We start from the raw sequence: 55,276 nt of genomic DNA, 5'->3' as shown, positions 1-55,276 counted from the left end.
ACGATCACTTCCTGGCCGATCCGCGGGATCTGCATCGAACCCCAGTTCTTCCCGGCCCAGGCCTGGGACACGCGAATCCAGCAGGAGCTGTTCTCGTTCGACTGGTCGTGGCGATCCCAGTGGAAGTGCACCTTGACCCGGCCGTACTGGTCGGTCCAGATCTCCTCGCCCGTGGGCCCGACCACCACCGCGGTCTGCGGACCCCGCACCACCGGTACCGGAGTCTGTGGCAGGAGACGGAACGACTGGCTGGCGTCGATGCAGTCCAGCTCGCTCTCGAACTGCGAGCCGGCGCCGCCGCTGCCGGTTTCGTAGAGTTCCTGGACCACCCGGTATTCGGCGCCGACCACCAGGTACTCGCGGTTCTGGTCATCGCGCGGATAGCCGCTCAGGCGGAACAGGTGCCCGGCGCCGATCCCGCGCACCACGCCGCGCAGGCGCACGCGCTCGTGCTGCGCCTGGATCGCCTCGATGCGGTTGCGCGCGTACTGCTCGCCGTCCTGGCTCTGCACGTATTCGCCGGGGTAGTCGTACAGCGGGTAGTCGGCCGCCGCGTGCGAGCGGGCGATGTTCGAACGCACCTCCAGGCGCGCGCCGGGGCGCTGGAAGTCGTAGTCGTTGAGGGTCAGCGAACCGGGCTGGACCTCGCGTGCCATCTGCCAGTCGAAGAAGTGGTCGCGCTCGCGATGGCCGAGGGTCGGCGGGTAGTACGGCACACTGGCGTAGCCACCCGGGCTGCGATGCGCGCCGTAGGCGTCGGAGAGCACCAGGATGTGGCGCTTCTGCTCATGGCGGAACCAGTAGTAGATGCCTTCCTGTTCCATCAGCCGGCTGATAAAGTCGAAGCTGGTCTCGCGGTACTGCACGCAGTATTCCCACTCGCGGTAGGGGCGCGTGAGGGCATCCTCGAAATCGGAAAAGCCGAGGTTGCGGAACACCTGCTTGATGATCTCCGGCACGCTCTGGTTCTGGAAGATGCGGCAGTCCGAGGTGCGCGTCAGCAGCCACGGCCAGGGCCGCAGGGTGGCCTGGTAGCCGGCGAACTGGCCGTGCCCGGCCACCTGGCTACAGCGCGCGACGATGCCGTGAAAGAAGCGCCGGCTGCCGCCGGGCAGCTCCAGCGACAGGCTCATCGGCTTGCCGAGCAACTGCTCCAGCGGCAGGTTGGGATTTTCCGATACCAGGTGCAGCTCGTAGGCGAACAGCCGTCCCAGTTCCTCGCGTCCCTCCATGCGCTGCAACAGCAGCACGTCCGGCCCCAGCGGGCAATCCACCTGGACCAGGCGGGTCAGTTGCATCAATCCCATCGACGGTTCCTTCTACTGCTCTGCGTGTCGCCGGTTGTCACTCGGCCTCGGCGAAGTCGTAGTGGAACTGGTTGTCGCGGCTACTGATACGTACCCCGGCCAACGGCTTGCCTTCGAGCATGCGGGTGAGGAACTCGCGGCTCATGTCCGGCAACAGCGTGTTGGTGAGGATCGCGTCGATCATCCGGCCGCCGCTCTCGGTCTCGGTGCAGCGCGAGACGATCAGGTCGACGACGCCCTCGTCGAACTCGAACGGCACCTTGTGGGTCGCCTCCACGCGCTTCTTGATCCGCCCCAGTTGCAGGCGCGAAATGGCCTTGAGCATGTCGTCGCTGAGCGGGTAGTAGGGGATGGTCACCAGGCGGCCGAGCAGCGCCGGCGGGAAGATCTTCAGCAGCGGTTCGCGCAGCGACTTGGCGATGGCTTCCGGCTCGGGCATCAGTTCCGGATCGGCGCAGAGGCTGGCGATCATCTCGGTGCCGGCGTTGGTGGTGAGCAGGATCAGGGTGTTCTTGAAGTCGATCACCCGGCCTTCGCCGTCCTCCATCACGCCCTTGTCGAAGACCTGGAAGAAGATCTCGTGGACATCCGGGTGGGCCTTCTCCACTTCATCCAGCAGCACCACGCTGTAGGGCTTGCGGCGTACCGCCTCGGTCAGCACGCCACCCTCGCCGTAGCCGATGTAGCCGGGCGGGGCGCCCTTGAGGGTGGAGACGGTGTGGGCTTCCTGGAACTCGCTCATGTTGATGGTGATGACATTCTGCTCGCCGCCGTACATGGCCTCGGCCAGCGCCAGCGCGGTCTCGGTCTTGCCCACCCCGGAGGTGCCGGCGAGCATGAACACGCCGATCGGCTTGCTCGGGTTGTCGAGGCCGGCGCGGGAAGTCTGGATGCGCTTGGCGATCATCTCCAGCGCGTGGTCCTGGCCGATGATGCGCTTCTTCAGGTGCCGGTCGAGGTTGAGCACGGTGTCGATCTCGTTGCGCGCCATGCGGCCGACCGGGATGCCGGTCCAGTCGGCGACCACCGAGGCCACCGCCTGGTAGTCCACGGTCGGCAGGATCAGCGGCTCTTCGCCCTGCAACGCGCTCAGTTGCGCCTGCAGTTCCGCCAGCCGCGCATGTAGCCCCTGGCGCTGTTCCTCGTCGAGACGCGCCTCGCCTTCGCCCAGCGGCACGCCGCCGGCGTCCACCGCTTCGGCGGCGGCACGCAGACGGGCGCGGGTCTCCAGCAGTTCGTCGACCAGGCGTTTTTCCTCGGCCCAGCGCTGCTCCAGGGCGGCCAGGCGCTCGCGCTCCTCGGCCAGCAGGGTCTCGGCGTTGCGCTGGCGTTCGGCGGTGGCGACGCCGATGGCGCCCTCGCGGCGGATGATCGCCAGCTCGGTTTCCAGCGCCTCGATGCGCCGGCGGCTATCGTCGACCTCGGCCGGCACCGCGTGCAGGCTGATGGCGGTGCGCGCGCAGGCGGTATCCAGCAGGCTCACCGACTTGTCCGGCAGCTGGCGCGCCGGGATGTAGCGGTGCGACAGCCGGACCGCCGCCTCCAGCGCCTCGTCGAGGATCTGCACCTGGTGGTGCTTCTCCATGGTCGACGCGACGCCGCGCATCATCAGGATGGCCTTGTGCTCGGACGGCTCGTCCACCTGCACCACCTGGAAACGCCGGGTCAGCGCCGGGTCCTTCTCGATGTGCTTCTTGTACTCGGCCCAGGTGGTCGCCGCCACGGTGCGCAGGGTGCCGCGCGCCAGGGCCGGCTTGAGCAGGTTGGCGGCGTCGCCGGTGCCGGCCGCGCCACCGGCGCCGACCAGGGTGTGGGCTTCGTCGATGAACAGGATGATCGGCTTCTCGGAACTCTGCACGTCTTCGATCACCTGGCGCAGGCGCTGCTCGAACTCGCCCTTCATGCTCGCCCCGGCCTGCAGCAGGCCGACGTCGAGGGCGCGCAGTTCGACGTCCTTCAGCGCCGGCGGGACGTCGCCGGCGACGATGCGCAGGGCGAAGCCTTCCACCACCGCGGTCTTGCCGACGCCGGCCTCGCCGGTGAGGATCGGGTTGTTCTGCCGGCGGCGCATGAGGATGTCCACCAACTGGCGGATCTCCTCGTCACGCCCGACGATGGGGTCGAGCTTGCCGCTACGGGCCTGCTCGGTGAGGTCCACGGTAAAGCGCTTGAGCGCCTCCTGCTTGCCCATCGCGCTCGGCGCCAGGGCGCCGCTGGCCTCGCCCGGGGCGGCGCCGGCGTTGAAGCCGTCGCTGGCCGACAGGCCGTTCTCCGGCGAGGCGCCGACGTACTCGTCGAAGCGCTCGGTGAGCGCCTCGACCTTGAGCTTGGCGAATTCCGCCGACAGCCCGGTGAGGGCATGGCGCAGGCTCGGCGTCTTGAGGATGCCGATCACCAGGTAGCCGGTGCGCACCTGGCTCTCGCCGAACATCAGGCTGCCGTAGACCCAGCCGCGCTCCACCGCTTCCTCGACATGGGAGGACAGGTCGGTGATCGAGGTCGAGCCGCGCGGCAGGCGGTCAAGGGCCTCGGTCAGGTCCTTGGCCAGGCGCGCCGGGTCGATCCCGGACTGGCGGACGATCTGGTGCAGGTCCGAGTCCGGCAACTGGAGGATCTGGTGGAACCAGTGCACCAGCTCGACATAGGGATTGCCGCGCAGCTTGCAGAATACCGTGGCGGCCTCGATGGCCTTGTAGGCCAGGCTGTTCAGCTTGCCGAACAGCGCAACGCGACTGATCTCACTCATGTTCCTTCTCCTTGTGCTCGTGCGGCCGCGCAGTGGCGTACTGGCGGGCCAGCAGTAGATCCCTGGCGTCCTGGCCGGGATCGCCCAGCCAGGTGTTGAAACCGAGCCGCCCGCCGCCCTGCAGGCCGAGCGGGGGTACTTCGTGGCGTTGCAGGACCAGGTTGACGTCCCAGTCCAGCTCCTCGCCCAGGTATTCGGCGACCCAGGCGGCCAGCTCGACGAAGTGGTCGCCGTCGGGCAGGAAGCGCTGGTATTGATCGAGGTCCAGCGGCCCCAGGCGCAGGCGGAACTTGTGCTGGCGGTCCCAGACGTGGGTGCCCAGGCAGACGTCCATGCCCAGGCTCGTCGAGTCGACGCCGAGGCGGCTGCGCTCGGGCAGCTCCAGCCATTGGCCGACGTATTCCTCGACCGCCACCGGGACCTCGAAATACTCCGCGAGGATCACCCGCAGGCCGTCCGGGTAGCGGGTCTGCGCGGCGAGGTGGCCGGTGTAGTAGTAGCGTGCGGTGTCCGCCAGCGGCTCGCGCCCCCGCAGGCTCGGCATGCCGCGCCCGGAGAGCGCGGCGAGACGCGCCGACCAGTAGTCGTCGTCGATCCGGTCGTGGCTGATCTCCGGCCGCGCCTCCGCCCAGGCCCGGTAGAACAGGGTCAGCAGGCGGTGGTGGAAGACGTCCATGAAGCGCTTGAAGGTCGCGTCGTTGACGTTGCGCTGGCGTTCCCGGGCGTATTCGGTGAGGTGCAGCGGCAGCGGCCCGTTGGGGCCGGTGAGGCCGAAGAAGAACTGGTCCAGGCGCGGCACCGCAGCGGTGCCGGCCTGGCTCACCGAGGCCAGGGTCGAGGGCGCGAAGGTGCAGTCGGGCTTCTGCCCGAGACGCAGCGGGTCGTCCGCCAGCCGCACCGAATGACCGAGGCGCGGCAGTTGCGGCGACTCGCACTCGATGCGCCGCAGCGCCTGGAAGAAGTCATAGTCCCAGGGCGCCGCCGCCATCCCGGCGAGCAGGTTCAGAGGTTCGGACGGCTGCCCGGCTTCGCGTGCCATCTCATCACCTCGCCCCGTTCGCCGGTGCGCAGCACCGTCTCGGTAAAGCTGTTGATCGACACGTAGCGTGCCAGGAAGCGCTCGAACACAGCGCCGAGAAGGAACACCCCGGTGCCGCGGAACGCGTTCTCGTCGAAGTCCAGGGTGATCTCCAGGCCACGGCCGAAGACGATCGGCCCGGGCATCGGCAGGCGCCGCGTGCAAGGCTTGCTGCTGACCTCGCGCAGGCCCTCGATCTGCAGTTGCAGCGCCGGATCGCCGCTGTCGCCGTAGAGCCGCAGCAGCTCGCGCAGGGCGGCGGCGCCCTGGCCGCGCTCGGCCAGCGACAGGTAGTTCAGCGACAGCTGGCTGATCAGCCGCCAGGCGCTGGCATCGTGGGCACGGCTGGCGCGCGGCCGGCTCGGTCCGGCGAGGCAGCGCACCTGCATGACCGGGGCGCTGTCCTCCAGGGTGAAGTCGCTCTTGTGCGCGCCGATCGGCATGAACAGCGGCAGGTCGCGGTTGGTGCACAGCGCGGCGATGCCGAGCTGGCGCAGGTCGTGGCGATAGGGCGCCTGGTTGGCGTCGACCAGGGCGACGAAGGTCTCGCTGCCGACGTAGGTCGAGCGCGGGCCCTTGCGCCGCTGCTTGCTGGACAGCACGCGCGGTTCGCGGCGCACGCTGAAGTAGGCCTGCTCGCGGCCGTAGCGCGCCGGGTCGCGCACCGCGTAGAACGGTTGGAAGGGTTGCTCCGGACCGCTGCCGTGGCCGCTCACCTGTTGCAGCGAATGCACCTCGAAATCCAGCGGACGGGTGCGGTCGACGATCACGTGATGCTCGTTGACCCGGTCGGACAGGTGGATGCGGTCGCAGCGGCGCGGGAACAGGTTGATCGCCGGGGTGCAGAACGGCACCAGTTGCTCCGCGTCCACCGTGCCCTCCAGGCGCTGGTCGTGCTTGCCGAACAGCACGACCAGTTCCAGCTCCTCGCCGTGGCATCGACGCAGGGCGCGGTTCAGGCCGGAGAACTCGACGAACAGGAAGCGCGCCGGCAGGGCAAAGTATTCCTGCAGCAGGCGGTAACCCTGGAACGCCCGCGGCACCACCGGCAGCAGCGCGTCCTCGTCGTCGAAGCCACGCGCACGCAGGCTGCTCGTCGGCAGGCGTTCGACCCAGGCATTGTCCGGGGCGCGGACGAACACCGCGCAGGCGTTGCCGAGCAATTGTTCGTAGAGGCGGTAGGGTTGTTCGTCGGCGCCGTGCAGGTAGAGCGGCAGGGCGTCCAGCGACAGGCTGTCGAACGGGATACCGGCGCCGCTGCGCAGGCGGATGCGCAGGCCGGCCTTGGCCCGCGGCTCGCTGGCGGCGAGGCGGCCGAGCACCGCGGCGGGATTGCCGAAGTAGTCGGCCTGGGCCACTTCCAACGGCCACAGGGTCACCGGGTGGGCGGTGCGGTATTCGCAGGCGGTCTGGTCATCGGGGCCGAGCTGGCCGCGCAGGGAGGCCCCGCGCTCGACGCTGAAGCCGCTGCTCAGGGCGCCTTCGTTGGGGTCCGGGCGCAGCTGCACCACGGTCATCGACGGAGTCGGCGCCAGGTAGTGCGGGTAGGCGATTTCCAGCAGGTTGTGGGTGAAGGTCGGGTACTCCGCGTCGAGCTTCAGCTGGACCCGCGCGGTGAGATAGGCGAAACCTTCCAGCAGGCGCTCGACGTAGGGGTCGGCGCACTCGAAGCCGGACAGCGACAGGCGCCCGGCGATCTTCGGGAACTCCTCGGCGAACTCCGCGGCGCTTTCGCGGATGTGTTGCAATTCCTGGTTGTAGTACTCGAGCAGGCGCGGGTTCATGTACGCCTCCGCTCGCCCTGGGCGACGCGCACGTGGCCGGTCTCCAGGTCCAGGTTGGTGGTCAGCAGCAGGCGCAGCGGCGCCGGTTCGGCCCAGAGATCACCCTCGATCTCGAAGCTCAGGGCGTTGTGGTCCATCTCGCCGGGCAGCAGTTGCGCGCGCACCCGCAGCGAAGAACGGATGATGCGCGGCTCGAAGGTGGCGATGGTCTCGGTGAGCAGCGCCTCGATGGCATGCACGTCGACGCTCGACGCGGTGTGCCCGGCCAGCGCCGGCAGCCCGTAGTTGAGCACCGAGTTGCCGGCCGGCATCCGTGCGGCGGGGCCGTGGTCGAACAGCGAAGTGGTGTTGAACAGCCACGCCAGGTCGCGCAGCACCGAGGCCTTCAGCTGGCTCAGGGTCAGCACCCGGCGCTCCGCGGCTTCCTTGAGGTTGCCCGGCTCGTCGTCGGTGAGGCGGTCGAGCAGCGACGGCTGCAGGCGCTCCTGGAGGGTCAGTTCGGCCATGTCAGGCGTCCGTCGGCTCGAAGTCCAGCTCACGCAGGTCGAACAGCGCGGTCTCGCCGGCATCGGTGACGAACAGCCGCTGGCCGACCGGCAGGCCGCTATCCAGCCATTCGGTCTTGCGCCCCAGGCGCGCGGCGTCGTCGCCGTGCTCGACGGTTTCCGCGTAGCGCGCCGGCAGCAGCGCGACGGTGGCGCCACCGTTGGCCAGGGTCAGTTCGGCCGGCAGCCAGACCAGGTCGCGCAGGTCGCTCGGCGCCTCGACCTTGAGGCTGCGCAGGTTGCTCATCGGCAACCAGGCATAGCGACCGTTGACGATTACCTCGAGCACCGGGCCGAGGCGCGTGTCGGCATCCGCCAGCCAGGCGAACGGCGCCTCGCCGATCCGCCCGGGCACCGCCGGCGCGGCGTCGAAGGCCTGCTCGCGCAGGGCCTGGGCGGCCTCGCCGTGGCCTTCGGCATCCAGGCTCAGGGCCTGCAACAGCGGCGCGATCCATTCCGCCGGCTGGCCGAGGATCACCGGCGTCAGGCGCCCGGCGAACACCTCGCGGCGCAGCGCCTCGCAGTCGATGGCGGTGGAGTAGGTCTGTACCATCGGCAGCGCCGAGGCATCCAGTTCGCCGACCACCTTGAGCTGGTTCTGCGCCCGCGCCCACTGGCCCATCACGGCCAGCAGCTGGAACAGGAAGATCCGCAGGGTGGCGTTCGACGGCTGGCTGCGCACCTGTTCCTGCAAGGCTTTCAAGGCATCGTCCAGGCGCCCGGCGCGCAACAGTTCTTCGGCGATCATCGCGATACTTCCCTGTAGCCGGGAGCCCAGGCGCCCGGATGCGAATGAAGGGTCGGCCATGGCGCCCGGCGGACGCGACGGACGACCCGGTGGAATTCAGTACCTCCGGCAGGAGGTCGGGCGGACGAGGTCCGCGGCGCGCCGCGCGCGCCTTCCGCACCCGGCATGGCGGGCGCTCGCACCGGCCACGGCATGGCCTGGCCACGCCATGACCGGCAGCCGGCTCATCAGGCCTGCACGTTCTGGCGGATGTTCCAGCCGTACTTGACCGGACCGCCGTCCTTCGCGCCATCCGCCTTCTGCGGCTGGTAGTCGACCTGGACCTGGGCGAAGTTCAGGGTCACGTTCTCGGTCAGGCGATCCTCGCCACCGCTGCCGCCAGTGCTCACCGAGGACACCAGGACTTCCTTCAGGGTGATGATCAGGTACTCGACCTGGTTCTCGCCGCCGGCCTTGCGGATGGTCAGCTTCGCCTGCGGATAGTGCTTGCCGCTGGAGCAGGCCATCATCAGGTTGGGCGTGGACTTGTCGATGTACTTGGTGAACGACAGGTCCTGCACGTTGACCTTGCCGGCGCCGCCGCCACCGCCCATGTGCATCGACCCGGACTGGGACATGCCCCAGCTCCATGCCAGCACGTCGATTTCCTCGGCGTGAGTCTTGTCCTTGGACTCACCCTTGACGTCGCCGATCTTGATGAACATATCAACAGCCATCTTTCCTCCCGTGTGGCTCGCGCCACTACGCTATGCAAGCGCCCGCCACCATGGCAGGCGCTGTCGTTGAATGCCTCAGGCCTCTTTGGCCGAAGGCAGCTTGGATACCAGGCGTAGCGATACCGTCAGTCCCTCGAGCTGGTAGTGCGGGCGAAGGAAGAACTTCGAGTTGTAGTAACCCGGATTGCCTTCGACTTCCTCCACCACCACTTCGGCCGCCGCCAGCGGGTGCTGGGCCTTGGTGGTCTCGGTGGAGTGGGCCGGGTCGCCGTCGACATAGTTGAGGATCCAGTCCTGCAGCCAGCGCTGCATCTCGTCCTTCTCCTTGAAGGAACCGATCTTGTCGCGAACGATGCACTTCAGGTAATGGGCGAAGCGGCAGGTGGCGAACAGGTAGGGCAGGCGCGCCGCCAGGTTGGCGTTGGCGGTGGCGTCCGGATCGTCGTACTCGGCGGGTTTCTGCAGCGACTGCGCGCCGATGAAGGCGGCGAAGTCGGTGTTCTTCTTGTGCAGCAGCGGCATGAAGCCGTTCTTCGCCAGCTCCGCCTCGCGGCGGTCGGAAATGGCGATCTCGGTCGGGCACTTCATGTCCACGCCGCCGTCGTCGGTGGGGAAGGTGTGCGCCGGCAGGCCCTGCACCTCGCCGCCGGACTCGACGCCGCGGATCCGCGAGCACCAGCCGTAGAGCTTGAAGGAGCGGTTGATGTTGACCGCCATCGCGTAGGCCGAGTTGGCCCAGGCGTACTTGCTGCTGTCGGCGCCGTCGGTTTCTTCCTCGAAGGCGAACTCTTCCACCGGATCGGTCTTCGCCCCGTAGGGCAGGCGCGCCAGGAAGCGCGGCATGGTCAGGCCGATGTAGCGGGAGTCCTCGGACTCGCGCAGCGAACGCCAGCCGGCGTATTCCGGGGTGGTGAAGATCTTGGTCAGGTCGCGCGGGTTGGACAGTTCCTGCCAGGAACCCATGCCCATCACCGTCGGCGAGGCGGCGGAGATGAACGGCGCGTGCATGGCGGCGGAGATCTTCGCCATCTCGCCGAGCAGCTCGACGTCCGGCGGCGACTGGTCGAAGTAGTAGTCGCCGACCAGGCAGCCATAGGGCTCGCCGCCGAACTGGCCGTATTCCTCTTCGTAGAGCTTCTTGAAGATCGGACTCTGGTCCCAGGTGGTGCCCTTGAATTTCTTCAGGGTCTTGTGCAGCTCCGGCTTGGAGATGTTCAGCACGCGGATCTTCAGTTGCTCGTCGGTCTCGGTGTTGTTGACCAGGTAGTGCAGGCCGCGCCAGGCGCTTTCCAGTTGCTGGAAGTCGGCGTGGTGCATGATCAGGTTGACCTGGGCGGTGAGCTTGGCGTCGATCGCCGCGATGATCGACTCGATCGACTTGATCGCGTCGTTGGAGATCAGGCTGGTCTGCTCCAGGGCATGCTCGGCGAGGGTCCGCACAGCGGTCTCCACCGCTTCGCGGGCGCGCTCGGTCTTGGGCTTGAACTCCTGCAGCAGCAGGCTGGCGAACTCGCTGGTCTGCTCGGTGGTGGTCTGGCCCTGGGCCAGGTTCTCGGTGCTCAATTCGGCCATGCTGGAATCCTCTTACGCCTGCGGCTCGTCGTCTTTGGGCTTCGGCGCGCTGGCCAGGGCCTGAAGCAGGGCCGGGTCCTTGATCGCCTTCATGATCATTTCCTCGGCGCCGGTCTTGCCGTCCATGTAGGTCAGCAGGTTGGCCAGTTGGGTACGCGCCTCGAGCAGCTTGTTCAGCGAATCGACCTTGCGCGCCACCGCGGCGGGGCTGAAGTCGTCCATGCTCTCGAAGGTGATGTCCAGGCTCAGGTTGCCTTCGCCGGTCAGCACGTTCGGTACGTTGAAGGCCACCCGCGGCTTCATCGCCTTCAGCCGGGCATCGAAGTTGTCCACGTCGATCTCCAGGAACTTGCGGTCGGCGACCGCCGCCTGGGGTTCGGCGGGCTTGCCGGCGAGGTCGGCCATGACGCCCATGACGAAGGGCAGCTGGACCTTCTTCTCGGCACCGTACAGCTCCACGTCGTACTCGATCTGCACGCGTGGCGCCCGGTTCCTGGCGATGAACTTCTGACTGCTGGTAGTGCTTCCCATCTTGTTTCTCCCTCGCGCGACGGCGGTTGTTAGCGCCGTCGGAATCGCCCCGGCGGCTTGCAGCGTTGGCCCGGACGGCCGCTAGGCGTTACTCGCTTTCCGGGCCTCGCAGGGTTTCGAACTGGGAAATCCCATCGGGGATGAGATTCCTCACGATTTCGGCGAAGTCGGCCGTCACCAGTGTCTTGGCGCGCTTGAGCAGCACCGGCACCGGGCTCGACGGCTCGTGGCGAACGTAATACTCGAGCAGGCGATCGAGCTGGCGCAGGACGTCTTCGCGGTTGGCGATCTCGCCGCTGGCACGCGGTGCCGGCGCGGCGACGGCTGCGACAGGCGCGGCGCCCCCCTGCTCGCCGGTGGCCGCTTCGGCGCCCGGCGCCAAGGGCTCGCCGGCGCCCTGCGGGCCGTACAGGTCGAACACCTGGAGGGCCTGGCGCAGCAGTTGACGAAGGGGACCGAGGTCGAGGCCCTGGGCCGAGCCGACCCGTTCGGCGACGCCGCTCTCGATGGCCAGGGCATGTTCCTGGGCGCCATCCAGGGCGCGCCGGGTGGCGGCCAGCGCATCGGCGTCGGCATCGGCGAAGGCGCCGGCGATCTGCTCGGGACTCAGGGTCTCGCTGGCGAAGCGTTGCAGCCCGGCGGCGTTCAGCGCGGCGCGCAGGTTGACCGGGCCGAACGCCCGCGAGCGCACCAGCGGGATCGCCCAGACCAGTTGCAGCAGCGGTTCGGCGACCAGGCCGGTGAGGGCGTTGATACGGAAGGTGGGGTCGTTGTCGTCATCGGCGTCGAGCAACGGATAGACGCCGTCCCAGTACTGGCCGAGCAGCTCGCGGACCAGCAGCAGGCCTTCGGCGAGCCCGTCCAGGCCGTCGAGGGCAACGTTGCTCTGCAGCAGCAGGTTGGCTACCCGCAGGTCCTTGCTACGGCCGAACAGCTCGCTGGCCAGCGCGCGTACGCGCGGCCACTCCGGCGGTTCGGCGGGCAGCACGGCATCGCCCATCTGGCGCTCGGGTTGGCCCTGGGCGATGCGTTCGAGTTCGAGGAACGCGGCGTCGTACTCCAGATCGTCGCCACAGGGCGAGTCCGGGGATACGGCGGCCAGCAAAACGGGTACATCCAGCACGGTGACGATCTCCCTATCATCGGAGCCGCTGCGCGGCCCTCACCTTCGCTTGTAAGATCCACTCCGTCGGATCTTGTAGGAGCCATTGATGAATATCGGATGACTCGAAAGGTTGGCAAAATTCTTGTGGCATGCCGCAAGGCTTGTCAAGGAAGGCACAACGCCACTAGTTGCATGACACCGCAGATCGGACAAATCTTTAAAAGACGTAGGATTAGTCTTTTATAATCCGGTACCACCCGATGTGTCTTCCCGAGGCGACGAAACGCCGGAAAGCCGTCGGGCCAGCCTGGATGCGAACCGAAATCCCTCGGGCACGGGGGTGAGCGCCTGGAAGAGCCGGGCGCTGGCAATGCAAGGAGTAGCAATGCCGCTGCGATTGACCATCACCAGCTACCACAAGCTGACCCCCGGTCAGTGTTCGGAAAAGGTACTGGACCAGGGACAGCTGACCATCGGTCGGGGCCCGGACAACGACTGGGTCCTGCCGGACCCGGAGCGCCTGGTCTCCAGCCGCCACTGCACCATCCTCAACCGCGACGGGGTGTACTACCTCACCGACACCAGCACCAACGGCGTGCTGCTGGTCAATGCCGGGCACCGCCTGCGCCGCGGCAACAGCGAGCCGCTGCAGGACGGCGAGACCGTCCGCCTCGGCGAATACGACATCCTCGTTCAGCTCGGCCATGACATCGCCCTGCCCGGCAGCGGCAATCCGCAGACCGATCCGTTCACCAGCTTCGACGCCCTGATGAGCCGGCAGGCCGCCGGATCGGCGCCTGCCTTCGCCGAACCGGCGCCCACCCCGCACCCCGCGGTGACGGCGCATTTCCAGGGCGGCTCGCCGCTGGACACCAAGCCCGACCTGTTCGACTTCCTCACCCCGCCGCCGCCCGGCGCGGCGCCGCGTCCGGACCATGTACCGGCCGAACAGCACGACTTCCGCCCGCCGGAACCGGTGATCCCGCCGCCCCCCGCGACCACTCCGGCGCCACCGCCCGCTGGCGGCGCACCGCTGATTCCGGCCGACTGGGACCCGTTCGCCGAACTGCTCGGCAACACGCCCGCGCCAAGCGCCACGCCCGTCGCCCAGCCGCAGCCAGCGGCCGAACCGACGCCGCTGGCGATGCCCTTCGCCGACCCAGGGATCACCCAACAGCCACAGCCACAGCCACAGCCACAGCCACAGCCAGCCAGCGTGGCGGCGCCGACGCCACCGGCAAGCGCCACCGCGACGGCCGGCGGCGACCTGCTGCAGGCGTTCCTGCGCGGCGCCGGCATGACCCAGTTGAAGGTCGACCCGGCCGGCGCCGAAGCGCAGATGGAAGCCATCGGACGCAGCTATCGCGGCCTGGTGGAAGGACTGGTGGACGTGCTGCGCGCGCGGGCCAGCCTGAAGGGCGAGTTCCGCATGGCGCAGACCATGATCCAGCCGGTGCAGAACAACCCGCTGAAGTTCGCGCCGAACGTCGACGAAGCCATGCTGCTCCTGCTGCGCCGCGACAACCAGGCGTTCATGGCGCCGGATCGCGCGGTGGCCGACAGCTTCGAAGACCTCAAGGCGCACCAGCTGGCGGTGATGGCCGGCGTGCAGGCCGCCATCCGCCACCTGCTGGCGCGCTTCGAACCGGCCGCACTGGAAGCCCGCTTCGGCAAGCCGGCCGGGCTTTCCGGCCTGCTGCCGGGGGCCCGCCAGGCACAGAACTGGGACAGTTTCACCGAGCTGTACGCGAAGATCCTGCGCGAGGCGGAGGACGACTTCCAGGAGCTTTTCGGCCGCGAATTCAGCCGCGCCTATGAGGAACACAGCGCTCGACTACGGCGTTCCTGACGCCAACGAACACCAGGAGAAACAACGTCAATGAGGACGACACCATGCAGAAACTGATCATCGCGCTGTTCGGGCTGCTGCTCGCCGCCTGTTCGTCCAGCCCGCCGGAAACCCCGCCGACCCGGGTGGTGATCTGGCTCCACGCCGCACCGAACCTCAACCCGTCCGCCGCCGGCCAGGCGGCGCCGCTGCGCCTGCGGCTGTACGAGCTGAAGAAAGACACCGCGTTCGGCCGCGCCGACTACTTCGCCCTCACCGACAACGCCCAGTCGACCCTCGGCGGCGACCTGGTGGAGCAGGACGAGTTCCTCCTGCGTCCGGGCGAGGAACGGCGCATCGAACGCACGCTCGACGAGCAGACCCGCCAGCTCGGCTTCGTCGCCGCCTACCGCGACCTCGACCGCGCCACCTGGCGCCAGGTCCTCGACGTGCCGGGGCAACGCACCAGCCATCTCGACATCACGCTCGGCGCGCAGGCCATCGGCATCGTCGCGCGTCCCGCACCCTGAACCTTCGGAGTCCCTATGTCCTGGAATAACCGCGTGGTGTGGTCCGAAGGCATGTTCCTGCGGCCACAGCATTTCCAGCAGCACGACCGCTACCTGGAAACCCTGGTGGATGGCCGCTGCCGCTCGCTCCTGGCGGGCGGCTGGGGCTTTTCCGAGCTGAAGCTGGACGATGCCCTGCTGACCCAGGGCAAGCTGGCCATCGTCAGCGCCCGCGGCGTGCTGCCGGATGGTACGCCGTTCAACATCCCCGCCGACGATCCGGCGCCGGCGCCGCTGAATGTCGAGGAAAGCCTGCGCGACGGCATCGTCTACCTCGGCCTGCCGCTGAAGCGGGTCGGCACCCGCGACACGGTGGAGGAGGGCGAGGCCCTCGGCGGCGCCCGCTACGTCAGCCAGGTGCAGGAAGTGCGCGACGACAATGCCGCCTTCGAGAGCCGCGCGCCGGTGGCCCTGGGCAGCCAGGCGTTCCGCCTGCTGACCGAGCGCGACGGCCTCGGCGAATACGCCGCGGTGGGCGTCGCGCGGGTCCGCGAGAAGCGCGCGGACCAGGCCCTGAGCCTGGACGAGGACTACCTGCCGCCGGTACTCGACATTGCCGCCGCGCCGCCCCTGGCGTCCTTCGCCAAGGAGCTGCTGGGCCTGCTCCACCAGCGCGGCGAAGCCCTCGCCGGGCGGGTGGTGGCCTCCAGCGCCGGGGGCGCCTCGGAAATCGCCGACTTCCTGCTGCTGCAACTGGTCAACCGCGCCGAGGCCCTCACCGGTCACCTGTCCCGCGTGCGCCCGCTGCACCCGCAGGAGCTGTACCGCGAACTGGTGGCCCTGGCCGGCGAGTTCTGCACCTTCACCGCCAGCCAGCGGCGTCCCGAGGAGTACCCGGTGTACAACCACGACGACCTGGCCGCCAGCTTCGCCCCGGTGATGCTCGCCCTGCGCCAGGCGCTGGCGACGGTGATCGACGCCAAGGCGATCGCCATCCCGATCGTCGAGAAGGCCTACGGCGTGCACGTCGCGATGCTCAGCGACCGCAGCCTGATCGACAACGCCAGCTTCGTCCTGGTGGTGCGCGCCGACGTCCCCGGCGAGAGCCTGCGCGGGCACTTCCCGCAGCAGGCCAAGGTCGGCTCGGTGGAGCACATCCGCGACCTGGTCAACCTGCAACTGCCGGGTATCGGCCTGCTGCCGATGCCGGTGGCGCCGCGGCAGATCCCCTACCACGCCGGCTCCACCTATTTCGAACTGGACCGCGGCAGCGCGCATTGGAAGCAGCTGACGCACTCCGGCGGCTTCGCCTTCCACATCGCCGGCCAGTTCCCCGGGCTGAACCTGGCCTTCTGGGCCATTCGAGGATAAGCAACGATGCCTCCCATCGACGATCCCTTCGGCACCCCGGCCGGCGGCGGCAACGGAAGCCCGCCCGACGACCGCACCATGATCATGCCGCGTCCCGGCGGCCGCGCCCCGGAACCGGCCGGCGGCCCCCGCGGCGGCGATCCCTACACGCCGCCGCCGATGGCCAGCCTGGCGCCGCTGAGCGGCCGCGGCGACGGCCTCAACCCGCTGGAGCAGGCCGCCGGCCCACTGCTGGCGATGCTCACCCGCCTGCGCAACACCATCGCCCATCCGGCGCCGGCCAGCCTGCGCGCGCAACTGCTCGGCTACCTGCGCCAGTTCGAGGAGAAGGCACGCCAGGCCGGCGTGGCGCCGGACGAAGTGATGCTGGCGCGCTACGTGCTCTGCACCGCCCTCGACGAAGCGGTGCTCAGCACGCCGTGGGGCAGCACCAGCGACTGGGGCAAGCAGAGCCTGCTGATCACCCTGCACAACGAGGCCTGGGGCGGCGAGAAGGTCTTCCAGTTGCTCGAACACTGCCTGCAGAACCCGCACCAGCGCCTGCACCTGCTGGAGCTGCTGTACCTGTGCACCAGCCTCGGCTTCGAAGGCCGCTACCGGGTCATGCACGACGGCCGCAGCCAACTGGAGGCGCTGCGCGAGCGCACCGCGGCGGTGATCCGCAGCACCCGCGGCGAGTACGAGCACGAACTGTCGCCGCACTGGCGCGGCCTCAGCGTGATGCGCGACCGCCTTTCGCAATACCTGCCGCCGTGGGTCGGTATCGCCATCGGCCTGGCCTTGCTGCTGGCCTTGCTATTCGGCCTGCGGATGAAGCTGGCCGCCGACGCCGAGCCGGTGTTCAAGCGCATCCACGCCATCGGCGAGATCCCGGTGCAGGCCATCGACCGCCCGGCGGTGCAGCCGCGGGTGATCGAACGGCCACGCCTGGCGCGCTTCCTCGCCGACGACATCAAGGCCCAGCGAGTGGCGGTGGAGGACGCCGTCGACCGCTCGGTGGTGACCATCCGCGGCGACGAGCTGTTCGCCAGCGCCAGCGCCAGCGTGCGCGACGAGTTCCAGCCGCTGCTGCTGCGCATCGCCGACGCCCTGCGCAAGGTCAAGGGCCAGGTGCTGGTCACCGGCCATAGCGACAACCGGCCGATCGCCACGCTGCGCTACCCGTCCAACTGGAAACTGTCCCAGGCCCGCGCCCAGGAGGTCGCCGACCTGCTCGGCGCGACCACCGGCGACGCCGGCCGCTTCACCGCCGAAGGGCGCAGCGACACCGAGCCGGTGGCGACCAACGCCAGCGCCGAAGGCCGCGCACGCAACCGCCGGGTGGAAATCACCGTATTCGCGGAGGGCGCGCAATGAAAGGCTTCCTCAACTTCTTCGCGCGCTGGGTGGTGCCGGTGCTCGGCCTGCTCGCCCTGAGCCTGATCATCTGGTTCCTCGGCCCGCTGCTGCGCCTGGGCAACTACGAACCGTTGGCCTCGGCGACCAGCCGCTGGGTGCTGATCGTTCTGCTGTTCCTGGTCTGGATCGGCTTCCGCGTGCTGCGCATCGTGCAGGCCCGGCGCAACGCGGCGAAGGTCATGCAGAGTCTCGCCGAGGTCAGCGCGCCGGACGCCGCCAGCGTCGCCACCGCCGAAGAGCTGGCGACCCTCAAGCAACGCATGGACGAGGCCCTGGCCCTGCTCAAGCGGGCCAAGCTGGGCGGCAGCGAGCGGCGCAACCTGTACGAGCTGCCCTGGTACGTGATCATCGGCCCGCCCGGTTCGGGCAAGACCACCGCGCTGATGAATTCCGGCCTGGACTTCCCGCTCGCCGCACAGATGGGCGCCGGGGCGATCCGCGGGGTCGGCGGCACGCGCAACTGCGACTGGTGGTTCACCGACGAAGCGGTGCTGCTGGACACCGCCGGCCGCTATACCACCCAGGACAGCCACGCCCAGGTGGACAAGGCCGCCTGGCTGGGCTTCCTCGACCTGCTCAAGACCCAGCGCAAGCGCCGCCCCATCGATGGCGCGTTCATCGCCATCAGCCTTTCCGACCTGCTGCTGGGCAGCGACGCCGAGCGCGCCGCCCATGCCCAGGCGATCCGCGCGCGCATCCAGGAGCTGTACCAGCAGCTCGGGGTGCGCTTCCCGATCTACGTGATGCTGACCAAGTTCGACCTGGTGCCAGGCTTCATGGAGTTCTTCGACAGCCTGAACCGCGAGGAACGCGCGCAGGTCTGGGGGATGACCTTCGCCCTCGACGACGGCAAGAGCGCGGAAGGCCCGCTGGCGGTGTTCGACAGCGAATTCGCCCTGCTCGAACAGCGTCTCACCGCGCGCCTGGTGGAACGCCTGCAGCAGGAGCGCGACCCGGCGCGGCGCGATCTGGTCTACGGCTTCCCGCAGCAATTCGCCGCCCTGCGCGAATGCCTCGGCGAGTTCCTCAACGGCGTGTTCAAGCCCAACCCCTACGAGGAACGCCCGCTGTTGCGCGGCCTGTACTTCACCAGCGGAACCCAGGAAGGCAGTCCGATCGACCGCCTGATCGGCAGCATGGCGCAGTCGATGAACCTCGACCGCCAGCACCTGGCGCGGCAGACCGGAACCGGGCGCAGCTACTTCATCGAGCGGCTGTTCCGCGAAGTGGCGTTCGGCGAACGCGGCCTGGTCGGCACCAACCCGAAGGTCGAGCGCCGCCGCAAATGGCTGACCATCGGCGCGCTGAGCGCCACCGCGCTGGTGGTGCTGGCGGTGACGGCGGTATGGATCGCCAGCTACCGCGCCAACCAGAGCTACATCGCCGCGGTCGACCAGCGCGTCGACCCGCTGGCGCGCGGCATCGAGTCGCTGAGCCCGGCCCAGCGCGACGTCCTGGCCGTACTGCCACAGCTCAACGCGGTGCAGAATCTCGCCGGCGACGCGCCAAGCTGGGCCGAAGGCTACGGGCTGTACCAGGGCGACATGCTCGGCGAGGAGTCCGCCAGCGTCTACCGCAAGCTGCTGATCGCGGTGTTCGCCCCGCGCCTGGTGACCCGCATCGAGGAACAGTTGCGCTCCGGCGGCAGCAGCGATTTCCTCTACGAGGGCCTGAAGGCCTACCTGATGCTCGGCAGCCCGGACCATTACGACGCCGACTTCATCAAGGCCTGGATCAGCCTCGACTGGGAACGCAACCTGCCGCGCGACCTCTCGCCGGAACAGCGCCAGGCGCTGCACGCGCACCTCGACGCGTTGCTCGAACGACGGCCGCCGTCGGCGCGCCTGGACCAGGACCTGGTCGAGGACCTGCGCCGCCAGTTGCAGCAACTACCGGTGGCGCAGCGGGTCTACGACCGGGTCAAGCGGCAGAGGCTGCCCAAGGACGTGCCCGACTTCCGCATCAGCGACGCCGCCGGCCGCGACGCACCGCTGGTGTTCGCGCGCAAGAGCGGCAAGCCGCTCACCGACCCGCTCAGCGGCTTCTTCACCTACCGCGGCTATCGCGAGGTGTTCCTCACCGCCAGCCTCAGCCAGGCCGGCACCATCGCCGAGGAACAGTGGGTGCTCGGGCGCGACCTGAACGATGCCGGCGATGCCGCCAACCTGGCCCTCGACGTGCGTCGCCTGTACTTCCAGGACTACCTGCGGCAATGGGACGACCTGCTCGCCGACCTCACCGTGGTGCCGATCACCAACGTCACCCAGGCCGCCGACGTGCTGCGCATTCTCTCCGGGCCGACCTCGCCGTTCCGCAAGCTGCTCGAGGCGGTGGCCCGCGAGACCGACCTGCAGAAGGGCGACCGGCTGGTCGCCGCGCAAGTGAAGAAGGCCGCCGACGGCACCGTGGACAAGCTCAAGCAGCGCCTCGGCTCGCTGGTCGGCCAGGAGGAGGAGGAGGAGGAAGGCGCCCGCGAACAGCCGCAGCAGGCCGACAGCGACCCGATCAGCGCCCACTTCGCCGAACTCAACAGCCTGGTCAGCAAGGGCGAGGGCGGCAACGAGCCGGCGCCGATCGACAGCCTGCTGGAGGACATGAACGCGCTCTACGTACAGGTCAGCGCCATGGCCGGAGCCAGCGGCGACTCGCTGCTCGGCGACGCCAAGAACCAGGTGGCCGCCGCCGCCTCGCGCGTGGCCCTCAGCGCCGAGCGCCAGCCGCCGGTGGTCCAGGGACTGGTGAAGAACGTGGTCAACTCCACCACCAGCAGCATGATGGGCAGCGTGCGCAACCAGCTCAACGCGGCCTGGATCAGCGACGTGGTCAGCGTCTACCGGCAGTCCCTGGCCGGGCGCTACCCGATCGCCGCCGGCAGCTCGCGCGACGCCACCCTGGAAGACTTCGGCCACTTCTTCGGTGCCGGTGGGGTGATGGACAGCTACTTCCGCCAGTACCTGCAACCCTACGTCGACACCTCCGCCAGCACCTGGCGCTGGCAGCCCGGCGCGGCGCAGAAGCTCGGCATCAACCCCGGCGTGCTGCACACCTTCCAGCGCGCGGCGGCGATCCGCGACGCCTTCTTCCGCTCCGGCGGCATGCAGCCGGCGGTGCGCTTCGAACTCAAGCCGGTGACCATGGACGCGGCGATCAGCCAGTTCATCCTCGACCTCGACGGCCAGCAGCTGACCTACGACCACGGCCCCAGCCGCCCGGTGGCGATGCAGTGGCCGAGCGCCAACGGCCTCGGCGTGGTCCGCCTGACGGTGACGCCGCCGCCCAGCAGCGGCCGTTCCGGCCTGACCCTGGAGGGCCCCTGGGCCTGGTTCCGCCTGCTCGACCAGTCGGACCTGGAACGCGGCAACTCGCCGGACCGCTTCACCCTGCGGCTGCGCATCGACGGCTCCAGCATCGCCTGCGAGCTGCGCGCCAGCAGCGCCTTCAACCCCTTCAAGAGCCGGGTCGTGTCCGGCTTCAGCCTCCCGGAGCGCCTTTGAACAGCGTCGGTTTCTACGGCAAGCTGGCCGGCCGCGGCGATTTCGTCAGCCGCGGCCTGCCGAACACCTTCGTCGAACCCTGGGACGCCTGGCTGGCCAGCGGCATGCGCGCCAGCCAGGACGAACTCGGCGCGGCCTGGCTCGACGCCTACCTGACCAGCCCGCTGTGGCGCTTCGCCATCGCCCCCGGCCTGCTCGGCGGCGAAGCGGTGGCCGGGGTGGTGATGCCGAGCATCGACCGGGTCGGTCGCTATTTCCCGCTGACCGTCGCCTGCCTGCTGCCGGCGAACGCCGACCTCGGCGGGCTGGTCGGCGGCGACGACGGCTGGTTCGAGCAGGTCGAGAGCCTGCTGCTCTCCACCCTCGAACCGGAGGCCGAGGTCGAGGCCTTCGAGCAGGCGGTGGCGCAGCTCCCGGCCCCTCCCTGCGGGCCGCGCATCGAACAATCGCTGATCAGCGGCAACCTGCTGCGCAGCGAAGCGGTGACCCCGGCGCAGCGCCTCGCCGCGCTGGCCCAGCATGCCTGCGACGGCGCCAGCCACTGGTGGGGACGCGGCTCGGCACGGATCTCCGCCGGCCTGATGCGCTACCAGGGCCTGCCGCCGGCGCCGGCGTTCGGACGATTCCTCACCGGAGAGGGCGAGGTGATCCCGCTCTTTCCCGGCATACCCGGTTAAGGACAACTGATGGTGCCCAACTCAGTCAGCTACTACAGGTCGGCCAGCTACAGCCACGTCGGCATGGTCCGCAAGGTCAACGAAGACGCCAGTCTCGACGCCCCCGAGTCGGGACTCTGGGTGGTCGCCGACGGCATGGGCGGCCACGCCGCCGGCGACTTCGTCAGCAGCCTGATCGTCGATACCCTGCGGCGCATCCCGGCGGCCTCCTCGCTACCGGCCTACGTCGGCGCGTTGCGCACCGGCCTCGCCCAGGTCAACGAGCGGGTTCGCCAGGAGGCCGGCCTGCGTGGCGTCAGCGTGATGGGCAGCACCCTGGTACTGCTCGCCGCGCGCGGCAACCAGGCGAGCTGCCTGTGGGCCGGCGACAGCCGCCTGTACCGCCTGCGCGGCGGCGTGCTGGAAGCCATCTCGCGGGACCACAGCTACGTCCAGGAGCTGCTCGACAACGCATTGATCAGCGAGGAGGAGGCGCGCCACCATCCGCGCGCCAACGTGGTCACCCGCGCGGTCGGCGTGCACGAGCAACTGGAACTGTCGGAAGCCGCGCTGCACGTGCTGCCCGGCGACAGCTTCCTGCTCTGCAGCGACGGCCTCAACAAGACCGCCGACGACAGCGAACTGCGCGACGTGCTCAGCCACAGCGATCCCTATGCGGTGGTCCGCAGCCTGGTCCACCTGGGCCTGACCCGCGGCGCCCCGGACAACATCACGGCCCTGGTGGTCAGGGCCTTCTGAGACGGACATGGACATAGAACTTCCGGGATTCGACATCGAACGCGAGCTGGGCGAAGGCGCCATGGCCACGGTCTACCTGGCCACCCAGCGCTCGCTGCAGCGCAAGGTGGCGCTGAAGGTGATGGCCGCGGCGCTGGCCGCCGACCCGAGCTTCGCCGAACGCTTCCTGCGCGAAGGTCGGACCCTGGCGCGGCTGTCGCACCCGAACACGGTGACCATCCACGACATCGGCAACGTCGGCAGTTGCTACTACATGGCCATGGAATACCTGCCCAACGGCACGCTCAAGGAGCGCATCCAGCAGGGCCTCGATCCCGAGCAGGGCCTGGCCTACGTACGGCAGGTGGCCGCCGCGCTCGGCTACGCGCACTCCCAGGGCCTGGTGCATCGCGACGTGAAGCCGGCCAACATCCTGTTCCGCGCCGACGGCACCGCGGTGCTCTCGGACTTCGGCATCGCCAAGTCGATCGAGGACAATACCCAGTTCACCCAGGTCGGCTTCGCCGTCGGCACCCCCAGCTACATGAGCCCGGAGCAGGCCCGCGGGCAGGAGATCGACGGCCGCGCCGACCTCTACGCGCTGGGCGTGGTGCTCTACGAGATCCTCACCGGCAAGCTGCCCTACAACGGCAAGGACTCGCTCTCCACCGCCCTGGCCCACCTCACCGAGCCGCTGCCGGAACTGCCGATCGAGCAGGGCCGCTACCAGGACATCCTGCGCCAGTTGCTGGCCAAGGACCCGGCCGAGCGCTTCCCCACCGCCGGCGCGTTGATCGCCGCCCTCGACCGCCTGGCGCCGAGCGCCCTGGAAGCCACCCAGATCCGTCCGCTGGCGACGCCGCAGGGCTCGCCGCGAGCGAGCAACCCGCCGCCGGCCGAACCCGCGCCCCTGCCGCCCGCCGACCTCGGCGGCCTGCAACCGGTGTCGATCCAGTTGCCGTCGGTCACGCCCAGCGCCGGCGGCGCCACGCCGCCTCCGCCTCCGCCGTCGCAAGCGGCGAAACCGCCATCGCCCCCGCCGCCTCCGTTGCCGCCGGCGAAGCCACGTGCCGGCGGCAGCCGCACGCCGTTGATCGCCGCCGCCGCGGCCGCCGTGCTCCTGGCGATCGGCGGCGGCGCCTGGTGGCTGCTGGGCTCGGGCGACGCGCCGAGCGCTGCCGATCCAGCGCCGCTGGGACAGACGCCGGCGGACAAGCCGCAGCAGCAGACCCCGGTGGCCGATGCCGAACAGGACGGCGGCGAGCGTCCGCTGCTGATGCCAGGCAAGAAGACGCTGTTCCAGCGCGTCCTGACCAAACCCGGCGCGGCCATCTCCGCCGAGGCTGGCGGCCCGCCCCGGGCCGGCGCGGTGCCGGCCTTCTCGGTGCTCTACGTGTACGCCCGCAAGCAGGTCGGCGGCAGCCCCTGGCTGCGCGTCGGCGCCTCCAGCAACGGCGAGGGCGACGGCTGGCTGCCGGCCAGCGCGGTGAGCGACTGGAAGCAGAGCCTGGTGCTGAAGTTCACCGAACGCTCCGGCCGCGCGCCGGTGATGTTCCTCAACAGCGCCGAGCAGGTCGAGCGCCTGCTCGGCGATACCCGCGCGGCGCGCGACACCCTGACCCAGGCGGTGGACCACAAGGGCGATCCGCAGGTGGTCGCGGTCGAGCCCAACGACCGGGCGATCCCCCAGGACCAGTTCTACCTGCTGCCGATCTTCGACTCGAAGGAGAGCTTCGACGCCGACGGCCAGCCGGCGCAGTTGCTGGAGGTCGCTTCGATCGACCCCGGCGGCAGCGCCACGGCACCCCAGGCGCCGGACCAGGCCGGGCGGGGCGGCGCCAGCGGCGCGGCGAGCGACACCTTCCGCACCGGCATCGTCCTGGTGGTGGACACCTCGGTGTCGATGCAGCCCTACATCGACCGCGTGCGCGAGGTGATCGACGGCCTGCAGCGGCAGATCGGCGAGCGCGGCGACCTGGACAAGGTCAGCTTCGGCCTGGTCGGCTTCCGCAACAACACCGACAAGACCCCCGGCCTGGAATACGTCAGCAAGACCCTGGTGCCGCTGCAACCGGGCAACGACGCGCAGCGCTTCGCCGAGTTGAGCAGCCAGGTGCGCGCCACCGACGTCTCCAGCCACTCGTTCAACGAAGACGCCTTCGCCGGGATCATGCAGGCGGTCGACGAAATGGACTGGTCGCCCTACGCCGGGCGCGTGGTGCTGCTGGTCACCGACGCCGGCGCGCTGCGCAAGAACGACCCGCTCGGGCGCACCCAGATGAACGAGGCCGAGGTCCGCCAGGCGGCGCTGCGCAAGGGCGTGAAGATCTATGCCCTGCACCTGCGCACCCCGGCCGGGAAGAACAACCACGGCTACGCCGAGCAGCAGTACCGCAGCCTCACCGCCGACGCCAACCCGAAGATCGCCGACCTCTACATCCCGGTGGCCGGCGGCGAGGTGAACGCCTTCGGCAACACGGTGAAGGAGATCGGCACGGTGTTCGCCGACCTGGTCCACGACGCCGGCAACCGCAAGCCGCAGGCGCCGCGCTTCGACGCCGCGCCAAGCGTGGCGAGCAAGTCGGCGGCCATCGGCTACGCCATGCAGATGGAATTCCTCGGTCGCCGCGACCCGGTGCGCGCGCCGCAGGTCGTCACCGCCTGGACCGCCGACCGTGACCTGACCAACCCGGCGCTGCCGGCGTTCCAGGTCTGCGTGCTGCTGAGCAAGCTGCAACTCAACGAACTGCAACAGTCGCTGAAACTGATCGTCGACGCGGCCAAGCGCACCCAGACCTCGCCCAAGGACTTCTTCCAGGAAATCGCCAGCGCCAGCGCCTACATGAGCCGCGACCCGGCGCAACTGGTGAAGGGCAGCAACCTGGCGCAGAGCGGCGTGCTCGGCGAATACCTGGAAGGCCTGCCGTACCGCAGCAAGTCGCTGAACATGACCCAGGACCTCTGGCTGTCGCTGAGCGTCGCCGAGCAGCAGGACTTCATCGACGAACTGGAGTCGAAGATCCGCCTCTACGAAACCTTCCACAACGACGTCGCCAACTGGGTCCGGTTCGGCGACGCCGACGCCGGCGACGCGCTGTACCGCGTGCCGCTGTCGACGCTGCCATGATCCTGCGCCTGCACGAGGTCGCCCGCAGCCACGGCGCCGGTCGCCAGCGCTACCGCCTGCGGGTGCCGGCGCTGGAATTGCGCGCGGGTCGCCAGCTGGCCATCGTCGGCCCCAGCGGCTGCGGCAAGAGCACCCTGCTCGACCTGCTGGCGCTGGCCCTGGCGCCGGACCCGGGCGGGCGCTTCGAATTCCTCGCCGGGGAACGCCCGCAGGACATCGCCGCGCTCTGGCGCGACGGCCGCCAGGACCGCTTGGCGGCGCTGCGCCGGCAGCACTGCGGCTACGTGCTGCAAAGCGGCGGATTGCTCGAGTTCCTCGATGTGCGGCGCAACATCGGACTGCCCTGCACATTGCTCGGCGCCCCGTCCGCCGAGCGCGTGCAGGCGCTGGCCGAGCGGCTGGAAATCGGCGACCAGCTGGACAAAAAACCGGCGGCGCTGTCGGTCGGCCAGCGCCAGCGGGTCGCCATCGCCCGCGCCATGGTGCATGCGCCGCGCCTGTTGCTGGCCGACGAGCCGACCGCGGCGCTCGACCCGCTGAACGCCGAACGGGTGATGCGCCTGCTGGTGGAACAGGCCCGCGAGCGCGGCGCCTGCACCGTGGTCGCCACCCACGACGAGCGCCTGGCCCGCGCCGCCGGCCTGGAAGTCCTGGCCATCCGCTGGCAACGCGAGGCCGACGACAGCGTCGGCGCCTGCCTCGAGGACGTCGGCTGATGCGCGCCGGCCTGCTGCTCTCGCTGGCCTGGGCCGACTATCGCGGCGAGGCGCGCCTGTCGCTCTGCGCGATCTTCGCCCTGGCAGCGGTGATCACCCCGCTGCTGGTGCTGTTCGGCCTCAAGTACGGCCTGGTCAGCACCCTCACAGAGCGGCTGGAGCGCGCGCCTTCTGTGCGCGAGATCATTCCGGTCGGCGGCGCCCGCTACCGTGCCGAGGACATCGCCGCCCTGGCCGCACGCGCGGACGTCGCCTTCGCCGTGCCGCGCACCCGGCAGATCGCCGCCACCGCCGACCTCAGCGGCGGCGGCGAGACCGCCCTGAGCGTCGAGATGATTCCCAGCGCCGCCGGCGACCCGCTGCTGGCCGGCCTGCCGCAACCCGACCGGCCGACCCGCGTGGTGCTCAGCCACGGCGCCGCAGAAAAACTCGGCGCCCAGCCTGGCGAGCGCATCGTCGCGCGCATCGGCCGGCGCATGGATGGCCAGGCACAGAGCCAGCGCCTGGAGCTGGAAGTGCTCGCAGTGCTGCCACAGGAGCGTTTCGCCCGCGACGCGCTGTTCGCCCCGCTGGCCCTGCTGGAAGCCGCCGAGGACTATCGCGACGGTCGCGCGGTGGCCGCCTATGGCTGGCCGGGGAAGGCCGGTGAGGCGCCGCGCGCACGCATCTACCCGGGCTTCCGCCTGTACGCCCGCGACCTCGATGCGGTGGAAGGGCTGCGCCGGCACTTCGTCGCGAGTGGCGTGGAAGTCGCCACCCAGGCCGAGGCCATCGCCCAGGTGCGCAGCCTCAGCCGCAACCTCGGCCTGGTGTTCTGGATCGTCGCCGCGCTGGCCATCGGCGGTGCCTTCGCGGCCATCGCCGCCAGCAGCCTGGCCGCCGTCGAACGCAAGCGCCGCGCCCTGGCGGTGCTGCGTCTGCTGGGCTTCCCGACCGCCGCGCTGGTCGGCTTCGTCATGCTCCTGGCGCTGTTCAGCGCCGTCTTCGGCCTGTTCCTCGCCGGGCTGCTGTACGCCGCCACGGCCGGCGCGCTGAACCACCTGTTCGACAACCAGAGCGGCGAGTTCGTCTGCCGCCTGCTGCCCAGCCACTACCTGACGGCGCTGCTCGCCACGCTGCTGTGCAGCGTCCTGGCCGCCGCCAGCGGCGGCTGGCGCGCGGCGCGGATCGAAGCCGCAGAGGGATTACGCGATGTTTGAGAAAGCCATTCTTCCGCTCGCCCTCGGCGCCTGCCTGGCATTTGCCGCGCCGGCCTGGGCCGAAGGCGACTCGCCGGACAATCCCAAGCCGCTGGCCGACGACGTCGCCCTGCCGCTGCCGTGTGGCGGCGAGATGGTCTTCCGGCATGTCTACGTACTCGCCGAAGGCGCCCTCGACGATCGCGAGGTCAACCTCGGCTACGCCTTCAACGAAGGCGAGGCGGGCTACCAGCAGTCGTTCATCTCCGGCTACCGGCGCGACTACGTGAACGGCCAGTTCAGCCTCGCCGACCTGGCACCGGCCTGGCAGCAGAAGCTCTCCGCCAGCCTGCCGAAGCCTGCCGCCGGCACCCCGCTGAAGCCGATGCTGTACTTCATCGGCAAGTACGAGGTGACCGCCCGCCAGTACGCCGCAGTGATGAGCCAGGCGGCCGCGCTCTCCGGCCAGGGCGAAGCGCCGGCCTGCGACGTGCCGGGCGGGATGGACGCGCGGCTGCCCAAGGTCGACCTCTCGCGCTTCGACGCCGAACGCTTCGGCGCGGTGTACAGCGCCTGGCTGCTGAAGAACCACCCGGATCTGCTGCCGGTCAGCGGCCGCGGCAAGAATCCCGAGGACGGCGGCATCGGCTTCGTCCGCCTGCCCACCGAGGTCGAGTGGGAGTTCGCCGCGCGCGGCGGCCAGGCGGTCAGCCGCCAGGAACTGGAAGGCCGGCTGTTCCCGCGCAAGGTCGAGGGCAGCGACCAGGAAGGCCCGCTGGGCGACTGGGCGGTGTACAACCAGGTCGCCGGCGGCACCGGCCAGGCCGCGCGACTGTTGCCGGTAGGGATGAAGCGGCCGAACCCGCTGGGCCTGTTCGACGTGATCGGCAATGCCGCGGAGATGGTCCAGGAGTCCTTCCAACTGGTCCACGCCGGTCGCCGGCAGGGCACATATGGCGGTTTCGTGGTGAAGGGCGGGAACTATCTCGAAGGCGAGATGACTCTATTCACCGGGATGCGCCGCGAATACCCGCTGTTCGCCGCCGACGGCAGCGAACAGCGCAACGAGACCACCGGTTTCCGCGTCGCCATCGGCGCGCTGTCCGCGCCGCGCTCGCGCTATCCCGAGCTGTTCGCCCAATGGCAGAAGGAAGGCCGACTAGCGGCATTGACCGATGCCATCGATGACGCTCAAGATCCCACCAAGCAATTGGACGGAATCATTGCCGCCACCCGCGACCCGCAGATGCAGGCGCAGTTGGCCCAGATAAACGAGGAACTCAAGCGTAACGTTTCGTTGATCGCCCGGCAGCGCGAAGAGGCCGCCGGAAACCTGATACAGTCGGCGGCACTGGTCGCCGAGACGATCAACAACTACAACATACGCCTGACCAACCTCAAGAAGGACAGGGAGAAAGCCGTGGCAGCCAGGGATCAGGCGACCGCCCAGCTCTATGCCGGCGCCATCGCCAACGGGCGCAGCGCCCTCGATGGCGCATTGGCCATCTACATCGACAACCTCGCCACCGGCACCCGTTACACCGACGCGGTGATCCAGGCGCAGTTCCAGCGCATCCAGGAAGAACTCAATCGCAACCCGGTTCTGGGCAAGAGCCTGGTCAAGCGCGCGACCCTGTTCGTCAAACACGTCGGAGATTATCGCCAGCAGCACCGGGCCGAGCCGGAGGCGGTATTGAAGGAATTGCTCGCGTCCAGCGGGCGTTGAAGGAGTTCCGTCCGGCACCTCTCGGCAGCCGGGCGGTTCATCAAACCAGGAGTGAGATGCAATGAGCCAACCCAGCGAAAACCGTTTGATCACCTCTGCGCGCTACGCGCTCTGCCTGTTGACCGCCAGCGGCGTGCTGCTCAGCGGCTGCGCCAGCAGCGGCGTCGGCTCGGTCGCCCAGACCACCCGCGCGGAATACTACCCGTCCTGCTACGAGCCGGTGTCGCACCTGCGCAGCACCGATAACGCGGTGCGCAACTCGGCCATCACCGGCGCCATCACCGGCGGCCTGCTGGGCGGCCTGGCCGGCGGCCTGGCCAGCGACGAGAACCGCGGCCGCAATGCCGCCCTCGCTGCCGCAGGCGGCGCCCTGGCCGGCGGCGCGGCGGGCTACTACATGGAGAAGCAGAAGCAGATCAGCGACGACCGCGCGCGCATCGGCTCCTACGCTACCGACGTCGACCGCAGCACCGTCGAGATCAACCGTAGCGTGGCCTACGCCAAGTCGGCGCAAAGCTGCTACCAGAGCCAGTTCAAGGCCCTGCTCGACGGCCGCAAGAACAAGTCGATCAACGAAGCCGAAGGGCGCAAGCGCCTGGCCGAGATCGTCAGCGGCCTGCAGGAGACCAACGCCCTGCTGGTCGCCGCCAACGGCCGTGCCGGCGAGAACATCAACAACTACACCCAGGCCTACGAGAAAGACCTGCAGCAGGTCGGCGTACCGCGCACCGAAGTGACCAAGGTCGCCGAGGCCGAGAACCGCGCCAGCACTACGAAAGGCGGCAGCAAGCCCAAGACCGGCGGCAATCCCAAGGTGCCGAAGGAAGCGGTCGCCACCGAGCAGACCATCCGCAAGGCCCAGGACGCGCAAAGCGAAGGCAACAAGGTGGCCTCCCGGGGCCAGGGCATGATCCAGGAAGTCTGCAACAGCCCGGACATGGGCGACTGGGCACCGCCGAGCTGCGCCAAGGCCTGATCGGCCTCGTTACCGGCACGAACGCGACGGCGACCTTCGGGTCGCCGTTTCGTTGAGGGGCCTGGCGCGCTGACCCGGCCGGCCTGAAGGGCGAGCGTTCGCCGGGACGGCTGCTTCCGACGTTTCCGGCTTCCCCGGCGGCAGCGGTTCTTCCCGCAGGGCGGATACCGCCACCGGCACGCTCCGCCGCTACTCCGCCCTATACGAAATGCTGCGCCGCGGGGAAAACGCTAGAACAACGCCATCTGCGCCCCCGGCACGGCGAACCGGCTGCAATCCAGCCCGAAGCCCTCGCGGCGGTCCAGCCCGAGGCGCTTCATCGCCACCGCGAAACGCTGCGCCAGCAGGTCGGCGAACGGTCCCTGGCCACGAAAGCGGTGGCCGAAGCGGCTGTCGTAGACCTCGCCGCCACGGCATTGGCGGACCAGGCTCATCACATGCTCGGCGCGTTGCGGGTAGTGCGCCGCCAGCCATTCCTCGAACAGCGGGCCGACTTCGCGCGGCAGGCGCAGGAGCATGTACGCGGCGCTGCGCGCGCCGGCGTCCCGCGCCGCCTGGAGCAGGCGCTCCAGCTCCATGTCGTTGACCATCGGGATCATCGGCGAGCAGAGCACGCCCACCGGGATGCCGTTGCCGCTGAGCGTGCGGATCGCCCGCAGTCGCGCCGAGGGCGCCGCCGCGCGCGGTTCGAGAATGCGCTTCAGCTCGTCGTCGAGGGTGGTCAGGCTGATCATCACCGCCACCAGGTTCTGCTCCGCCAGTTCGCGCAGCAGGTCGAGGTCGCGAAGGATCAGCGAGCCCTTGGTGACGATGGTCAGCGGGTGACGGAAGCGCAGCAGCACCTCCAGCACCTGGCGGGTCAGGCGGCGTTCGCGCTCCAGCGGCTGGTAGGGGTCGGTATTGGCGCCCAGGTTGATCGGCGCGCAGCGATAGCCGGGCTTGCTCAGTTCCTGCTCCAGCGCGCTGGCGACGTTGCTCTTGGCGATCAGCCGGGTCTCGAAATCGATCCCCGGCGAGAGGTCCCAATAGGCATGGCTGGGCCGCGCATAGCAGTAGATGCAGCCATGCTCGCAACCACGGTAGGGATTGATCGAACGATCGAAAGGGAGGTCCGGCGACTGGTTGCGGGAGATCACCGTGCGGGCGATCTCCTCGCGCACCTCGGTGAGCTGGATCGGCGGCACGTCCTGCTCCCAGCCATCGTCGAAGGCCTCGCTGTGGGTCGGGGCGAAGCGGTTGAGGGGGTTGCTGGCGGTACCGCGACCGCGCGGGGGCAGGGGAGCGCTCATGAGGGGAACCCGGCGAAATACTGTATATAAATACAGTATCGCACCGGGCCCCGGCCCACAGCCATCGCCGCCGGTCGGCGGCGAGCGGTCAGGCGTCGGGCTTCTTCTTCAGCTTGGGATTGGGGAAGAACTGCACCGACTGCACCTTCGGGTTGGCCGGCTTCGGCGCGTTCTGGTTGACCCGCGTACCCAGCTCCTTCGGGATCGACTGGCCCTGGGCGTTGAGCGTGTCGGCGTAGCCGCAGGCCACGCATTCGCGGTGCGGCACGCCGTCCTCTTCCCACATCTGGATCTTGTCCTGTTCGCTGCACGCCGGGCAGACCGCCCCGGCGATGAAGCGCTTCCTGGTGATCGCCGGGCTCATGCGGCCTCCCCGACCAGCCCGGAGTGACGCAGCAGGGCGTCGATGGACGGCTCGCGACCGCGGAAATCGACGAACAACAGCATCGGCTCGCGGGAGCCGCCGCGGGCCAGGATCGCCTCGCGGAAGGCGCGCCCGGTATCGGGGTTGAACACGCCTTCTTCCTCGAAACGCGAGAAGGCATCGGCGGACAGCACCTCGGCCCACTTGTAGCTGTAGTAACCGGCCGCGTAGCCGCCGGCGAAGATGTGCGCGAAGCTGTTGGCGAAGCGGTTGTACGCCGGCGGACGCATCACCGCCACTTCGTCGCGGATGCCCTCGAGCACCTGCAGCACGCTACGGCCGTCGCCGTGGGTGGCGTGCAGCTCGAAGTCGAAGAGGGAGAACTCCAGCTGGCGGACCATCATCATCCCGGACTGGAAGTTCTTCGCCGCCAGCATCTTTTCCAGCAGGTCCTGCGGCAGCGCCTCGCCGGTCTCGTAGTGGGCGGAGATCAGCGCCAGGCCTTCCGGCTCCCAGCACCAGTTCTCCATGAACTGGCTGGGCAGCTCGACGGCGTCCCAGGCCACCCCGTTGATCCCGGAGGCGGCGGCATGCTCGACGCGGGTCAGCAGGTGGTGCAGGCCATGGCCGAACTCGTGGAACAGGGTAGTGACCTCGTCGTGGGTCAGCAGCGCCGGCTTGCCGTTCACCGCCGGGGTGAAGTTGCACACCAGGTAGGCCACCGGGTCGATCAGCCGGCCCTGGGCGTCACGCCGGCGGTCGCGGGCGCCGTCCATCCAGGCACCGCCGCGCTTGTTGGCGCGGGCATAGAGGTCGAAGTAGAAGCGGCCGACGTGCTCGCCGTTCTCGAGGATCTCGAACAGGCGTACGTCGGCGTGCCAGCGTTCGAAATCGTGCAGTTCGCGGATCTGGATGCCGTAGAGGCGCTCGACGATGGCGAACAGGCCGGAAAGCACCTTGTCCACCGGGAAGTAGGCACGCAGCGCCTCCTGGGACACGCTGTAGCGCGCCTCGCGGAGTTTCTCGGCGTAGTAGCCGGCGTCCCAGCTCTGCAATTCGGTGCAGCCCTGCTCGGCGGCGTAGGCGCGCAGCTGCTCCAGGTCGCGGGCGGCGAACGGCTTGCTGCGCACCGCCAGGTCGCGGAGGAAGCTGAGCACCTGGTCGCTGGACTCGGCCATCTTGGTCGCCAGCGACAGCTCGGCGTAGTTGGCGAAGCCGAGCAGGCCGGCCAGCTCCTGGCGCAGGTCGAGGATCTCTTCCATCACCGGACCGTTGTCGTTCTGCCCAGCGTTAGGGCCCTGGTCGGAGGCGCGGGTGCAGTAGGCGGCGTATACCTCTTCGCGCAGGGCGCGGTCATCGGCATAGGTCATCACCGCGTAGTAGCTGGGGAACTCCAGGCTGATCAGCCAGCCGTCCAGGCCCTTGGCCTCGGCGGCCTGCTTCATCTGGGCCTTGGCCGAATCGGTCAGGCCGGCCAGCGCGGCTTCGTCGGTGACATGCTTGGTCCAGGCCTGGGTGGCGTCGAGCAGCTGGTTGGAGAAACGGCTACCCAGCTCGGACAGGCGCGACTGCACCTCGGCATAGCGCTTCTGCTTGTCCGCCGGCAAGTCGATGCCGGACAGGCGGAAGTCGCGCAGGGCGTGTTCGAGGATGGTTTTCTGGGCCACGTCGAAGCCGGCCGCCTCGGGGCTCTTCGCCAGCGCCTCGTAGGCCTCGAACAGGGCGCGGTTCTGCCCCAGCTCGGTGGAGTAGGCCGACAGCTCCGGCAGACAGGCCTCATAGGCCTCGCGCAGCTCGGCGCTGTTGCACACCGCGTTGAGGTGGCTGACCGGACTCCAGGCGGCGCCCAGACGGTCGTTGAGTTCGTCCATCGCCAGCACCAGGCCCTTCCAGGTCGGCTGCTCGCGCTGGGTTTCCAGCAGGCGGGCGATGGCGGCGCGGTTATCGGCGAGGATCCGCTCGATGGCCGGCTTCACGTGTTCCGGGCGAATGGAGGAGAAAGGCGGCAGGTCGTAGGCCTGCAGAAGGGGATTCGCGCTCACGTTGGCAACCTTGGCTAAGGAAATACCCGACCATCTTAAATACAATCGGCGGCATCCGCAGCCTGAGGAAAACTATCGTGACCATTCGTTCCTACCAGGGCAAAACGCCACTGCTCGGCGAGCGGGTCTTCGTCGATCCCTCGGCCGTGCTCGTCGGCGACATCGAGATCGGCGCCGACAGCTCGGTCTGGCCGCTGGTGGTGATCCGCGGCGACATGCACCGCATCCGCATCGGCCAGCGCAGCAGCATCCAGGACGGCAGCGTGCTGCACATCACCCACGCCGGCCCCTTCAACCCGGACGGTTTTCCGCTGAGCATCGGCGACGAAGTGACCGTCGGGCACAAGGTCCTGCTGCACGGTTGCAGCATCGGCAACCGGGTGCTGGTGGGGATGGGCTCGATCGTCATGGACGGCGCGGTGATCGAGGACCAAGTGATCCTCGGCGCCGGCAGCCTGGTGCCGCCGGGCAAGGTGCTGGAGAGCGGCTTCCTCTACGTCGGCAGCCCGGCGAAGAAGGCCCGTCCGCTGAGCGACAAGGAGCGCGGCTTCTTCGCCTACACCGCCGGCAACTACGTGAAGCTCAAGGACCTGCACATCGCCGAGGACTACCATGCGTGACGCCGCGCTGCGCTACCCGAACATCCTCTTCGATCTCGACGGCACCCTCACCGACCCGCGCGAGGGCATCACCCGCTCGGTGCAGTTCGCCCTCGCCCGCCTGGGCATCGACGAGCCGGACCTGGCGCGCCTGGAGCACTTCATCGGCCCCCCGCTGTTGCAGTGCTTCATGCAGACCTACGGCTTCGACGAAGCGCGCGCCTGGGAGGCGGTGAACCACTACCGCGAGCGCTTCAGGGTCACCGGTCTCTACGAGAACCGCGTGTTCGACGGCATTCCCGAGCTGCTCGAAGCCCTGGTCGGACGCGGCCACACGCTCTACGTCGCGACCAGCAAGCCCGGCGAGTTCGCCCGCGAGATCGCCCGCCACTTCGCCTTCGACCGTCACTTCAAGGCGATCTACGGCAGTGAGCTGGACGGCACCCGCACGCACAAGGACGAACTGATCCGCCATCTGCTCGACAGCGAAGGCCTGGCAGCGGAGCATTGCCTGATGATCGGCGACCGCATGCACGACCTGCTCGGCGCCAGCCGCAACGGTGTCGCCTGCATCGGCGTCGGCTACGGCTTCGGCAGCGAAGACGAACTGCGCGCGCACCAGCCGACCCATTACTGCGCCGACCTCGCCGCCCTGCGGCAGGTGTTGGAATCCCACTGACCCATGCTCCGTTTCAGACAAGGACGCCTGACATGACCGACAATCCCTTCGCCACCCCCACCGCCCCGGTGCAGCCGCCGGCCAGAGAGGTGCCCGCCACCACCCAGCCCTATGCGTTCATCGCGGTGCTGGCGCTGGTCACCTGCCTGTCCTTCGCCGTGAGCCTGGGCATCCAGTGGTACAACGACATCGGCGAGATCCGCCAGCGTTTCTCCGAGCACCTGCAACTGATGGCGCCGCACTGGTTCACCGGCCTGGTGTTCTACGCGGCGGCCAACCTGCTGGTGCTGCATGCCTACCGCGAGAAGCGGCAGCTCGTCGAGTTCCGCCCGCTGGCGCTGCTGCTGATCGGCTACGGTCTGCTCAACCTGGTCTGCGGCATGCTCGCCGGGATCGGCCTGGCACCGCTGACGCTGCCGTTCTACCAGTGGGTGACGGCGCAATCCAGCTACGGCGTCTGGCTGATGGCGTTCAACGAAGCGATGAGCTGGGTCTACCTGCTCCTGGGCAGCCTGCTGCCGTTGGGGCTGGTGCTGCTCGGCAGCCGGGTGAACTCGCCGCGCCTGGCCGAAGGGGAAGAAGCCCGCGTCGCTGCCTGGCAGGTCGCCCTGGGCGCCGCGCTGTGTTTCGCCACGCTGTGTTTCAAGCTGATGCAGTTCCTTCCCTACGCCCTGCTGCGCTACGACGAGCCTTGGCTATACGGCCTGTACCTGAGCGGCGTGGCGCTGCCCGCGGCGCTGCTCTTCGGCGCCGTCTGCACGCGCCTGCCGGCGCGCCTGCAACGCTTCGCCGCCGGCCGCGCGCTGCTGCTCGCGGTGGTCGCCATGCTGCTCTGGAGCGTCGCGCTGCTGGCGGTCGGCGGGGGGCTGGCGCTGCTGATGATCCTCGGCCTGGCGCCCGCTGGCATCGGCTATACGCTGCTGGTGGCGCTGCTCGGCGTCGGCCTGTTGGCGCTGCTCTGGCCGATCGGCCGGCTGGCCACGCGCTGGTGCTACGCCGACCAGCTCGCCGCCTGAGCAGGCGTCAGGGCGCTGCGGCGGCCAGCCGCTGCAACGCCGCCTGGCGCTCCGCCAGGGGGAGCTGGCCAAGGGCACGGACCCGCGCATAGAACGCCGGCCAGTTGCCGCCGACCTGGCGGAACAGCACGGCGAACGCCGCCACCCATTGGTCGTAGAGGCCGAAGGGAAGCAGCTTGGCATTGTTGAACGGCGCGTCGATCCAGGCCTTGAACGGCGACTCGCCACCCCATTCGCGCTGGCTCAGCGCCGCGTACTCGCGGCGCAGGCGCTGGAATTCGGCAGCCTTGCCGGCACGCTTGGCGGCATCGTCCAACGGCCCGGCATAAAGTGCTTCGAGGCGCGCACGACTGGCCAGGACCAGCGCGGTGAACTGCTCGCGGCGCTTCTCCTCGCGGCCGTCCGCCGGCGGCAGTCCACGATACTCGCGCCACTGGCGGGTACCTTCCTGTTCGACGAAGGTGGCGAAGGATTCGTTGAAGGCGGTGTCGTCGCGCAGGTAGAACTTCTGGTGCGCCAGTTCGTGGAAGATCAAGGTCGCCAGCCGTTCGTCGTCCCAGCGCAGCATGCTGCTGAGGATCGGATCGTCGAACCAGCCGAGGGTCGAGTAGGCCTGCACCCCGCCGACGTAGACGTCGTCGCCGAGCGCCCGCTGGCGCGCCGCCTCGGCGCGCGCGGCGGCCTCGCTGTAGTAGCCGCGGTAGGCCACGCAGCCGGCGATGGGGAAGCAATGGGTGACCGGCTGCAGCGACAGCTCCGGGGTGGCGAACACGTTCCATACCACGTAGGGCCGGCCGATATCGGCGTACAGGCGATAGCTGCGGTTGTCCGGCAGGCCGAGGCGTTCGCTGGCGAATTGCCGGGCCTTTTCCGCCTTCGCCAGGCGTTCGCGCAAGCGCGCGTCGCGCTGCGGGTCGGCGATCACCGCGGCGGCCGGCTCGCGGGCGCGCAGCAGGGCGAACTGGCCGCTGGCCAGTTGCCCGTAGTAGGAGACGGTCGAGCAACCGCTCAGCGCCAACAGCGCCAGGCAGGGAACCCAACGGGGCAGTCGAAGGTCAGCAAGCGGATGGCGAAGGCGGCGTGGCATGGGCGGAACATAGCACAGCACGCGGACCGCCCGCCGCCCTACCAGCACCGGTCCGCGATCCGGCGAGGCGGAGGAACGCAAGGCGTTTTTCCAAGGCGCGACGGATGGCGGCCGGGTTAAAGGAGCTTCGGAGTCTTCTATGCGTACGCTGCTGCTTGCCGGTGGCCTGCTCGTCCTGAGCGGCTGCTCACTGCTGATGCCCACCCCCGACCCGAACCGCGCCTGGGTCGACCTCGATACCCAGCCCGACGCCGATCTCGCCGCCGTGGAAGTCGACGACAAGAGCTGGGACCGCACGCGCTACTTCGAGGTCGATCCCGGCACCCGCGAACTCACGGTGCGCTACCAGTTCACCGTCGACCCGACCAACATCGGCCCCGTGGACAGCCCGCTCTGGCGCGATTGCCAGCTCAACCTCAAGTTCAAGGACTTCAGCGCCGGCCAGCGCTACCGCCTGGAGGCCGGGCACATCGGCTTCCGTCCCTGGGCGAAGCTCTACGACCAGGACAACAGGGAACTGGCGCGCGGCCGCGAGGGACGCTGCGCGAAGGTCTGAACGGCGCAAGGCGAGGGCGCTATGCTAGGAGCTGAACGCCCTCCGGAGCCCGCCCCATGCGTCCACTCACCCGTCTCGTCCCGCTCGCACTGCTGCTCCTCGCCGGCTGCGCCGGACCGCTGCCGCAGCCGGACCCGCAGATGGCCTGGGTCGAGCTGCGCAGCGCGCCGGCCAACACCCTGCTGGCCGAGCGCCTGGACGGCGAGCGGTTGAGCGACGGGCGCTACTTCCAGGTCACTCCGGGACGCCATGTGCTGGAGGTGCGCTTCCAGTACGAACTCTATGGCGGTTCCGGCGGCGGGGGCGGCGGCTTCGGCGAGCCGGTGCAGATCAACTGCTACCAGCAGGTGGTCTATGACGGCTTCGAGGCGGGCCGGCGCTATCGCCTGGAGGTGCGCCCGCAATTGCGCAGGGCGCTGGCGCTACTGAGCGACGAGCGTGGCGAGGTGGTCGCCCGTTCGAACTTCCAGACCAGCCGCTGCCCGCCGTACTGAAACGCAGCGGCTCAGCCGTCGTTCTTCTGGTAGATGATCTTCTTGGTGCCGTTCTCGCAACTGCCGACCACCATGTTCGGGTCGCTGACTTCGTCGTTGCGCACGATCTCCAGGGTGTAGGAGGTCACCCCGGCCGACTGGATCTTGGTCTCGATCTCCGCCTTGAGTTCCTCGCACGGCTTCGGCGCGGCCAGCGCCGTGGCGCTGAACAGCAAGGCGGCAATCCCCAGCCCGATGGTTTTCATGACCCGTCACTCCTCGTCGATGCCTGGCAGCCGAGTGCTGCGCAGCGCATCCTGCCGCATTCGACTGCGGCAGGCCAGGGCCAGTTCGCCGGGCTGGGGAAGCGTTCCGCTCAGCCGTCGAGGCTGGCGTCCAGGCTGATCTTCGCGTTGAGCACCTTGGATACCGGGCAACCGGCCTTGGCCTTGTTGGCGATCTGCTCGAAGGTCTGCGCGTCCGCCCCCGGCACGCGCGCCCTGAGCACCAGGTGCACGGCAGTGATGGCGAAACCGTCGGACTGCTTGTCGAGGGTGACCTCGGCGCGGGTCTCGATACGTTCGGCGGTCAGGCCGGCCTCACCGAGCATCATCGACAGGGCCATGCTGAAGCAGCCGGCGTGGGCCGCGCCAATCAGCTCTTCCGGGTTGGTTCCCGGTGCGCCCTCGAAGCGGGTATTGAAGCCATAGGGGTTGTCCTTGAGCGCGCCGCTTTCGGTGGAAAGGGTGCCCTTGCCGTCTTTCAGGCCGCCTTGCCAGACCGCCGATGCCGTCTTCTTCATGTCGACTCCTCCGGAGCTGTGGATGGACATCCGCTCGCGTCGGCGAGCGGGCATGTCTACATGGGAGGACGACGCAGCCGGACAAGTTCAGTCCGCCTGCGCGGCGGCGGGATTCAGGCGCAACCGTCGATGCGGCAGAGCGGCGCCGCGGCCCCGCCCACGGCATCGCTGCCGCCGGCAAGGCGCAGCTGCGTTTCGAGGAGAGCCCGCCAGTCGTCCGGCTGGCCGAGGTAGCGCCCGGTGTCGAGCACCTGCAGGCGGCCGTCGCGCTCCAGGGCGAAGGTCGGGAAGCCAGCGGCGCCGAGACGGTTCATCAGCCGCCGACTGTCGGCGAAGTGCGCGCGCAGCGGCTCGCCGGAGCAGGCGTCGAACGCCTCGGCGAAGCCCTCGCCAAGCCCCAGTTCGGCACCCAGCTCGAGCAGCACCGGACGCTCGGCGATACGCCGGCCCTCGACGTAGTGGGCACGCTGGATCCGCGCCAGCATCGCCGCGCCGAGGCCGTCGAGCGCTTCGGCGGCAAGCACGGCGGCGGTCGGCGGGGCCGAGTCGAATACCGCGCTGGTGTCGCGCAGCAGGCCGTCGAAGTAGTCCTTGCCGAACGGCTGGCCGGTCAGTTGGGCGATCCGCAGGTCATGGGGCATCACGTAGTGGCGCAGACCGGCGCCGACCGGCTGGCGGTTGGCATCGGTCATCATGCCGCCGCCATGCAGGCGTACGTCCAGACCCGTCACCTCGCGGGCGGCGGCGAGCAGCGGCGAGGCGCCGTAGCACCAGCCGCAGAGCGGATCGTAGAGGTAATGCAGGGTGAGGTCGTTCATCTCGGTCTCCACGAGACGCCCCGCAGGGGACGCCTCGATCAGCGGCTATCGGCGGGCGCGGCTCAGGGCCACTGCATCTCGCCCTTGAGCACCTTGGCGCTCAGCTCCAGGCCTTCCTCGCCCGGCAGGTTCGGGTAGCGGCGCTTCATCGCCTCGACCAGCGCGGCGGAATCCCTGGCCTTGGGCAGTTCGGCTTCCAGGGCCTTCAGGTAGTCACGGGTGAAGCGCACGCCGTCCAGGCCCTTCGGCTCCTCGCCGGTGAAATGGCCGGGCACCACGCGCCGCGGTTGCAGCGCCTCGATCCGGTCGAGCATCGCCACCCAGGCCTGGCGCGAGGCCTGGGTCTGGGTATCGGCGGTCCAGACGTGCGAACCGGATTCCACCAGCACGCCACCAACCACCGTCTTCAGCGACGGAATCCACAGCACCGTGCGGTCCGGGCTCGGCCCCTTCAGGTCGACCACCTTCAGGGCATGGCCTTCCAGCTTCAACTGGTCGCCCTTCAGCGGCTCCGGCACCACCAGCGACGTCGGCGCGTTGTCCTTGAGGATCGGCCCCCAGTAGGCCAGCTTGGCGTCCTTGGTCGCCTGGATGTGTGCGACGGTCTGCGCCGTCGCGAGGATCTTCGCCTCGGGGAAGGCGGCCTTCAGCACGTCGAGGCCGAAGTAGAAGTCCGGGTCGCCGTGGCTGATGTAGATAGTGCTGAGGGTCTTGCCGCTGGCCTGGATACGCTTGACCAGTTGCTCGGCGTCGGCGCGGGAGAACTGCGCGTCGATCAGCATCGCCTCGCGCTGGCCCACCAGCAGTTCCGAGGACACGGCGAAGATCGCCTTCTCGCCGGGGTTGTAGACCTCCAGCCGCAGCGGTTCGGCGCTGGCGGCGAAGACGCCGGCGGCACCCAGCAGGGCGGCGGCGGCAAACAGGGAACGAAGCAATCCATGGCGCGACATGAGCGGTTCTCCAGGCAGTGGGATCAGAGGCTTGCCATGTTAGTTGCTTGAAAGCGCGCAAAAAGCCCCGCAATAATCACAGCTTTGTTGCATGGATCGAGCGAATCATGGACCGCCTGACCGCCACCCGCGTCTTCGTCGAAGTCATCGACAGCGGCAGCCAGACCGCCGCCGCCGAGCGTCTGGACATGTCCCGGGCGATGGTCTCGCGCTACCTCGCCGAGTTGGAGGAGTGGGTCGGCGCACGCCTGCTGCACCGCAGCACCCGCCGCCTGAGCCTGACCGACGCCGGCGCGGAGCTGTTGCCACAGTGCCGCGAGATGCTCGCCGTGGCCGACGCCATGCAGGCCACCGGCCAGACCCGCCGCGACAGCCCGCGCGGCACTCTGCGCATCACCAGCAGCCTGTCCTTCGCCCAGGCCTGGCTGACCCGTGCCGCCGCCGCCTTCGTCGAGCGCTACCCGGGCACCGCCATCGACCTGCAGGTCAACAGCCAGGTGGTCAACCTGGTGGAGGAGCGCATCGACCTGGCCCTGCGCATCGCCAACCAGCTCGACCCCAACCTGATCGCCCGCCGCCTCGGCGAATGCCGCTCGGTGATCTGCGCCGCGCCGGACTACCTGCGCGGCCACGGCACCCCGCGGCGCCCGGAGGACCTGGCGCTGCACAACTGCCTGACCTACTCCTACTTCGGCCGCAGTCTCTGGCAGTTCGAGCGCGACGGCGAGCCGACCAGCGTGCCGGTGGGTGGCAGTCTCAGCGCCAACGAATCCACCGTGCTGCTGGAGGCCGCCGCCGCCGGTGCCGGGATCAGCCAGCAGCCGCTGTACTCGGCAGCCCCGCTGATCCGTAGCGGACGCCTGGTGGCGCTGCTGCCGGAGTGGTCGCCGCAGGTGCTCGGCATCCACGCGGTGTACGCCTCGCGCCGGCAGATGCCGCCGGCGCTGCGGGCGCTGCTGGACTTCCTGGTCGAACGGATGGCGGCCGATCCGCACTGGGACGAGGCGGGCCCCCTGGCGCTGGCGTGAAAGCCGGGTAGACTGCTGGACACGCCGCCTTCGACGCACCTTTATCCCCTGTCTGGAGCACGTCCATGTCCCTGTCGATCTACCAGGCTTCGATCCCGACCTTCCTGCGCACCCTCGGCAACCTCTCGGCGATCCTGAAGAAAGCCGCCGCCCACGCCGAAGCGAAGAACATCGATCCGCGCATCTTCATCGACGCCCGGCTGGCGCCGGACATGTTCCCCCTGGCGCGCCAGGTGCAGATCGCCAGCGACGCCGCCAAGGGCGCCGGCGCGCGGCTGGCCGGGCTGGAAGTGCCGAGCTACGCGGATACGGAAACCACCTTCGACGAACTCCAGGCACGCATCGCCCGCACCGTCGAGTTCCTCGAGGGCATCCGCGAGGAACAACTGGACGGCGCCGAAGAGCGCAACGTGACCCTCAAGGTGCGCGGCCAGGAGATCAGCTTCAACGGCCGCGACTTCCTCTTCGGCTTCGCCCTGCCCAACTTCTTCTTCCACGTCACCACCGCCTACGCCATCCTCCGCCACAACGGCGTCGAACTGGGCAAGATGGACTTCCTCGGCGGCGCCTGAGGTTCCCGCGCCGGGATGGCACGCACAAGGACCATGGAATGGATCGGAAAACCCTCGACGACACCAGCAAGTTCCTCAGCTATGTCCTTCGCCACCAGCCCGAGGCCATCGGCCTGACGCTGGGCGGCGAAGGCTGGGCCGACATCGACGCCCTGATCGCCGGCGCGGCGCGGGACGGCCGCGCCCTCGACCGCATGCTGCTCGGCGCGGTGGTCGAGAACAACGACAAGAAGCGCTTCGCCCTCTCCGCCGATGGCCAGCGCATCCGCGCCGTGCAAGGCCACTCGCATGCCGCGGTGGCCATCGCCTACGCCCCCGCGGTCCCGCCCGCAGTGCTCTACCACGGCACCGCCAGCCGCTTCCTCGACTCCATCCGCGAGCGCGGCCTGGTTCCCGGCAGCCGCCACCACGTCCATCTCTCCGCCCGCCGCGCCACCGCCCTGGAAGTCGGCCGCCGCTACGGCAGCCCGGTTCTGCTGGAAATCGACGCGCGCGACATGCATCTGGCCGGGCACCTATTCCACCAGGCGGAGAACGGCGTCTGGCTGACCGAGCGGGTACCCGTGCGGTTCATCCGCGAGGCTTGAGAAGGCATCGCCTCTCATCGGGAAGTCGTAGGGCGCATAACGCGCAGCGTTATCCGCCGATGCGCCGAGGCTAAAAGGAGAAAGCCGCCGCCTGCGATGAACCAACCGCCTCCTTGATGGCCCGCTGCCGCCTAGCAGAAGCGGCAGTGGAGCAGGCGGTGAAAGCCGGCTTGACTGAGGAAAAACACCGACAAGCGCAGGACGCCCGATGGACCTTCGCCCCAGCCACGTGCATGTGTTCCCACCCAGCCGCGACCTCCCGGCCGCAACCAGTCCGCACCGCGAAACCCTGCTGCGCAGCGGCTGCGCCTGGAACGGCTCGCTCTACCTCGGCTATCCCCTTGGCCAGCCGCAGCTCACCGTGCAGCGCCTGAGCCTGGCCGCCCACGAACGCCTGGACTGGCAGGTCCATCCGATGCCCAGCGCGCTTTACGTGCTCAAGGGCGAACTGCGCCTGGAGACCCGCGACGGAGCCCAGAGCACGCGGGTGCTGGAAGGCGAGGCGGCGGGTTGCCTGATGAACATCATCCATCGCCTGATAGCCGGGGCCGAACCGGTGGAAGCCCTGCTGTTCCATGCCGGCGTGGAAGGCATGCCGGTGGGGCTCGGCGAACGCGGCGAAATGCCCGACGCCTGAAGACGCCGGCGGGCCGGACAGCAGCCCGAACCCGCCACGCCCCGCGTCACGCTCAGGCGGAGAGCCCGTACAACCTGAGCCAGCCTTCCAGCGCCAGTGCGGTCTCCAGGTTGTGGCGGCTCACCTGGGTGTTGAAGTACCCCTCCGGATGCTCCAGTTCGGCGGCCAGGAACTCTCGCGAAACGATGCCGAACACCGGGTTCGCCGCGTCCTCCAGCAAGCGCCGCACGCTCCCGCGCAGGAAACGCTCGTAGCCGAGGTTGGCAGAAGTCGGATAAGGGCTCTTGCGGCGCTTGAGCACGGCTTCCGGGACATAGTCGGCGCAGGCCCGCTTGAGCAGCCACTTCTCCTCGCCGTCCCGGCTCTTGATCGACCAGGGCACGTTGTAGACGTACTCCACCAGCTCATGGTCGGTGTAGGGCACCCGCACCTCCAGGCCGTTGCACATGCTCAGGCGATCCTTGCGTTCGAGCAGCAGCACCATCCAGCGCTTCAGGTGCAGGTGGCTGAACTCGCGCATCCGCCGCTCCTCCGGGCTGTCGCCGGCCAGGTGTTCGACCTGGCGCAGCCCTTCGTCGTAGCTGGCCTGCTGGTACTGGAGGAGATCGCAGCGGCGGTTGAAACCGGCGTCGATGAAGCCGGCCGGCAAGCGCACCCTGGAGGCCCAGGGGAAGCGCGCCGCAGCCACCGCCTGCGGATCGCGGAACCAGCCGTAGCCACCGAACAGCTCGTCGGCGCCTTCGCCGGAGATGGCCACCGTGGAATGCCGGCGGATCTCGCCGAACATCAGGTGCAGCGAGGTATCCATGTCGCCGAAGGTGAAAGGTACGTCCTTGGCCCGGAATACCTCTTCGCGCGCTCGCTCGCAGACCAGTTCGGCATTGTCGATGAGCACGGTGCGGTGACGGCTGCCGATGTACTGCGCGGCCAGCAGAGCGAACGGCTGGTCCTGGTCGGGACGCAGGTCGTCGCTGCGGAACTGCTCGGCCTGGCCGACGAAGTCCACCGAGAACGAATTGATGTCGCCGCCGTGCTCCGCCTTCGCGATGCGCTGGGCGATGCCGGTCAGGGCGGTCGAATCGAGCCCACCCGATAGCAGCGAACACACCGGAACGTCGGCGTGCAATTGCGACCCCAGGGCGCGGGTGACCAGTTCGCGGGTGCGCTGCACGGTGCTCTGCAGGTCGTCGGCATGCTCCTGGCGGCGCACCTCCCAGTAGCGGCGTAACTTCGCCTGGGAATTGGGACGCCAGGACAGCAGGTGGCCGGGCAGCAGTTCCTGGACCTCGCGGAACGGCGTCTGCGAAGTGCCCCGGGACAGCGTCAGGAGGTCGACCAGGCCGACCGCGTCGAGCCTGGCGGCGAATTCCGGATGCGCCAGGATGGACTTGATCTCCGAGCCGAACAGCAGTCCCTCGCGGTGCCGCGCGTAATACAGCGGCTTGATGCCCAGGCGGTCGCGCACCAGCAGCAGGTGGCCGTCGCGGCCATCGAAGACGGCGAAGGCGAACATCCCGGTCAGGTACTCGCAACAACGCTCGCCCCATTGCAGATAGGCGTGCAGGACCACCTCGGTATCGCTGCGGGTGCGGAACTCATGTCCGGCCCGGCGCAACCGCTCGCGCAGGGCATCGTGGTTGTACATCTCGCCGGTGTAGACGAGGGTGACCTCCTGGCCGGTGGGAAAGCGATAGGACATCGGCTGCACGCCGCCGCTGAGGTCGATGACCGCCAGCCGCCGGTGACCCAGCAGGGCGTTGCGGTGCTTCCAGATGCCCTCGGCATCCGGCCCGCGCAAGGCGAGCGTATCGGTCATGGCGAAGATCGCCGGAAATTCGTCGTCGAGCTTGCGCGTGTAATCCACCCAACCCGCGAGACCGCACATAGGGAAACTCCTCTAATTGATGTTTATCGGGAAACTCATCCAGAGAACATGCTGAAAACATCCGTGCGGCCGGACAGATTTCCGGCGTACGAATGCTTCGCCCAAGGCGGTCGATGTATGAACTTTTCGAGGACCTGAAGATGAACAGTTTCGGCAGGCCTGCGCCCAAGGAAGGCCAATGATAGAACAGGAAAAAACGTGGCCGAGTTAATTAATATCTATCTAAATCTGGTAGCTGTTTTTAAAAAAACAAAGGAAAAACAATAATCTACAAAATTAATGAAATATCCTGAAACATCATTACGCGGCTCTACAACCAGATATTACAGGGTCGTTCACGGCTCTTTCCAAAGACTTAGAAGGCTAATCCAATTAAACTTATAATTGCTTTACGGCAATCATATGAATAGCCAACTAAGCAAATGACTACAACAAACTCAGATCGTACAACTATTGAATATAAGAGTTGTCCATCGACGCTGATTTCGTGGCAACGTTCGACGCGACGATGGACGAGCGGGAAAAGTAGGGCGGCGCGGGGAATGGAGAATTAAAGAAGGCAACTTCGAGCGAGCGATACATCCGGAAGCGGGCCCGCTGCACCGGGCCCGCCAGACGACCTACCTCAAGGGCATTCGCAGGTCGACGGACCGAACACCGGCCCGCTGCACGGGTCCTCGGACGGGCCGAAAACCGGGCACGCGGCCTGGGCGGTAAGAGAGAAGCCACAGAGCAGGAACACAGCCAACAGTACTTTCTTCATTTGCAACCTCCTGGTTGGTAATCGAACGCTCCCTGTCCCTGGTCGAGGGTACAGTCGGTCATCACGGGCACTCGCAGACGGTCGGTCCCAGCACCGGGCCCGCGCAGGGATCTTCCCCCGGCCCGAGCACCGCGCAGTCCGCCTGCGCCGTCAGCGAGAACATCCACAGCAGCAGCGAAGCCGCCAGCATCTTCCTTTTCATCTGACCTCCTTGGTCGAAACAGCGATCAACGATCCGTGTCCTTCTCCGAAAACAAGGGCATTTGCCTGCAGAAGGACCGAACGCCCGTCCGCTCGCGGCGCACCGCAAGACTCGCCGGCGAGCCGCCGGACCCCGGAGAGCAAAGACCAGCCCGAGCGAACGCGCCAGTGCGGTGGATTGCCGCAGCGCCAGCGAAAGTACCGGGGCAGGGGGCTTCGGCACCGGTTCGCCATCAACTTTTCCTATCCCCAGCGGCCACATAAATTCGTTGGACGCACCGCGCCGGCGCCTCCAAGAATGCCGCACGGGTGCGAAGTCCGGCCGTGCACCCACCGACGCCCCACAACAGCAAGAACAACGATCGGTGCATCCATGGCAAAGGACCTGACTTTCCCAGACGCCTCCGCGTCGTCCCGCAACCCTCCCTCCGCGCGCCTCCGTCTACCGGCGACACGCGCCCCCTAGCACCGCCCTCGCGTCCGCCACCGCAGCAACCCGCGACGCACCTTGCGTCGGTCCCGGGCCCCGCCGCCGGCGGGCGCCGCTCGCCCGCGCTCCGCCCGCCGCACCGATCGACCCATGAACCGAACAAGAACAGGAGTCCACCCGATGCGCTACGCCCGTCACGCAAGCCGATACTCCCTCTTCACCCTGGCCGTCTCGGCAGCCCTGCTGCCCGGCGCCGGCTGGGCCGCCAACGGCGACCTCGCCGGCGCCCGCAAGCCGCCCAGCGTCGCCTGCTCCTGGAACCGCGAGGCAGCGTTGTCCTACGAGGAGCGCCGGCTCGACACGCCGCTGCCGTTCAGCGGCGCCAACGTCGTCACCCATGACCAGACGCCGCTGGCCGAGCGCATCGTCAAGGGCGCCGGCTTCGACGGCTTCGAACCGGCCTTCGCCAAGCGCCTGTGCGCCGCCGACGGCCGCACCCCGGTCACCAGCTACGCCAAGGCACTGAAGCTGGTCACCGAAGAGGGCCGCGCGCTGTGGCGCGCCGCCGTCGACCGGGCCCAGGGTCGCCGCGCCATTCCCGCCGGCGCGCTGCCGGCCAGCGATGACCGCATGCTCTACTGGACGCGCCTCTACATGACCCGCACCCTGCGCCAGTGGGCGCCATCCTTCCACCTCGGCAAGGCCCAGGCCCAGGCGCTGCAATGGCGCTTCGAACGCGCCTCGCGCGGACAGCTGGACATCGACCTGCCGCGCCGCTACGCCGCCGACGGCTCGCGCTACCGGCGGATGATCATCAGCGGCTTCGACGTCTTCACCCTGGGCACTCCCGGGACGGCGAACACCGGCCTGCGCAACGGCAACCCCTCGGGCGCCACCGCCCTTGCGCTGGACGGCCGCGAGTTCAGGCTGGCCGACGGCAGCCTGCTGCGTATCGAGGCCTACCTGTTGCCGGTCAGCTACGACCCGTTCAACCGCGGCATGCAGGAAGACACCCTGGGCCCCTGGTTCCGCCCCGGCCCGCGCCGGGTCGACGCCTCCATCACCATCAGCCAGGGCGGCGCCAACCAGTTCTGGCTGGAGGCCTGGAACGGCCGCTTCCACGGCTCCTCCGCCGGCAACGACGGCATCGTCTACTGCCCCGCCGACAGCGCTTTGCCCAACTACGTGCTTCCCCTGGGCAGCGTGACCAATCCCGGCACCGCGCCGATTTCCCTGCGGGGCTCCGGCTGCAATATCAACCCGCCGCGCCGCTGGCTCGGCTACGACAGCGCCAGCCGCTGGCGGCAGAACCTGCCGGCACAGTTCTCCAAGGCCTCGCTGCCGGTCCGCCAGTTGCTCGCCGCCGATACCTGGCGCGGCATCGAGCGGCCGCCGGGCGCTACCAGCCAGGCCGCGGAAGGCTTCGACGTCACCTGGCACACCAACTACGACTTCTTCCCCGATTGCGCCAACCCGCGCACCGAAAACGTGCCGACCAACGGGGTGATGAACGCCATGCCCGATCCCTCCCTGGTGCTCCCGCCGAACCGACGGATCTGCGCGCGCAACGGCGGTGGCGGCGACTACCTGTCCAACGAGAGCGCCTACCGCAACACGGTGCTGCGCGACGCGTTCCGCCTGGAGATTCCCGCCGGGCACATCCATGTCCCGGTGATGAACAACTACTACACCGGCGTACCGGCGAGCGGCGGCGGCGCGCGCAACGACAACGCCATCAGCGACGCCCGCTACGAGGCCTACCGCAGCGCCATCGTGGCGCAGACCCGGGCGCTGCTGGTGGGCGTCGGCAACGCCCTGGCGCAGGGGGCGCAAGCGGACTAGTCCTCGCCAGGCGCAAGGCCCTCGCGTCCTATCGCTTCGCCGCGAAGCCGAACTGCCGCCGACGCAGGCCAACGGGACCGTAGCCCGTCGCTTCAGCCTCTACTGAATCGAAAAAGGCGGCACGCGGGGAAACCTCGGACTCACCACCCGGAGCTTTCCCAGGCCCGCGCCGGAACGGTAGGGCAGAGTCGAAGAGTGCGAACGCCGATGATGGAGACAACCGCCATCGCCCGCATCACCGGGGCGGTGGCAAGGATTTCCCCTGACTTGGAGAGTTTTCCATGAGCTTCGCGCAGAATCTCCTACGCCTACGCCAGCAGAACGCCCTGACCCAACGGCAGATGGCCGAGCGACTGGGCGTCACCGTGAGCCAGTTGCGGCACTTCGAAGCCAAGGGCGGGCAGCCGTCGCTGGCGGTGCTGCAAACCATCGCCGGACGTTTCGCGGTGCCCCTCGACTGGCTGGTCTGCGAGCGCAGCGAGCGGCAGGCGCTACCGGAAGACCTGCGCCTGCAGTTCGAGGCCATCGGCCGCCTGCGGCTGGACGAGCGGCGCGCCATCCGGGCGTTGCTCGACGACCTGATCCGCCAGTACATGGCCAAGCGCAACGCGGCGGCCAAGCCCCTCCCGGCGGCTTGCGCCGAGGCCACGGAGACGTCCCCGTAGCCCCGGCGCACGGCTCAGTCGCTGCCGTACCTCGGCGAGCGCGGGCCGTACAACAGTCCGCCCGGCTGGCCGGCCGAGAGCAAGCGCGCACTGGTCATCCCGGCGATCGGATAACCGGCGTCCTCCACCGAACTGTTGATGATCTGCTTGACCGCCGCGGTGATCAGCATGCCCACCAGGCCGCCGTTGTTGCCACCGTTGCCTTCCTCGCTGGAGGCGGTCGCCGAGCCGGTCCACAGGGTGGTGCCGGATCGCAGGTCGACCAGCTTGGCGCTGGCGGTGACGATGGTCGCGCTGCTGATCACCATGTAGCGCGTGCCGTAGTCGCTCACCGTGACGTACAGCGCCGCGTCGGCGCCATAGATCTCGCGCAGCTTGGCCGGGGACACCTGGTGCACGTCGCCGGCGCTGGTCAGGCCGTTCTGGCGGAAGGTCTCGTCGGCCAGCGCCACCGGCACCACGTAGTAGCCGGCCTCGGCCAGCGGGAAGGTGACCTGCGAGAGCATGCTGTAGGTCGCCTTCACGTCGGGCGACTCGTTCAGCGGCGGCAGGACCAGGATCGAGCGCGGCTTGGCCTGCTTGAACGCCGAGTAGTCGACGCTCTTGGTCGGCGCGCAGCCGCCGAGCAGGGCCAGCAGGGTGAAACCGGCCACCAGGCCGGACAGTCGGGCGAGTTTCAACGGGCACCTCCACGGGCGTTGTTCAGGAGGAAGTCCATGTAGGTCGCCGACTCGGGAAACAGCGCCTTCTCGGTCTCGAACTCGCGGACCATCTGGTCGTCCTTGCCGATGCTGGAATAGAGCAGCCCCAGCTGGGCATGGTAGCCCGGCGGCACCGCGCCATTCTTCGCCCGGATCTTCTCGAGGTCGGCTTCCAGCGCCTGCGCCTGGGCCTCCTTGGATTCACCCTTGAAGTATTCGTGGACCTGGGCCTGGTAGCCCTCCCACTGGTACAGCGTCTTCGGTCCGCTGCACCCGGCCAGCGCCATGCTCCCCAGCAGCGCCGCCGTCCATGTGATCGTCTTGCTCATGTGTGCCGTGATTCCCTGGTTTCTGGTGGATTATTGGTTCTGTGGCTTCCAGGCGCCGCTATCGACCGCGTTGACCAACTTGTTCACCGCCTCGCGCATGGCCAGGTCGAGAACCTTGCCGTTGAGGGTCGAGTCGTAGCTGGCGGTGCCGCCGAAGCCGATCACCTCGCGGTTGGACAGGGCGTACTCGCCAGCGCCCTGGGTCGAATAGACGACCTCCGAGGTAGAGATGTTGACGATGTTCAGCGCCACCTTGGCGTAGGCGATCTGCGACTTGCCGCGGCCAAGGATGCCGAACAGCTGGCGGTCGCCGACTTCCTTGCGGCCGAACTCGGTGACATCGCCGGTCACCACGTAGTCGGCACCCTTCAGGCGCTGGGCCTGGCCCTTGATCGCCGCTTCCTGCTGGATCTCGCTCATGTTGTCGCGGTCCAGCACGTTGAAGCGATTGGTCTGCTGCAGGTGGGTGATGAGAATGGTCTTGGCCTGGCCGCCGAGGCGGTCGACGCCATCGGAAAAGATCCCGCGCATGTAGCTGGAGCGGTTGTCGAACTTGCCTACCGCAATCGGCGAACGCACGCCGCTGTAGGGTCGGTTGACGCTCTCGACCTGCTGTACCGGCAACGCGGTGGAGGTCTCGGTGGCGCAGCCCGCCAGGCCGGCCAGGGTGGCGACGGCGAGGAGCGGCAGTAGTGCTTTCTTGGCGCTGTGACTCATGGGGTTCTCCTGGAAAAAAACGCTATCGACGCGGAGCGGCTTCTAGCCGCCCCGTGTGCGGAAAAGAGGGCGTAGTGAAAATCGAGGAAGGCCAGGCGGCACGGCGGCGCGCCAAGGCGAGGGGCGAAATGGGGTGGCCACGATTTCTTTCCTTGAAATACGAATGCGTCGATCAACCGGCGCTCCCGGCCGGCCTTGGAAATCCGAAACAATCGTGCGGGAAGCGATGCACGAACCGTATGAGCCATCAATAGGCCATCTCGGTGGGCGGCAAAGTTACCACAGTTATTCCGATCGTTTCGTTATGCAGGAAGCATACTCGGAGAATTCTGACTGCGTCTCGTTCGCAGGATCGAGGTGGGACGCCGGGCACCGGCGTCCGCCACCAACCGGTGGCAGCCAGGCAGGCCTCCTTGCCGCCCATTGCGCCCGACGCTGTACGGCGCAAACGAAAACGGACACCCCTTGGGAGTGTCCGTCTCTGCCGTCGACCGGTCAGGCCAGGTCGAGGCCGCGCATTCTCAGGCGCAGGTCCTGTTCCTGGGGCTTGCCTGAACGATCCGTCCCGGTTGCCAGGTCCAGGGCATCGAGCAGTCCCTCGCCGTGGCCGCTCCGTTCCCCCAGCGTGGCCTCTTCGAGCACCCGACGGGTCACACCCTGCCCATCCTTGGCGCTGAGAAGCACGCGCATGTCGGTCCCCTTGTCGTAGAGGATCTCCTGCTCATCGCCCTCGATCGATATCTCGCTGACATCGATCCCGGATCTGCCGAACAGGGTGGTTATCGTGCCCTGGCCCGCGAAGCTCCTGGCAACGCCGGGGTCCCGGGAGGTGGAGAGATAGCCGGCGTCGTGGCCGACCTGGCCCTCTTTCACCGCCTCGAAGGCATCCCTGCCCTGGGTGCCGCGGAAGGTCTTCACGACCTGTTCAGCCGGTCCGCTCTTTTCGAACGCGGCAGACATGCCCCGGTCGATCAACGCCTGGCCCGCATCCAGCTCCCGTCCCTGACGCAGGGACCGATTCAGGTGCTGGTACTCGCCGTTGGTATAGAGACCGAGCGCCATCACCTCGGCATCGCTGTACGGCCCGTCCGGGTGTTCGCCGAGGTACTGCTCCGCCTCCAGCCCGAAGTGCTCCACCAGGCCATCCGCCAGCGCCTTGTCGACAGGCTCGCCCTTTACCTCGCTCTCTACCGCGTGGCGCAACAGGGCGACCTTGTCCATTACCGCATGCAGTTGGACGGCGATTTCGCGCAGTTGCTCCGGGCTTGCGCTGAGTACATGCTGGCTGGCGGCACCGCCCGCGGTCCCCCACTGTTGCAGCGCGATCCCCCCAACGCTCTGTTCGAGCAGGCGGGCAGCCTGGGTACGGGAAGCTTCGATCAGGCTGCCATCGCGAATCCCGACCAGGGCGGTGGCCAGCGAGCGCAGAGCGCCGTCGCCGCTGGCCAGGCGCGTGTGATCCTTCGCCAGTCTCTCCGCTGTCAAAGTCGCCAGCTCGCTCGCCTTGCCAAGTCCGCCCAAGGTCAGGGGCAGTGCCTTTTGCAGCATCATCTGCTTGATCTCGGCGGCAGAGAGACTGGCGGCAGGCGGCGCGTCCTGACGGGAGAGCGGCGCCTGGGTGGCGGCGTGGGCACGGCTCCCCAGCAGTTTGCCCAGCCACTCGATGATCGCCACGAAGGGACGCGCGAGGGCAGCCCCCAGGCGGGAGAGCAGGCCCTCGCCCTTCGGTGCTTCCTGGCGCTGGGCCAGTTGTTGCGCCTCCCGGGGAGTGGCCACCTGGCGGGCCTCGACCTGTCCCAGGCGCCCGGCCACGGCCTGGCTCAACTCAGCCACGAAAGACGGGTTCTGCTGAGATGATTGAATATGCATGATGATTGACGTCTCCTGATGTTTCCCCGCCAGTCTAGGAACGAGGCGCCCCTCCGCCTATCAGGATTGGCCGTGGTTTTTTTACTGTTGGCGGCCGTCGGAGCACGCGGAAAGAGAACCGTCAGCGGCCGAAAAACAGCGGACTTTCCCTACGCCAGCTCCCGTGCGCCTACACCGGGGCGGAGAACCCGATGGGATATTGGCGGCAGCGACGGGCTCTTGGTGGACGGCGCACCGCCGTGCGGGCACCTCGGGGTCGTCTGCTGCTATGGTGCGCACAGGCACGTCGCCATCCTCTCTCCCGGCGAATGGAATCGAGCATGACGCTTTCCCTGGATCTGTTGTTGAGCCTGTGCACGGCCCTGGCCATCGGCCTCCTGATCGGCGCCGAGCGCGGCTGGCAGGAGCGCGACCACGAAGATGCGCGGCAGATCGCCGGAATCCGCACCTTCAGCCTGGCCGGCCTGCTCGGCGGCTTCGCCACCCTGCTGGCGGGCGAACTGGGCAGCGCGGTCTGGGTAGCCTTGCTGCTGGCCCTCGCGGCGCTGGCCGTGGCCGGCTACGTGAGCGATGTCAGGCGTGGCGGCGACCAGGGCATGACCACCGAGATCGCCCTGCTGATGACCTTCCTCCTCGGCAGCCTCGCCCTCACCGAACAGCGCCTGCTGGCTGCCGCCGGCGGCATCGTGCTGACCCTGCTGCTGAGCCTCAAGGACAAGCTCCACGCCCTGCTGAAGCGCCTGACCGCCGAGGAGCTATCGGGCACCCTCAAGCTGCTGTTCATTTCCGTGGTCCTGCTGCCGGTGCTGCCCAACCAGGGCTATGGTCCCTGGGCGTTCTTCAATCCCTACCTGACCTGGTGGATGGTGGTGCTGATCGCCGCCCTCGGTTTCTCCGCCTACCTGGCCATCCGCCTGATCGGCTCGCGCAAGGGCCTGTTGCTGACCGCGGTGCTCGGCGGCCTGGTGTCCTCCACGGTGATGACCCTGACCCTGGCGCGCCTGCGCGAGCGCATGCCCGACGCCCTGTTGGCGTGCGCCCTGCTGGCGACCTCGGCGCTGATGTTCCCGCGCATCCTCGTCGAGATCGGCGCGATCCACCCGGCCTTGCTGAAGGAACTGGCCCTGCCATTCGCCGCCACCACCCTCGTCTACCTTGGCGGCACGCTGTTCCACGCCCTGCGCGGCGGCCGCGCCAGCCAGGAGGCGCCCGACGAGCCAGGCCTGCGCAACCCCTTCGAACTGCTCCCGGCCCTGCGCTTCGCCGCCCTGCTGAGCGCGATCCTGCTGTTGGTGGAGGTCGGCCGGCGGCTGTTCGGCGATGCCGGCATCTACGCGGTCGCGCTGCTCTCCGGCCTCGCCGACGTCGACGCGATCACCCTGTCCCTGGCCCGCGCGGCGCAGGGCGAACTCGATCCAGGCGTGGCCAGCCGCGGCATCGCCCTTGCCGCCCTGAGCAACAGCCTGGTCAAGGCCGGCCTGGTCGTGCTGGTGGGCGGCAAGCGGCTGGCCCTGCAAACGCTGCCCTTCAGCCTGGCGGGGCTGCTGGTAGGAGCGCTGCTGATCCTGTTGTGAGGCGCCGGGGAAACTCCGGAGCGCCGCTGGGCGAACGCGACGACAACCGCCTGGCGCCCCGCATCAACCTGCGCGGCTACTGGCTGCAACGGCCGGGTTTCGAGGACCGGACCAGGAGCCGGGTGAGGCAGGGCGGCCTGGCGATCACGGCGGAGCGAGGGGAGGGGACGCCTCCGCGTTGGACTCAGGCGTCTCTGCGACGTCGGAGACAAGGCGGTGGCTGGCTGAGCCAATCGCCCTTTGCGGCGTGAAGGGCGCCTGGAACTAGCGGCACTCGCCCCGCGCGGTCGCATCGACCACCCTGCCCGAGGCGTCGGCAAAGAACTCGTAGATGCAGGTGTAATAGCCGCTCTGGTTGGCCGTGCCGGTCTTCTGGTTCAGGACCGAGCTGTTGGGCGTATTGCCATGGCCCTGCTCGTAGTAGGTGTAGTCGTAGTCGTGGCTATAGTTCTCGTACTCCTTCCACACGTACTTCTGCCTGGCGGCATCCCCCGTCACACGTTCCGGCTCGCCGAAGCGCTTGATCACGTCCTGGATCGGCAAGCCGATCCAGGACTGCGCATCGCTACGCGCGCGACTGCCATAGGCCTCCATGACGCACCCCGACACGCTGATCGCAAGGGCCGCCAGGGCGGTGAGTCTCAGAGCCAGTACCGGCATATGTGCTTCTCCTTCCATGGCGGCCTGCCTACGCGGCATCCCGCTCCCTTTGTGCGGGTCGGTGTGCTGCGAATGGTAGGGGGCCGGGGCCCGCCCGTTCAACGGGAGACGGCGGTTTCCGGTGTACTAGTACATTGGGGCGCTGTGCGACGGGAGCAGTAGAAAGGAGGACCGGCAAGCCGCCAGGAGCAGATGGATATGGGTGGTCATTCGGCAAAATGCATGGAGCTTGTTATCAAAGGCATCCTCGAGGTTCCGTCGATCGGAGAGGTAACGCTGGTAGTCCTCGTCC

50 protein-coding genes and 1 pseudogene are annotated in these 55,276 nt (G+C 68.5%); 24 read left to right on the top strand and 27 right to left on the bottom strand.

Translation table 11 applies throughout. The annotated features are described in order from the left end of the window. The 10 genes from vgrG1a to tssA all read right to left on the bottom strand — a co-directional run. Positions 1 to 1,298: type VI secretion system spike protein VgrG1a (vgrG1a, locus tag HMPREF2924_RS15680; RefSeq protein ID WP_083325388.1), on the bottom strand; the 1,298-nt coding region annotated here is incomplete at its 3' end. 46 nt (positions 1,299 to 1,344) lie between these two features. Further along, entirely contained in the window at positions 1,345 to 4,053 is a 2,709-nt protein-coding gene (gene tssH, locus HMPREF2924_RS15675) for a type VI secretion system ATPase TssH (RefSeq protein WP_003128258.1), read from the bottom strand. Further along, a complete protein-coding gene (gene tssG / locus HMPREF2924_RS15670; protein ID WP_003128256.1) occupies positions 4,046 to 5,092 on the bottom strand; it encodes a type VI secretion system baseplate subunit TssG in 1,047 nt (348 codons plus the stop codon). Before tssG ends, tssH begins: the two co-directional genes overlap by 8 nt. Next, positions 5,056 to 6,915 carry a type VI secretion system baseplate subunit TssF gene (tssF, locus tag HMPREF2924_RS15665; protein WP_003128254.1) on the bottom strand — a complete coding sequence of 620 codons (1,860 nt, stop codon included), beginning with the start codon at positions 6,913 to 6,915 and terminating at the stop codon, positions 5,056 to 5,058. The genes tssG and tssF overlap by 37 nt, the downstream gene beginning before the upstream one ends. After that, on the bottom strand, positions 6,912 to 7,421 hold the full coding sequence (tssE, locus tag HMPREF2924_RS15660; RefSeq protein ID WP_003111625.1) for a type VI secretion system baseplate subunit TssE: 510 nt from the start codon (positions 7,419 to 7,421) through the stop codon (positions 6,912 to 6,914). Before tssE ends, tssF begins: the two co-directional genes overlap by 4 nt. Before the next feature lies 1 nt (position 7,422). Beyond that, positions 7,423 to 8,268: a type VI secretion system accessory protein TagJ gene (tagJ, locus tag HMPREF2924_RS15655; protein WP_003119488.1), complete on the bottom strand. Its 846-nt coding sequence runs from the start codon at positions 8,266 to 8,268 to the stop codon at positions 7,423 to 7,425. A 167-nt stretch (positions 8,269 to 8,435) separates the two neighbouring features. Continuing rightward, positions 8,436 to 8,924: a type VI secretion system receptor/chaperone Hcp gene (hcp, locus tag HMPREF2924_RS15650; protein WP_003083670.1), complete on the bottom strand. Its 489-nt coding sequence runs from the start codon at positions 8,922 to 8,924 to the stop codon at positions 8,436 to 8,438. 75 nt (positions 8,925 to 8,999) lie between these two features. Further along, entirely contained in the window at positions 9,000 to 10,496 is a 1,497-nt protein-coding gene (tssC, locus tag HMPREF2924_RS15645; protein ID WP_003104973.1) for a type VI secretion system contractile sheath large subunit, read from the bottom strand. Between the two features lie 12 nt (positions 10,497 to 10,508). Next, the gene (gene tssB, locus HMPREF2924_RS15640) at positions 10,509 to 11,027 is read right to left on the bottom strand and encodes a type VI secretion system contractile sheath small subunit (protein ID WP_003083666.1); all 519 of its coding nucleotides are present in this window, start codon (positions 11,025 to 11,027) and stop codon (positions 10,509 to 10,511) included. Between the two features lie 88 nt (positions 11,028 to 11,115). Then, a complete protein-coding gene (gene tssA / locus HMPREF2924_RS15635; protein WP_003111627.1) occupies positions 11,116 to 12,150 on the bottom strand; it encodes a type VI secretion system protein TssA in 1,035 nt (344 codons plus the stop codon). A gap of 367 nt (positions 12,151 to 12,517) precedes the next feature. Between tssA and tagH the strand changes: the two genes are divergently transcribed. From tagH to tagQ, 12 genes are all read left to right on the top strand, one after another. Further along, positions 12,518 to 13,981: a type VI secretion system-associated FHA domain protein TagH gene (gene tagH, locus HMPREF2924_RS15630; RefSeq protein WP_033940589.1), complete on the top strand. Its 1,464-nt coding sequence runs from the start codon at positions 12,518 to 12,520 to the stop codon at positions 13,979 to 13,981. Positions 13,982 to 14,025: 44 nt separating this feature from the next. Next, positions 14,026 to 14,490: a type VI secretion system lipoprotein TssJ gene (tssJ, locus tag HMPREF2924_RS15625; RefSeq protein ID WP_003128248.1), complete on the top strand. Its 465-nt coding sequence runs from the start codon at positions 14,026 to 14,028 to the stop codon at positions 14,488 to 14,490. A gap of 15 nt (positions 14,491 to 14,505) precedes the next feature. After that, positions 14,506 to 15,840, top strand: coding sequence for a type VI secretion system baseplate subunit TssK (gene tssK / locus HMPREF2924_RS15620; RefSeq protein WP_003115052.1), 1,335 nt, complete (start codon positions 14,506 to 14,508; stop codon positions 15,838 to 15,840). Between the two features lie 6 nt (positions 15,841 to 15,846). Beyond that, entirely contained in the window at positions 15,847 to 17,196 is a 1,350-nt protein-coding gene (locus HMPREF2924_RS15615; protein WP_003115051.1) for a DotU family type VI secretion system protein, read from the top strand. Continuing rightward, on the top strand, positions 17,193 to 20,732 hold the full coding sequence (gene tssM, locus HMPREF2924_RS15610; protein WP_023092244.1) for a type VI secretion system membrane subunit TssM: 3,540 nt from the start codon (positions 17,193 to 17,195) through the stop codon (positions 20,730 to 20,732). The genes HMPREF2924_RS15615 and tssM overlap by 4 nt, the downstream gene beginning before the upstream one ends. Next, on the top strand, positions 20,729 to 21,409 hold the full coding sequence (gene tagF, locus HMPREF2924_RS15605) for a type VI secretion system-associated protein TagF (protein ID WP_003083642.1): 681 nt from the start codon (positions 20,729 to 20,731) through the stop codon (positions 21,407 to 21,409). The genes tssM and tagF overlap by 4 nt, the downstream gene beginning before the upstream one ends. A 9-nt stretch (positions 21,410 to 21,418) precedes the next feature. After that, positions 21,419 to 22,147: a serine/threonine phosphatase PppA gene (gene pppA, locus HMPREF2924_RS15600; RefSeq protein WP_003083639.1), complete on the top strand. Its 729-nt coding sequence runs from the start codon at positions 21,419 to 21,421 to the stop codon at positions 22,145 to 22,147. A gap of 7 nt (positions 22,148 to 22,154) precedes the next feature. Beyond that, on the top strand, positions 22,155 to 25,253 hold the full coding sequence (gene ppkA, locus HMPREF2924_RS15595; RefSeq protein ID WP_023094469.1) for a serine/threonine protein kinase PpkA: 3,099 nt from the start codon (positions 22,155 to 22,157) through the stop codon (positions 25,251 to 25,253). Continuing rightward, on the top strand, positions 25,250 to 25,969 hold the full coding sequence (tagT, locus tag HMPREF2924_RS15590; protein ID WP_003128191.1) for a type IV secretion associated ABC transporter ATP-binding protein TagT: 720 nt from the start codon (positions 25,250 to 25,252) through the stop codon (positions 25,967 to 25,969). Before ppkA ends, tagT begins: the two co-directional genes overlap by 4 nt. Next, positions 25,969 to 27,168, top strand: a complete 1,200-nt coding sequence (tagS, locus tag HMPREF2924_RS15585) for a type IV secretion associated ABC transporter permease TagS (protein ID WP_003128189.1) — start codon at positions 25,969 to 25,971, stop codon at positions 27,166 to 27,168. Before tagT ends, tagS begins: the two co-directional genes overlap by 1 nt. Continuing rightward, entirely contained in the window at positions 27,161 to 28,873 is a 1,713-nt protein-coding gene (gene tagR, locus HMPREF2924_RS15580; protein WP_003128187.1) for a type VI secretion system-associated regulator TagR, read from the top strand. Before tagS ends, tagR begins: the two co-directional genes overlap by 8 nt. Positions 28,874 to 28,934: 61 nt before the next feature. Then, a complete protein-coding gene (gene tagQ, locus HMPREF2924_RS15575) occupies positions 28,935 to 29,849 on the top strand; it encodes a type VI secretion system-associated lipoprotein TagQ (protein ID WP_003128185.1) in 915 nt (304 codons plus the stop codon). Between the two features lie 230 nt (positions 29,850 to 30,079). On the opposite strand, the gene HMPREF2924_RS15570 is transcribed toward tagQ, so the two are convergent. The 3 genes from HMPREF2924_RS15570 to prlC form a co-directional block, all read right to left on the bottom strand. Then, positions 30,080 to 31,138, bottom strand: a complete 1,059-nt coding sequence (locus HMPREF2924_RS15570) for a PA0069 family radical SAM protein (RefSeq protein WP_003083628.1) — start codon at positions 31,136 to 31,138, stop codon at positions 30,080 to 30,082. An 88-nt stretch (positions 31,139 to 31,226) separates the two neighbouring features. Further along, a complete protein-coding gene (locus HMPREF2924_RS15565) occupies positions 31,227 to 31,502 on the bottom strand; it encodes a YheV family putative zinc ribbon protein (protein WP_003083624.1) in 276 nt (91 codons plus the stop codon). Further along, a complete protein-coding gene (gene prlC / locus HMPREF2924_RS15560) occupies positions 31,499 to 33,544 on the bottom strand; it encodes an oligopeptidase A (RefSeq protein ID WP_003083621.1) in 2,046 nt (681 codons plus the stop codon). Before prlC ends, HMPREF2924_RS15565 begins: the two co-directional genes overlap by 4 nt. 77 nt (positions 33,545 to 33,621) lie before the next feature. On the opposite strand from prlC, the gene HMPREF2924_RS15555 reads away from it, so the two are divergent. The 3 genes from HMPREF2924_RS15555 to HMPREF2924_RS15545 are packed head-to-tail and all read left to right on the top strand — an operon-like array spanning position 33,622 to position 35,838. Further along, complete coding sequence (locus HMPREF2924_RS15555) at positions 33,622 to 34,164, top strand: gamma carbonic anhydrase family protein (protein ID WP_003128183.1); 543 nt, start codon at positions 33,622 to 33,624, stop codon at positions 34,162 to 34,164. After that, on the top strand, positions 34,157 to 34,822 hold the full coding sequence (locus tag HMPREF2924_RS15550; RefSeq protein ID WP_015502122.1) for an HAD family hydrolase: 666 nt from the start codon (positions 34,157 to 34,159) through the stop codon (positions 34,820 to 34,822). Before HMPREF2924_RS15555 ends, HMPREF2924_RS15550 begins: the two co-directional genes overlap by 8 nt. 32 nt (positions 34,823 to 34,854) lie before the next feature. Continuing rightward, positions 34,855 to 35,838 carry a hypothetical protein gene (locus tag HMPREF2924_RS15545; RefSeq protein ID WP_003114660.1) on the top strand — a complete coding sequence of 328 codons (984 nt, stop codon included), beginning with the start codon at positions 34,855 to 34,857 and terminating at the stop codon, positions 35,836 to 35,838. Positions 35,839 to 35,845: 7 nt separating this feature from the next. On the opposite strand, the gene HMPREF2924_RS15540 is transcribed toward HMPREF2924_RS15545, so the two are convergent. Continuing rightward, positions 35,846 to 36,973 (bottom strand): aminopeptidase, encoded by a 1,128-nt coding sequence (locus tag HMPREF2924_RS15540; protein ID WP_003118564.1) that lies wholly within the window; start codon positions 36,971 to 36,973, stop codon positions 35,846 to 35,848. A gap of 91 nt (positions 36,974 to 37,064) precedes the next feature. Between HMPREF2924_RS15540 and HMPREF2924_RS15535 the strand changes: the two genes are divergently transcribed. Continuing rightward, a complete protein-coding gene (locus HMPREF2924_RS15535; RefSeq protein WP_003083614.1) occupies positions 37,065 to 37,481 on the top strand; it encodes a PA0061/PA0062 family lipoprotein in 417 nt (138 codons plus the stop codon). A 56-nt stretch (positions 37,482 to 37,537) separates the two neighbouring features. Then, positions 37,538 to 37,975, top strand: coding sequence for a PA0061/PA0062 family lipoprotein (locus HMPREF2924_RS15530; protein WP_003083612.1), 438 nt, complete (start codon positions 37,538 to 37,540; stop codon positions 37,973 to 37,975). Between the two features lie 11 nt (positions 37,976 to 37,986). On the opposite strand, the gene HMPREF2924_RS15525 is transcribed toward HMPREF2924_RS15530, so the two are convergent. From HMPREF2924_RS15525 to HMPREF2924_RS15510, 4 genes are all read right to left on the bottom strand, one after another. Further along, positions 37,987 to 38,220 (bottom strand): DUF1161 domain-containing protein, encoded by a 234-nt coding sequence (locus HMPREF2924_RS15525; RefSeq protein ID WP_003122274.1) that lies wholly within the window; start codon positions 38,218 to 38,220, stop codon positions 37,987 to 37,989. 110 nt (positions 38,221 to 38,330) lie between these two features. Next, complete coding sequence (locus tag HMPREF2924_RS15520) at positions 38,331 to 38,786, bottom strand: OsmC family protein (RefSeq protein WP_003118563.1); 456 nt, start codon at positions 38,784 to 38,786, stop codon at positions 38,331 to 38,333. An 83-nt stretch (positions 38,787 to 38,869) separates the two neighbouring features. Then, the gene (dsbM, locus tag HMPREF2924_RS15515) at positions 38,870 to 39,574 is read right to left on the bottom strand and encodes a disulfide reductase DsbM (protein WP_003128176.1); all 705 of its coding nucleotides are present in this window, start codon (positions 39,572 to 39,574) and stop codon (positions 38,870 to 38,872) included. 62 nt (positions 39,575 to 39,636) lie between these two features. Continuing rightward, complete coding sequence (locus HMPREF2924_RS15510; protein WP_003083599.1) at positions 39,637 to 40,524, bottom strand: MBL fold metallo-hydrolase; 888 nt, start codon at positions 40,522 to 40,524, stop codon at positions 39,637 to 39,639. Positions 40,525 to 40,631: 107 nt separating this feature from the next. Between HMPREF2924_RS15510 and osaR the strand changes: the two genes are divergently transcribed. From osaR to HMPREF2924_RS15490, 4 genes are all read left to right on the top strand, one after another. Next, positions 40,632 to 41,552: an oxidative stress response transcriptional regulator OsaR gene (gene osaR, locus HMPREF2924_RS15505; RefSeq protein ID WP_003128174.1), complete on the top strand. Its 921-nt coding sequence runs from the start codon at positions 40,632 to 40,634 to the stop codon at positions 41,550 to 41,552. Between the two features lie 65 nt (positions 41,553 to 41,617). Then, the gene (locus HMPREF2924_RS15500; RefSeq protein ID WP_003083593.1) at positions 41,618 to 42,124 is read left to right on the top strand and encodes a DUF1993 domain-containing protein; all 507 of its coding nucleotides are present in this window, start codon (positions 41,618 to 41,620) and stop codon (positions 42,122 to 42,124) included. A gap of 38 nt (positions 42,125 to 42,162) precedes the next feature. After that, positions 42,163 to 42,711 (top strand): RNA 2'-phosphotransferase, encoded by a 549-nt coding sequence (locus tag HMPREF2924_RS15495; RefSeq protein WP_003128172.1) that lies wholly within the window; start codon positions 42,163 to 42,165, stop codon positions 42,709 to 42,711. Positions 42,712 to 42,919: 208 nt separating this feature from the next. Then, the gene (locus HMPREF2924_RS15490; RefSeq protein WP_003083588.1) at positions 42,920 to 43,348 is read left to right on the top strand and encodes a cupin domain-containing protein; all 429 of its coding nucleotides are present in this window, start codon (positions 42,920 to 42,922) and stop codon (positions 43,346 to 43,348) included. A gap of 52 nt (positions 43,349 to 43,400) precedes the next feature. Here the strand turns inward: HMPREF2924_RS15490 and asnB are convergent, their stop codons facing one another. The 3 genes from asnB to HMPREF2924_RS15475 form a co-directional block, all read right to left on the bottom strand. After that, positions 43,401 to 45,233 carry an asparagine synthase (glutamine-hydrolyzing) gene (asnB, locus tag HMPREF2924_RS15485; RefSeq protein ID WP_003128169.1) on the bottom strand — a complete coding sequence of 611 codons (1,833 nt, stop codon included), beginning with the start codon at positions 45,231 to 45,233 and terminating at the stop codon, positions 43,401 to 43,403. A gap of 625 nt (positions 45,234 to 45,858) precedes the next feature. Then, positions 45,859 to 45,996 (bottom strand): PA0050 family protein, encoded by a 138-nt coding sequence (locus tag HMPREF2924_RS35905; RefSeq protein WP_003083584.1) that lies wholly within the window; start codon positions 45,994 to 45,996, stop codon positions 45,859 to 45,861. 61 nt (positions 45,997 to 46,057) lie between these two features. After that, complete coding sequence (locus HMPREF2924_RS15475) at positions 46,058 to 46,198, bottom strand: PA0050 family protein (protein WP_003083582.1); 141 nt, start codon at positions 46,196 to 46,198, stop codon at positions 46,058 to 46,060. Positions 46,199 to 46,807: 609 nt separating this feature from the next. Between HMPREF2924_RS15475 and HMPREF2924_RS15470 the strand changes: the two genes are divergently transcribed. Together HMPREF2924_RS15470 and HMPREF2924_RS15465 are read left to right on the top strand one after the other, a co-directional pair. Further along, positions 46,808 to 48,469 (top strand): hypothetical protein, encoded by a 1,662-nt coding sequence (locus HMPREF2924_RS15470; RefSeq protein ID WP_003114581.1) that lies wholly within the window; start codon positions 46,808 to 46,810, stop codon positions 48,467 to 48,469. A 281-nt stretch (positions 48,470 to 48,750) separates the two neighbouring features. Then, positions 48,751 to 49,134, top strand: a complete 384-nt coding sequence (locus HMPREF2924_RS15465) for a helix-turn-helix domain-containing protein (protein WP_003128160.1) — start codon at positions 48,751 to 48,753, stop codon at positions 49,132 to 49,134. A gap of 14 nt (positions 49,135 to 49,148) precedes the next feature. Here the strand turns inward: HMPREF2924_RS15465 and HMPREF2924_RS15460 are convergent, their stop codons facing one another. The 4 genes from HMPREF2924_RS15460 to exoT all read right to left on the bottom strand — a co-directional run bounded on the left by HMPREF2924_RS15460 (position 49,149) and on the right by exoT (position 52,750). Further along, positions 49,149 to 49,814 (bottom strand): DUF799 domain-containing protein, encoded by a 666-nt coding sequence (locus HMPREF2924_RS15460; protein WP_003083573.1) that lies wholly within the window; start codon positions 49,812 to 49,814, stop codon positions 49,149 to 49,151. Next, complete coding sequence (locus tag HMPREF2924_RS15455) at positions 49,811 to 50,164, bottom strand: DUF4810 domain-containing protein (RefSeq protein WP_003083569.1); 354 nt, start codon at positions 50,162 to 50,164, stop codon at positions 49,811 to 49,813. The genes HMPREF2924_RS15460 and HMPREF2924_RS15455 overlap by 4 nt, the downstream gene beginning before the upstream one ends. A gap of 30 nt (positions 50,165 to 50,194) precedes the next feature. Next, on the bottom strand, positions 50,195 to 50,881 hold the full coding sequence (locus HMPREF2924_RS15450) for a CsgG/HfaB family protein (protein ID WP_003111706.1): 687 nt from the start codon (positions 50,879 to 50,881) through the stop codon (positions 50,195 to 50,197). A gap of 495 nt (positions 50,882 to 51,376) precedes the next feature. Next, positions 51,377 to 52,750, bottom strand: coding sequence for a T3SS effector bifunctional cytotoxin exoenzyme T (gene exoT, locus HMPREF2924_RS15445; protein ID WP_003111705.1), 1,374 nt, complete (start codon positions 52,748 to 52,750; stop codon positions 51,377 to 51,379). Between the two features lie 191 nt (positions 52,751 to 52,941). Between exoT and HMPREF2924_RS15440 the strand changes: the two genes are divergently transcribed. Further along, on the top strand, positions 52,942 to 54,324 hold the full coding sequence (locus HMPREF2924_RS15440; protein ID WP_003128157.1) for an MgtC/SapB family protein: 1,383 nt from the start codon (positions 52,942 to 52,944) through the stop codon (positions 54,322 to 54,324). 264 nt (positions 54,325 to 54,588) lie between these two features. Here the strand turns inward: HMPREF2924_RS15440 and HMPREF2924_RS15435 are convergent, their stop codons facing one another. Further along, positions 54,589 to 54,984, bottom strand: coding sequence for a hypothetical protein (locus tag HMPREF2924_RS15435; protein ID WP_003083536.1), 396 nt, complete (start codon positions 54,982 to 54,984; stop codon positions 54,589 to 54,591). A 180-nt stretch (positions 54,985 to 55,164) separates the two neighbouring features. Next, positions 55,165 to 55,276: pseudogene (locus HMPREF2924_RS36460) on the bottom strand (transposase); the annotation flags it as partial.

Origin of the sequence: Pseudomonas sp. HMSC063H08 (genome assembly GCF_001813645.1) — a bacterium.
GTDB lineage: Bacteria > Pseudomonadota > Gammaproteobacteria > Pseudomonadales > Pseudomonadaceae > Pseudomonas > Pseudomonas aeruginosa.
This window is presented reverse-complemented; position numbering and strand designations above follow the sequence as displayed.

Excerpts from the sequence above, each read along its gene's own strand:
- tssH (WP_003128258.1), bottom strand. The coding sequence starts at position 4,053 with ATGAGTGAGATCAGTCGCGTTGCGCTGTTCGGCAAGCTGAACAGCCTG.
- tssG (WP_003128256.1), bottom strand. The coding sequence starts at position 5,092 with ATGGCACGCGAAGCCGGGCAGCCGTCCGAACCTCTGAACCTGCTCGCC.
- tssF (WP_003128254.1), bottom strand. The coding sequence starts at position 6,915 with ATGAACCCGCGCCTGCTCGAGTACTACAACCAGGAATTGCAACACATC.
- tssE (WP_003111625.1), bottom strand. The coding sequence starts at position 7,421 with ATGGCCGAACTGACCCTCCAGGAGCGCCTGCAGCCGTCGCTGCTCGAC.
- tagJ (WP_003119488.1), bottom strand. The coding sequence starts at position 8,268 with ATGGCCGACCCTTCATTCGCATCCGGGCGCCTGGGCTCCCGGCTACAG.
- hcp (WP_003083670.1), bottom strand. The coding sequence starts at position 8,924 with ATGGCTGTTGATATGTTCATCAAGATCGGCGACGTCAAGGGTGAGTCC.
- tssC (WP_003104973.1), bottom strand. The coding sequence starts at position 10,496 with ATGGCCGAATTGAGCACCGAGAACCTGGCCCAGGGCCAGACCACCACC.
- tssB (WP_003083666.1), bottom strand. The coding sequence starts at position 11,027 with ATGGGAAGCACTACCAGCAGTCAGAAGTTCATCGCCAGGAACCGGGCG.
- tagH (WP_033940589.1), top strand. The coding sequence starts at position 12,518 with ATGCCGCTGCGATTGACCATCACCAGCTACCACAAGCTGACCCCCGGT.
- tssJ (WP_003128248.1), top strand. The coding sequence starts at position 14,026 with ATGCAGAAACTGATCATCGCGCTGTTCGGGCTGCTGCTCGCCGCCTGT.
- tssK (WP_003115052.1), top strand. The coding sequence starts at position 14,506 with ATGTCCTGGAATAACCGCGTGGTGTGGTCCGAAGGCATGTTCCTGCGG.
- HMPREF2924_RS15615 (WP_003115051.1), top strand. The coding sequence starts at position 15,847 with ATGCCTCCCATCGACGATCCCTTCGGCACCCCGGCCGGCGGCGGCAAC.
- tssM (WP_023092244.1), top strand. The coding sequence starts at position 17,193 with ATGAAAGGCTTCCTCAACTTCTTCGCGCGCTGGGTGGTGCCGGTGCTC.
- pppA (WP_003083639.1), top strand. The coding sequence starts at position 21,419 with ATGGTGCCCAACTCAGTCAGCTACTACAGGTCGGCCAGCTACAGCCAC.
- ppkA (WP_023094469.1), top strand. The coding sequence starts at position 22,155 with ATGGACATAGAACTTCCGGGATTCGACATCGAACGCGAGCTGGGCGAA.
- tagT (WP_003128191.1), top strand. The coding sequence starts at position 25,250 with ATGATCCTGCGCCTGCACGAGGTCGCCCGCAGCCACGGCGCCGGTCGC.
- tagS (WP_003128189.1), top strand. The coding sequence starts at position 25,969 with ATGCGCGCCGGCCTGCTGCTCTCGCTGGCCTGGGCCGACTATCGCGGC.
- tagR (WP_003128187.1), top strand. The coding sequence starts at position 27,161 with ATGTTTGAGAAAGCCATTCTTCCGCTCGCCCTCGGCGCCTGCCTGGCA.
- tagQ (WP_003128185.1), top strand. The coding sequence starts at position 28,935 with ATGAGCCAACCCAGCGAAAACCGTTTGATCACCTCTGCGCGCTACGCG.
- HMPREF2924_RS15570 (WP_003083628.1), bottom strand. The coding sequence starts at position 31,138 with ATGAGCGCTCCCCTGCCCCCGCGCGGTCGCGGTACCGCCAGCAACCCC.
- HMPREF2924_RS15565 (WP_003083624.1), bottom strand. The coding sequence starts at position 31,502 with ATGAGCCCGGCGATCACCAGGAAGCGCTTCATCGCCGGGGCGGTCTGC.
- HMPREF2924_RS15550 (WP_015502122.1), top strand. The coding sequence starts at position 34,157 with ATGCGTGACGCCGCGCTGCGCTACCCGAACATCCTCTTCGATCTCGAC.
- HMPREF2924_RS15545 (WP_003114660.1), top strand. The coding sequence starts at position 34,855 with ATGACCGACAATCCCTTCGCCACCCCCACCGCCCCGGTGCAGCCGCCG.
- HMPREF2924_RS15535 (WP_003083614.1), top strand. The coding sequence starts at position 37,065 with ATGCGTACGCTGCTGCTTGCCGGTGGCCTGCTCGTCCTGAGCGGCTGC.
- HMPREF2924_RS15530 (WP_003083612.1), top strand. The coding sequence starts at position 37,538 with ATGCGTCCACTCACCCGTCTCGTCCCGCTCGCACTGCTGCTCCTCGCC.
- HMPREF2924_RS15525 (WP_003122274.1), bottom strand. The coding sequence starts at position 38,220 with ATGAAAACCATCGGGCTGGGGATTGCCGCCTTGCTGTTCAGCGCCACG.
- HMPREF2924_RS15520 (WP_003118563.1), bottom strand. The coding sequence starts at position 38,786 with ATGTCCATCCACAGCTCCGGAGGAGTCGACATGAAGAAGACGGCATCG.
- dsbM (WP_003128176.1), bottom strand. The coding sequence starts at position 39,574 with ATGAACGACCTCACCCTGCATTACCTCTACGATCCGCTCTGCGGCTGG.
- HMPREF2924_RS15510 (WP_003083599.1), bottom strand. The coding sequence starts at position 40,524 with ATGTCGCGCCATGGATTGCTTCGTTCCCTGTTTGCCGCCGCCGCCCTG.
- osaR (WP_003128174.1), top strand. The coding sequence starts at position 40,632 with ATGGACCGCCTGACCGCCACCCGCGTCTTCGTCGAAGTCATCGACAGC.
- HMPREF2924_RS15500 (WP_003083593.1), top strand. The coding sequence starts at position 41,618 with ATGTCCCTGTCGATCTACCAGGCTTCGATCCCGACCTTCCTGCGCACC.
- HMPREF2924_RS15495 (WP_003128172.1), top strand. The coding sequence starts at position 42,163 with ATGGATCGGAAAACCCTCGACGACACCAGCAAGTTCCTCAGCTATGTC.
- HMPREF2924_RS15490 (WP_003083588.1), top strand. The coding sequence starts at position 42,920 with ATGGACCTTCGCCCCAGCCACGTGCATGTGTTCCCACCCAGCCGCGAC.
- asnB (WP_003128169.1), bottom strand. The coding sequence starts at position 45,233 with ATGTGCGGTCTCGCGGGTTGGGTGGATTACACGCGCAAGCTCGACGAC.
- HMPREF2924_RS35905 (WP_003083584.1), bottom strand. The coding sequence starts at position 45,996 with ATGAAGAAAGTACTGTTGGCTGTGTTCCTGCTCTGTGGCTTCTCTCTT.
- HMPREF2924_RS15475 (WP_003083582.1), bottom strand. The coding sequence starts at position 46,198 with ATGAAAAGGAAGATGCTGGCGGCTTCGCTGCTGCTGTGGATGTTCTCG.
- HMPREF2924_RS15470 (WP_003114581.1), top strand. The coding sequence starts at position 46,808 with ATGCGCTACGCCCGTCACGCAAGCCGATACTCCCTCTTCACCCTGGCC.
- HMPREF2924_RS15465 (WP_003128160.1), top strand. The coding sequence starts at position 48,751 with ATGAGCTTCGCGCAGAATCTCCTACGCCTACGCCAGCAGAACGCCCTG.
- HMPREF2924_RS15455 (WP_003083569.1), bottom strand. The coding sequence starts at position 50,164 with ATGAGCAAGACGATCACATGGACGGCGGCGCTGCTGGGGAGCATGGCG.
- HMPREF2924_RS15450 (WP_003111706.1), bottom strand. The coding sequence starts at position 50,881 with ATGAGTCACAGCGCCAAGAAAGCACTACTGCCGCTCCTCGCCGTCGCC.
- exoT (WP_003111705.1), bottom strand. The coding sequence starts at position 52,750 with ATGCATATTCAATCATCTCAGCAGAACCCGTCTTTCGTGGCTGAGTTG.
- HMPREF2924_RS15440 (WP_003128157.1), top strand. The coding sequence starts at position 52,942 with ATGGGATATTGGCGGCAGCGACGGGCTCTTGGTGGACGGCGCACCGCC.
- HMPREF2924_RS15435 (WP_003083536.1), bottom strand. The coding sequence starts at position 54,984 with ATGCCGGTACTGGCTCTGAGACTCACCGCCCTGGCGGCCCTTGCGATC.